Source organism: Mesorhizobium sp. M0019, assembly GCF_040323975.1.
Taxonomy (GTDB): domain Bacteria; phylum Pseudomonadota; class Alphaproteobacteria; order Rhizobiales; family Rhizobiaceae; genus Mesorhizobium.
Genome location: NZ_JAMYVK010000023.1, coordinates 57,210 through 101,857, shown reverse-complemented (window position 1 = coordinate 101,857; position 44,648 = coordinate 57,210). Strand labels below are relative to the sequence as shown.

The following is a 44,648-nucleotide window of genomic DNA, read 5'->3' as shown; positions in this document are numbered from 1 at the left end:
TCGGAGGACAGCCAGCCGGCCAGATGTTCGAACATCGCCGCCACATCTCAGGTGGCCACCGCTTCCGCGATTACTTCATGTTCGTGCATTGACACAGAAGCAGTCATCGAAAAGGAGCCAAACTCGCAGGCTGAACTGGCCAAGAATTCTCGTGGATAGCCGAGGTTTTTCTCGAGCCTAGGCCATGTCTTGGTCGTCAATGGGTAGGACAGGGTTGTCCAGTTATCCCCCGGCAAGACGCGGCAGCAGGAAAATCTCCGCCCCTTCCGGCAGTTCCTTCGACCAGGTGTCGCGATAGATCGTCCTGTCGATGGCGACGGCGATGCCGCGATCGATGTATGGCTCGAGGCCGGGATACTGTTCAGCCAGTTTCCTGAACAGCTCCCGAATGTCCTTGGCCTCGATTTCGACCTTGCTCTTGCCTCCGGCGATCGCGCCGAGCGACCCCCAGAGCGTTACTTCGACCATCAGCCTTCCCGTTCCGCCTCGAGCGCCGCCAGGATGCGCGGCGGCGACATCGGGATGTGCGTCATCCGCACGCCCGCGGCGTTCGACACCGCATTGGCGATCGCCGCCAGCGGCGGCACGATCGAGGTCTCGCCGACGCCGCGCACCCCGTAGGGATGGTTGGGATTGGGGATATCGAGGATCTGCGTGTCGATCATCGGCAGGTCCGAGCAGACCGGGATGCGGTAGTCCAGGAAGCCAGGGTTCTGCAGCCGCCCGTCCTTGCCGTATGCCTTGCGCTCCAGCAACGTCCCCTCCGGCACGCTGCGCCGTGTCCTGCCGCCGCCGACAACTCGAAGAAGGTCGAGGTCAATGCCGCCCTCGACAAGGTCGGCCTTCCATGCTTCGGATAGAGTTCTTCCGGGCCCTATAATCATCGAAGGGGAGCATTAAGGTGAACGAAGACGCCGCCAGTCCAAGGCCGCTTTCGGAAATTGCCAGCTATCACGCGCATATCTACTACGACGGGCAGGCCGAGCGGCAGCATGCCGAATGGCTTCGCCTGCGCATCGGCGAGCGTTTCCGCGTGCGCCTGGGCAATTGGCGCGACGAGCCGGTCGGCCCGCATGAGCAGGCTATGTACCAGGTCTCCTTCGCCACCGGGATTTTCGCTACGCTCGTTCCGTGGCTGATGCTGAACCACGGCGGCCTGAGCATCCTCATCCACCCCAACACCACCAACCCCAAGCGCGATCATCTGGTCGACCCGATCTGGATAGGCCGGCCGCTGGGGGTGCACGGCGAGGTTCTCGGCGGGGAGGATGAGGCGGAAGAGGCGCTGGAGGTGAATACTGAGCCAACGGTGGGGGTTTAGAGGCGGGCAGATCGGCGGCTAAAGCTTGGGACCTGAAGAACTGAGGACATCCCCCGGTCTCCCACGATTACCGGCCGCCAGCAGCACTGGGCGCGCCCGACAGTTCGAAACGTTCGTAGCAACAATACTACCCACTCGATGCGGGGCAGTGGGGGAGCAAGCAATATTCGGGTGGAGTAGGGCGGCGACGGCTGACGTCGAAGGGAACGCGGTACAACAGCGCCCTTAGGCCACGTTCATATCGGCGTTGGCAACCTCAAATCGTCGCAGACGGCAGGAACATGTAGCCTAGACTTGGTCTTCTCAACCATGTCCATAAGCGTCTGAAGTGCTCCATACTCTTTCGTTCCGGTAGTTGGCGCAACCAGCCTCCTAAAACTCACAGTCCGCAATACTTCATTTGCATGCTCTCGAGATAAACGTGATTTCTCAAGGATTCTTCGCAAACGCAATATGGTAACGGTCTTCAGATCATCGGGGTTTACATCTTCCCCATTCGCAAGCCGCAACAGTGTTATCGCCTCTATGGTGACATCATCATCATAGACGTTTGCGTTGACATCAATTCTGAAAAATTCATCAAAAACACGTTGCTGTGAAGGAAATAATGGGAGTGATCCGCTTGCTAGAACGAGTAGATGACGTAGTGAATTATCCTTTATAAATGACTTTAAAAATCTAAGGCAAAGGATAGCTGGTATATTGGGAATTGAGGAAATTTTGCTAACCAAGTGCTGCAGATTTACTTGGATCGGTGCGGTCTCGAACTGATCAAGGTCGACGTTACAGTTTGCCAATATTTCTCGATGGAGATCGACGTCAGATTTGGCGATCTCTGCTCTCCTCTGGAATTCCAGCAAAACATTGTCCGGGAGATGAAGGCCTCGATGAATTCGACAATACCAAGCTACCATCCTTGCGGAGAATTCCGCCGACCCCGGCAGGCCGGAATCAATCGCCAGAATTGCATCTAAGGTGGCAAGTCTGCGCTGCACGGCATTCTCCCGCCTGTTGCGCGACGACGGTGGCCTTCTCACCGGAATCAGCAATTGAGCTGGAAAGAAAGCCCTCGACCCGACGTCGGGATGAAATTCGCGAACGCTAACGCCGGATTCCACCCAGCGGCGTTCAGAGCCCTGCCAGTTGTCCTCATTAGCCCACAGGCCATTTTGCAATTCCAACCCGATGTCGGAGAATGAGTCGCCCCATTTCCTGCGGTTAAGTGCCGCCAGTACAACCCAAGGCATTTCCTGAGCCGGCAGGCTTATGTCGGGCCGCTCGGCGAGAAACGACAGGAAGTTCATGAAATCGCGCGGTGTCCGCTGCTGGACAAGATTATTCAACGCACTAAGAACATTCCAGTCTTCATGTGCGTCGGATGGAACCATAGGTACCGAAACGACTTCATCCATCCGCCTAAATCTAAAATAAATGTCGGATTCTGTTCCATCGTTAAAAAGTAAAGTGGCATTGGATCGACGTCGATCCTGGAGTCCCATAAGGTGGAACGGGTTGTCGTCTGTGGAGGGCTTGTCTGCAGATCCCAAGAGAGTGTGCCAGTATCTCACCTCCGCAATTCCGGACCGCCAGAGAGCTTTCTGCAGCCATTCTAGCACTGGACCTTTTGGTGGAATGAAGCGGCTTGAGGTAATTAGCGCCAATGCATCAGTGGGCTCAGACGGCAGCCACGGTTTGACGTATTCAGACGCCCAATTTGAAATTGCGGCATCAGTTGAATGCATTAGTAGTAAAAGCAATCTTAGCGAATTAGATGCGGTGTGGCTGCCTCCATCTCGCAGTCGCTCGGCCAGCGCCACTTCCACCGTCTTCAACGCCGAAAAGTCAATTGCCTTGGCAAGCTGAAATGGAGCCTGTGGATTGCCGCTGCGCAGAAGTCTCATTCCTCGAACAATGAGGTTCCGCTTCGAGGTGGGTACGGCGCCGGCTACCCCATCGATGAGCATCTGCACCGCAAGCAAAGCTCCACTCTGAATAACCGAATCCTCTCTAGCTCTATCCCCGGCGTCGAGAGAGTCCAATATAGAGAGGATTTCTTCACGCAAGGATTCAAGTTCAGCTGACGAATATACTTTGCTACAAGCGATCTTGAAGACATGGCTCCAGTGAGAAATTCCAGCTATTTCTTTGAGGCGCCTTCGAATTTTATCTTCAGGGCTTGCCATTAGCCGTGCAGCCGCCATAAATTCCTGCAGGGATCGCACATCGAAAGCAATCCTCTCTGCGGTTTTGCATCTCAAAAATACCAGCCGCATTGTTACAAGATTTACAATTTTCTGTGTCAGTATCTCTAAATCATCATCGTATCCAGACTTCGTAAGTTGCTGGCGTATGACTCCCGCCAACTCCAATGGGTTGAGAAATGGGTTGGCATTTCCTGTTCCTTCCCCTCGTAGTTGGAGAAGGTAGCCAGCCTCATAATGAAGCCTGTCGATCTCGCCTTTATATTCTCCGATAAGTTTACCGTTTTCTCCCCCTTTCGCAATCTCCCGATCTCTCAGAATCTCATAGTAGCGATAGAACAAAGTCCATCGATCTTTTGGAATATTATTTCTGGTCTCAACCAAAGCAAATAGCAGAGAAACTTGGAGCGGGCTGGTCATGAGCGGCGCCGTCGCGTCGTCTTTGGTCGCTTGGGACAGCGTCTGTATGATCTCTTGTCGCCGGGTCTCATCTGGCACCAGAACAACAGCCAGTTGCTGTCCAAACTTGATCGCATCGGCACTGCTTAGGTCGGCCATCTCCCAGTGAGCCCAGGTACGTCGACTGAATTCATCTTGATAGCCTTGTGGTCTACTTGTTACTAGCGTGAAGCTATCGGCGTTCAATTCGTAGATTTCATCTATTAGGGAATTAACAGCCTCTATAACGTCACCTCTATTGCTCGCGTGCGGAACTTCGTCCAAGCCATCCAAGATGAAAATTGTGGGAACTGCACTCAACCATCGTCGAAGTGCCGTCACTGTCAGGGCGTTTGCGTCCCGCCCCACCTGAAGTGAGATGTAGCTTAGAAGCGGTAACTCCCGCCCTGCTTTGGTTGCACTGTTCAGCGCGTCAGCAAAGGCAGGGAGATCAACAACAAAGGGAAAGCGAGCTAGGCCTTTCAGAGATATGCCTTCGGAGGCGGCGCGGTCAAGAATGGCTTTAATTACACTATTAATATCAGGAGAATTGTTGGGTAAAATCTCGAGTAGTTTAGCCCGATAGATCTGTGCCAAAAATTGCCCGATTGTGGACTTTCCCTGGCCGGGCCCTCCCATGAGGACCACTCGATTCCTGATTTTTTCCCGGCATCCTTTGTGGTCGTCAACTGTCGATCTGTTAAATTTGTCAGAGCACCTGTCGACGATCGTTTTGAGAACGCGATAAGACTCGATGTCTTCTTCAAAATAACCCTCTTCTATCAAGTCCGGATCGATTTCGGCGTAATTTCCTTCGGGTGATTCATAGGTTGAGGTATATAACGCTGTTGCTTCCACAATTTCCTGAGATTCATCATCGTCAATTTCGACAAATTCCTCAAATAGAAAGCTAGAGCTATCAATTGGTAGATCTAAAAAGATATCATCAAGAAGTATTTTTTTTCCAGTGGTTTGGCCGGCGTCTTTTGTTTTTATGTCGCGGCTTATGCGAAGCTGACTGCGAAGAAATGATGAGATGTAGTTCTCGACATCGCTATCGTTAATCTTCTTTAGGGCGGCGGACAGAACATCTCCTGGCGTTATCCAGAAATCGTACTCAACTCGAATCGATGGTAGTGTATCCAGAAGTACACCCAGGGTATCGGCGTGCCAGAGCGCGTAGGATCTGAGACCTAGCCGCTCACTCCAGAAGTTAAGACGCTTCTCAACCCGATCTATACCTCCTCCTCCCTTGCCCGTGTGATCTGCGGCGGCCGCAACTCAAATTAGTGTTTGAAGCAATTATATAATAATCAGGACGTTTCAAAGATCGCGACGCGTCCTCAAATTTCTCCATCTCAGAGTCGATCTGGCGGATAAGCCAAGATGCATTCTCGTTGGATTTACCTGGATTCTCGTGGTATTTGGCTTGAATTACTACATAGCCATCCCAGACTTCCGAAGAGTTGATGTTAACGCGCCCATTGAATGTTGCCTCGCGGGCGCCGTCCTTGCCGCTTCCAAATATCTGGGTGGTTGCACCGAGTTTAGCAAGCGCTATTGCCTGTATAAATCGCTCGAATGATTGCGTTGAAAAGCGAGTGAAGTCACATCTCATTTTAAACCACACGCGAATTGCGCGCCCCAAACATAGCACTTTGCAAGATGATTTTGGCATCCCCCGCGGATGAGTCCAGTTCTCGCTGACGGCAGTTGCCAATGTCAACGGGAAATCGACAGATCTTTGAGTTGGCAGGAAGACAGCCGGGTGTCAGGCGAGACGGTGGTGATGTCGCCTACATCGTGGGCGCGACACTTGGATATCGAGGTTCCACTCCGCCCCAACTCACCCCCCAGCCAATCGCGGCAGCAGGAAAATCTCCGCCCCTTCCGGCAGTTCCTTCGACCACGTATCGCGATAGATCGTCCCGTCGATGGCGACGGCGATGCCGCGATCGATGTAGGGCTCGAGGCCGGGATACTGTTCAGCCAGCTTCCTGAACAGCTCCCGAATGTCCTTGGCCTCGATTTCGACCTTGCTCTTGCCTCCAGCGATCGCGCCGAGCGACCCCCAGAGCGTTACTTCGACCATCAGCCTCCCCGTTCCGCCTCGAGCGCCGCCAGGATGCGCGGCGGCGACATCGGGATATGCGTCATGCGCACGCCCGCGGCGTTCGAGACCGCATTGGCGATCGCCGCCAGCGGCGGCACGATCGAGGTCTCGCCGACGCCGCGCACCCCGTAAGGATGGTTAGGATTGGGGATCTCGAGGATCTGCGTGTCGATCATCGGCAGGTCCGAGCAGACCGGGATGCGGTAATCGAGGAAGCCAGGGTTCTGCAGCCGCCCGTCCTTGCCGTAGATATACTCCTCGTTCAGCGCCCAGCCGATGCCTTGCGCGGCACCCCCCTGGTATTGCCCCTCGACATAGGTCGGATGCACCGCCTTGCCGGCGTCCTGAACGACGGTGTAGCGCAGCACCCTGGTGGAGCCGGTCTCGGGATCGACCTCGATATCGCAGATATGGGTGGCGAAGGAGACGCCGGCGCCGTCGGCGACGAGCTCACTGTGCCCTGCGATCGGTCCCCCCGTCTTTCCGGAAGCGGCCGCGATCTCCTTCATCGACAGCGGTGAGAGGTTGCCGTGCGTCGCGCCCTTGGCAATCGCGTGACCCTCTTCCCAGACCACGTCGTCGACGGGTATGTCCCACATCTGCGCGGCGCGTTCTCGCAGGATCTTGATGGCGTTGCGAGCGGCCGAGATCGTCGCCATCGAAGACGAGAAGGTGCCGCGGCTGCCGTCCGTCATATCGTTATAGCCGAGGCTGGAGGTATCGGCGACCACCGCCTTGATTTGCTCATAGGGGATACCGAGCTCCTCCGCCGCCACCAGCGACAGCGACGCGCGGGAACCACCCACATCGACAGTGCCGACGGCAAGCGAGACCGAGCCGTCCATGCCGATGTTGAGGTCGGTGCAGGTCTGGCCACCGAAATTGAACCAGAAGCCGCAGGCCATTCCGCGGCCCTGATTCTTGCCGAGCGGCGCCTTCATATGCGGGTGGTTCTTCACCGCCTCCAGCGTCGGCCCGATGCCGATCGGGCCGTATACCGGTCCATAGGACGATCTGGTGCCTTCCTGCGCCGCGTTCCTGATCCGGAACTCGACGGGGTCCATGCCGATCTCCTTGGCCAGCTCGTCGACCGCACTTTCCACCGCAAACGCCGCCATCGGAGCCGACGGCGCGCGATAGGCCGCGGTCTTGGGCCGGTTGACAAGCACTTCGTAGCCGACCGTCCTGACGTTCTCGAGCTTGTAGCAGGCAAAGGCCGTCATGGCGCCGATCTCGGCCCACGTGCCGGCATAGGGGCCGCAGCTATAGCGCAGCGTCGCCTCGGCCGCCGTGATCGTGCCGTCCTTGCGGGCGCCGATCCGAACATCGATCGAGGTGGCGCTGGTCGGGCCGGAGGCGCGGAACACCTCGTCGCGCGTCATGACCAGCTTGACCGGCCGCCCGGCCTTGCGTGACAGCGCCAGTGCCACCGGCTCGGCCCAGACATGGGTCTTGCCGCCGAAACCGCCGCCGATCTCCGAGGAGGTGACGCGCAGCTTCGAGGCTTCCATGCCAAGCAGCTGGGCGCAGTGTTGGCGGTAGACAAAATGGCCTTGCGTACAGACCCAGAGGTCGGCGGTGCCGTCGGAGCTGACATTGGCCACGCAGGCATGCGGCTCGATATAGCCCTGGTGCGTCTGCTCGGTCTTGAAGGAGCGTTCGACGACGAAATCGGCCTGGCCGAAACCTTCATGGATGTCGCCATGGCCGTACTGGGTGCGCTTGGTGACGTTTGAAGGCTTGACGGGCTTTTGCTCGAGGCCCTCGGTGAAGATGGCGTCGTTGATCAGGGGTGCGGAGTGCTTCATCGCCTCGTCGACGTCGGTGACATGCGGCAGCACCTCGTAGTCGACCTCGATCAGCTTCAGTGCCTGCCTCGCCGTGCGGGCATCGACCGCAGCCACCGCGGCCACGGCATGGCCATCATAGAGCGCTTTCTTGCGCGCCATGCAGTTGTCGAGGATGTCGTACATGGCGGCATCGCCGTCGGTGAGGTCGGGCAGGTCGGCCGCGGTGATCACGGCCTTGACGCCGGCGAGCTTCTCCGCCTTCGACGTGTCGATCTTCCTGATCGTGGCATGTGCATGGGGGCTTCTGAGAACGCGCCCGACCAGTTGCCCGGCCATGTTGAAGTCGGCGCCATAGCGTGCGCGGCCCGTCACCTTGTCGACGCCGTCGGGACGGATGGGACGCGTGCCGACAGAGGTGAAATTGCGTCCGGAGTAACGCGGATCGAAATTCATCGTCATGCTCCCTTCATCACGCTGGCGGCGTCCTGAACGGCACGCACGATCTTGTCATAGCCGGTGCAGCGGCAGAGGTTCCCGGCGAGGCCGAAGCGGATCTCCTCCTCGGTCGGATCGGGATTCTTGGCCAAAAGGTCCTTGGCAGCCATGAGGAAGCCCGGCGTGCAGACGCCGCATTGGAGTGCGGCGTGTTCCAGAAATTTCTGCTGCAGCGGATGCAGCCTGTCGCCATGCGCCATGCCCTCGATGGTCTCGACGTGCCGACCCTCGGCCTCCGCGCCGAGCACCAGGCACGAGCACACCAGCCGATCGTCGAGGATGATGCTGCAGGCCCCGCAGTCGCCGGTGCCGCAGCCTTCCTTGGCGCCCGTCAGCCCCAGGCGATCGCGCAGGACATCAAGCAGCGTCTCGTCCGGCTGGCAAAGGAACTCGACATTGTCGCCGTTGATTGTCGTTGATACTGCCACACCAGCCATCATTTGCCTCCTGCGCGTGCATAGGCGGTCGTGGCGGCCCGCTTGGCCAGCACACCCGCGACTTTCCGTCTGAATTCGATAGTGCCGCGCTTGTCGTCGATCGGGCGGCAGGCGCCCGAGCAGACCTTGGCGAGCCTCTCCAGCGTGGCTTCGTCTAGCTTGGAGCCGATGAGAACCTCGGCGGCCTCCTCGACCAGAATCACCGTCGGCGCCACGGCGCCCAACGCCAGACGGGCGGATTTGACGCGACCTTGCTCATCGAGCGTCAAGTTCACGCCGGCGCTTACCACCGCGATGTCCATCTCTGTGCGCGGAATGAAACGCAGATAGGCATCGCCCGAACGCGGCAGACGGCTGTCGAGCAGGATTGCTTCGATGATCTCGCCCTTGGCCAGCGACGTCTTGCCCGGCCCAGTCGGCACCGCTTCCACGGCAATCGTGCGCCTGGTTCCCGGGCCGACGACCACAGCCTTGGCGCCAGCGGCCACCAGCGCCGGCACGCTGTCGGCGGCCGGCGAGGCGTTGCACAGATTGCCGACGATGGTGCAGCGTCCCTGCACCTGCTTCGAGCCGATCAGCTTGGCCGCTTCGACGACGCCGGGCCATGCCTTCTGCAGGGCCGTGTTCTCGCCCAGCAATGCGCAGGGGACCGCCGCGCCGATGCTGAAGCCCTCGGCTGTTTCCCTGACCTCGCCAAGCCCGTCGATCGCCTTGATGTCGACGATCAGGTCGGGTTCGATAAAGCCGCCTTTCATTCGCACCAAGAGGTCGCTGCCTCCGGCGAGGATGGCGGCCGTGCCGGCTGAACCGGCCAACAGGCCGGCGGCGTCTTCAATTGAAAGCGGACGTATGTAACGCATCGTCTCCCCTTAGTGGTCATAGTCACACCAACTGATATAACCGTCTCTCCACAATGGCCATCCTGTTCGTGCATTCGCGGATTGGGCCAGGCGCCGCAATTTCATTTGCTCGTCCAACTGGACGCACCGCCAGCCACTAATGCTCGATCGGTCCCTTCGGCATCACCAGCGCGGTGCCTGCAGTCGTCGGGCGCTCGATCATGCGGCGGACGCGCGCGCAGTCCAGCACCGCGCCGACCCATCCGTAAGTCATCCGTAAGTCATCCGTAAGTGCGCTCCCTCTATGTCCTGTTTCGAACCAGGCGACATGTCTGCGCCGTACAGAGAGGGAAACGAACATGAGCACGCTCCTTGCACCAATTGTGATTGGCCCCGTATCGGTCTTGAGTACCTCGGTCCGTATCGATGGGCCGCTTCCCGGCTCGAGCATTTCCCTCCTGGTAAATGGCGTACCCGTCCCTGCGGTAAATGCCGGCGCCACAACCAGTACCTTTGTGCCGGTCGCCGCAGGCTCCCTCAACGTGGGGGATGCATTGACCGCACGCTGGACGCTCGGCGCCGAAGCCAGTGATCCAAGCCCGGTCCCGATCGTCGTGCTCGGGTATCCCTCGACGCTAAGCCCATTGGTGTATTTGAGTCAGGTGCACGAGTGCGTCGACTGGGTGCTGATAGGCGCAGCCTATCCTGGCGCCACGGTCGAGATTTTCAACGGCGGCGCATTGATTGGCAGCGATACTGCACGCGGAAATGTCGTACCAGTGCGCATTCGCGGGGCGATCCAGGCCAACGATGTGCTTAGCGCGGTGCAGTCCGTTCAGACGCCTGCCGGACAGGTGAAGAGCAGTCAGACCCCGAGCTTGCCCGCCGAACAGACGCCGTATCGGGAAAATACCATGCCGGCACCAGCAGTCGGCCCGGTTCCTGGGTGCGCGCAAGCAGTACCCGTCAGGGGGTTGGCTCAAGGCGCCACCACGAAGGTCCACTTCAATGGCGACGTGCTGGAATATCCTTTCGTCGGTGCCAACCTCCTGGCGCTGCTTGGCCGTGCCGCGCACAATCCGGATGTCTTCAGCGCCACGCAGCACTTCGAGCGCTGCAATGCATCAAGTCCGTCATCTGCCCCTCCGGTGATCGTCGACGAAACCTTGCCGGTTAGAAAGCCCGTAATCGACGCCTCACAGTACTCCTGCCCGGCAGCCCGTGCTTTGCCTATCTCCAATCTCGAGCCCGGCGCGACATTGACGATCCAACTTGTCGATCCGACTTCGGGTGCAGCTACCGTGCTCGGGAGAATCGGAGTCGGCGAGGATGTGAGTTCCGGCCAATACTGGATTCCCGACGTGTCGGCCCTGATCCCGGCCTCGCCGCCGTTTCCATCGCTCGTCGTCATCCAGGAGCTATGCGGCAAGACAGCCACATCGGATAAGTTGCTGGTGGTAGGGTCTTACCAGGGCAGCGTATTTCCGCCGACCGTCATGGAGCCTGCATTTGAATGTGCAAGCGGCGCTTTCGTCAACAGCGTCGACAACGCGGTCGTACGTTTGTACTCGGATGCGCCAGATTCTCCTGTAATCAGCAAGCCCGTATTCAGTTTTGGCGGCCTCGTCTGGGTCGAGACATTTCGGCCGTTGCGCGCCGGCGAGCACATTCACGCCGAGCTGGAGCTTACTTGTCAGCCCCTCGCGCTTCGGGTCGGGGGCCCGATCAAAGTGTCCGACCTGACCCCACTCAAGACCCCGGATATTCAACAGCCCGTCCGGGTCTTCCAGCGGTTAATTTACGTATCAGGCGTGATTCCCGGGGCGCGCGTGCATGTATTCGTGAACGGGAAGTGGCGCGCCAGCGATACGCCACTTGGTTGGACGACGCTCTTCTTCGGGATTTACGTGGGCGAGCTCAAGGTAGAAGACCAAATTACGGTGATGCAGACATTGTGCACGAAGATGTCTCCGCTCACCAGAGTTCCCGTCAATGTCACCCTCGGGGAAATGCTGCTCTCCGCGGCTCCCCCGTCCCTGATAGCGGGCCAGCCGGCGACGATAACCATCAAAGCAGTCGACGCCGATAACAAGTCCCAATCGGTTGGAGGGACCATATCGCAAGGGGGCGCGGTGGTCGGGGCCACCAACACAGCGTTCACGCTATCTCCGCCGACCGGCCAAGCATCGGTCAGCTTGCAAGTTGCAGCCGTTGGCTACAAGACCGAGACCATCAGTATTCCCCTTACTGCGGCGCCGGTCGTCAAGCCGGCGATGCTGACGATAGCAACGGGTCTCTGGTTCAACGCCACCAAGAAAGAAATCACTGAAATCACCTGGCACCTGCAGGGGCCATCCGGCAGCTTTTCAAAGACCGAAAAGCCGAACGCAGAGCCGGCGTTGGTTCAGTTCGCGTTGCCCAAGCCGGCCGGCGGCGGGTTCACGCCGTTCACTCTCAGCTGCGAGGTCACATTCCAGTTCCAGGATTTCAATTTCATCTCAGGCGTATCTGGGACGAGGTCGAGTGACTTTATCGAGGGAGGCCTCATAAAGCCGTCTCCATCAACCGTCGAGATGTATTGGAGCGGTACCGACCTGACGATCAACTTCCTGGTAAAGTGGATACAGCAGGGCGATTATTTCGTCATAGAGCTCATGTAGTCGAATCGCCAGCGGAAGGGCGTCAGGGTGGCTGGAGCGGTTCATCGTTTCACGGAAACGGCGAACCGCTCTGTCTCTTCCGGACGGAAAACCGTATCACACTTTTCCTGGAATTGCGCTGGAGCGGGATGCGTTCAAATTGAACGGTGCATCCCGCTTTATCTATTTGTTTTAACCGCATTTCTGCGACGTCAAGTGATTCCCTTGGGTGCAAAATGCTTTAATGCTCGATCGGTCCCTTCGGCATGACCAGCGCCGTGCCGGCAGTCGTCGGGCGCTCGATCATGCGGCGGACGCGCGGTGGCTCGTTGCCGCTGTGCAGCGCCCTTATACGCTCGCCGATGACCGCGTCGGCGTAGGTGGCGCGCCGATTGTGGCGGATATATTCGACCCAGGTCGGCGTGTGGTAGTGCTCGATCCATATCGACGGATTTTCGAGATCGCGCGCCAATGTCCAGTTGCGGGCGCCGTCACGTCGGCGGATGCGGCCGCGCTCGGCCATGGTGGCGAGGAATTCCGGTACGTCCTCGTTGCGGATGACATATTCGATCATGATGGCGATGGGACCGCTGCGCGGCTTGAGATCAAGCGCCAGATGCGGCTCCCGGAAGCGGTTGAGCGGGTCGAGGTTGAGCACCGCCTGCTGCGGCAGCGGCAGCAGCAGGCCGATGGCGCCTCCCGCCAGCATGGCGACGCTGGCCGCCATCAGGGCGACTTCGGCGCCATGCGCGTCGGCAACGACACCCCAGACCCAGCTGCCGAGCGCGATGCCGCCGAAGGTCGCGGTCTGATAGACCGAAAGCACGCGGCCAACCACCCAGCGCGGCGTCGACATCTGCACGGTGACGTTGAAATGCGACAGCGCCGTCACCCAGCAGGCGCCGCCGAGCAGCAGGCCGAGCGACGTCTGCCAGGCATGATTGCTGACGGCGGCGTTGAAGGCGCAGACGGCGAAACCGGCGAATGCCATGCGCACCATGGTTTCGCTGGACAGCAGCTGCCGCAGCCTGACGCTGGTCAGCGCGCCGCCGACGGCGCCGATGCCGAAGGTGCCGAGCATGATGCCGTAGCTCAAGGCATCACCCTTGACGACGTCGCGCGCGACCAGCGGCAGCAATGCCAGGACCGCGCCGGCGCTGAAGCCGAAAGCGGAGCTCCTGACCAGCACCTTGCCGATGTTAGGCGACATGGCGACATAGCGCAGGCCGGCGCCCATTGCGGCGCCCAGTGTCTCGCGCGGCAAGGTCGATGCCGGCAGTTCCGGCTTCCAGCGGGCCAGCACGACGATGAGGCCGACATAGCTCAGCGTGTTGACGGCGAAGGCCGCGGCGGCACCTGCCGCGGCAACGATGATACCACCGATCGCCGGGCCGACGCTGCGCGTCAGGTTGAAGCCCATCGAGTTGAGCGCGATCGCCGCCGGCACCTTGGTGCGAGGCACCATGTCGCCGACCGAAGCCTGCCAGGACGGGCTATTGAGCGCGGTGCCGCTGTCGATCAGGAAGGTGAAGGCGAGCAGCGTCCACGGTGTCATCAGGTCGAGATAGGTGAAGACGGTCAGAAGAGCCGAGACGACGAGCATGAAGATCTGCGCGATCAGCATGACCTTGCGCCGGTTGAAGCTGTCGGCGATGGCGCCGGCCAGCAGCGCAAACAGCATGATCGGCAAGGTGGTCGAGGCCTGGACCAATGCCACCTGGTAGGACGAGGTGGCGATCGTCGTCATCATCCAGGCGGCGCCAACGCCCTGGATGAGGCCACCGAAATTGGAGACGAGGCTGGCGGACCACACCGCCCGGAAGATGCCGTGCCGGAACGGCGCCAGCGCCGAGGCGCTTTCGCTTTCCGGTGTGTCGTCGTTCATAAATGCTTTCCCGGGCTCAAATGCGTTTGTTCTTCCGATCAATCGGCCCCGCAAGCCGTGGGTTCAAAAAATAGAACATCATTTCGCAAAGGGCGAACGCATTCTGGAAAAATATCATGGTCCAACAACAAGATAGCGGGCGGGTCAGCGCGTGCCGCTGCAGGCTGAAGGATCGGTCAGGCAGGCGGTACCGCTTGCCGAGCGCTGCCATGTGATTGGCAGGCACCGGCGGCACTTCTAGCGGTCTTCGAAGCCGGTCAGCACGCCGACGGCGTTGATGCCGATCTCCTCGACGGCGTAGCCGCCTTCCATGACGAACAGCGTCGGCAGGCCGAGCCTGGCGATGCGGCGGCCGATCCTGGGATAGTCGGGGGTCTTCAGCTTGAACTGGCTGATCGGGTCCTTCTCGAAAGTGTCGACGCCGAGTGAAACCACGACGACGTCGGGAGCATAAGCCGAAAGCCTCGTGCAAGCGTCCTCGAGTGAGGCGTTCCACACGTCCCAGCCGGTGCCGAAGGGCATCGGGTAATTGTCGTTGAAGCCTTCGCCGTCGCCCTCGCCGCGTTCGTCGGCATGGCCGAGGAAGAAGGGATATTCGGTCATCGGATCGCCATGCAGGTTCAGCACCTGAACGTCACCGCGGCGATAGAATATCTCCTGGGTGCCGTTGCCGTGGTGATAATCGACGTCGAGGATCGAAACGCGCCCGGCGCCACGGTCGCGGAACCATTGCGCGGCGACGGCGGCGTTGTTGATGAAGCAATAGCCGCCCATGAAGGCCGCCCCTGCATGGTGCCCTGGCGGGCGGCAGAGGGCGAAGGCGGAAGGCTCACCGGCCTTGACCAGCGCGGCGGCGGTCAGCGCGACGTCATAGGACGACTTGATCGCATCCCATGTGCCTTTGACGAACGTCGCGCCACCGTCGAAGGAGTAGAAGCCGAGCAGCGCATCGATGCCTTTCGGGCGCACGTCGCCGCGCAGTCCGCGCGTCGGCCAGGTGAAGGGAATGGCCGAACCGCTGCGGCCCGACGCTTCCCAGAGCGGCCACACGGTCGGCAGGAAATCGATGTAGTCGCTGGCATGCACCTTCCTGGCGGCGGCAAGGTCGTGGCTTTCCGGCGGCAGGATCGGACCGAGTTTTTCGCTCTCCACCCGCGCCCTGATGAACTCGGCGCGCGAAGGCTTTTCAAAAGCCGGCACGATGGCGCCGGCGATCAATTCGACATTGCCGGAATGGCCGGCATGGAAAGGCGAAAAAACAGTCTTCATGAAATTGTTCCGTGGTGAGACGCGGCGACCCTAGCCGTCCTGCATGGCCCTTCACAAGGCGCTGGGCCAACCAGCTATGGCTTGCTGGCCCGGCAGCCGGTCGTCTAGCCTGCCGGCAACGCAACCGAACCGCGGGTAATCATGAGTTCAAATGCCGACCTGATCGTCACCAATGCCCGTGTGCTGACCATGGACGAAGGCAATCCGACGGCCGAGGCGGTGGCGATAAAGGACGGCAACATCCTGGCGGTTGGCGATCGCCGGACGATCGAGGCGCTGAAAGGGCCGGCCACGAAGATCATCGATGCGCAAGGCGGTTCGGTGGTGCCGGGCTTCATCGAAGCGCATATGCACCTTTTCGGCGGCGCGGCCGAGCTCGACAATCTGCACCTTCAGGGCGTGCATGGCTTCGATGCACTGAGCGACGCGATCCGCGCCTACGCTGCGGCACGGCCGAACGCCAAATTGCTGCTTGGGGCCGGCGTCGACTACACTATCCTTTCCAAGGAAGAGCCGGTCACCCGCCATCATCTCGACCGCATTATCGCCGACCGGCCGTTCGCCATGTCGGCTTCCGATCACCACACGATGTGGGCCAACACCAAGGCGCTTGAGCTGGCTGGCATCCTGCACGGCAAGCAACTCGGCCCCGGCAACGAGATCGTCATGGGCGCCGACGGCCTCGCGGCCGGCGAATTGCGTGAGGGCGAGGCCTTTGGGCCGATCCTCGAGCTTTCCGGGCAGAACCGCGTGCGGCTCGGCCTTGCGACAGGCGGCGAGCCCGAGCCGTACCCTTCCGCCGCTGAAATCGCGGCCGACCGTGCCCTGATGCATCGCGGGCTGGAATGGTGCGCCCGCCACGGCATCACCTCAATCCAGAACATGGACGGCAATCTCTACCAGCTCGAACTGCTTGCCGGGTTGGAGCAGGAAGGCCGGCTGCTCTGCCGCACCAAGATACCTTTTCATTTCAAGAACTTCATGACGCTCGACAGGCTGGAAAAAGCGTCGAGGATGGCTTCCGCCTACCGATCGGAATGGCTGTCGTCCGGCATGGTCAAGATGTTTTACGACGGCGTGCTGGAAGGCTGGACCGCGGTCATGGTCGACGACTATGCCGACCGGCCGGGCTGGCGCGGTGAGCCGCTGTTCACGCCAGAGCATTTCGCCGAGGTGGCGCTGGAGGCCGACCGGCGCGGCCTGCAGATCGCCGTGCATTCGATAGGCGACGGCGCTGTGCGCGCGGTTCTGGACGGTTACGAGGCGGCGCGGCGGAAGAACGGCAGGCGCGACAGCCGTCACCGGGTCGAGCACATCGAGGTGACCACTGCCGCCGACGTGCCGCGCTTTGCCGAACTCGGCGTCATCGCCTCGATGCAGCCGCCGCACCCGCCCGGCGCCATGGACTTCCCGCTGGAGCCGACGCTTTCGCGCATCGGCCGCGAAAGATGGCCGCTGAGCTATGCCTGGCGGACGCTGAAGCAGGCGGGTGCGCATGTCGTCTTCGCTTCCGACTGGCCGGTGTCGCGGGTCGACCCGATCCTGGGCATTCAGGCGGCGGTGTTGCGCAAACCTTGGGCAGACGGCGTTCCCGACCAGAGCTTCTCGCTGTTGGAAGCGCTTGCGGGCTATACAGTCGAAGGCGCTTATGCCGAATTCATGGAGCACCGCAAGGGCCGGCTGAAAACCGGCTATCTGGCCGATCTGGTGGTGCTGTCGGCCGATATCGAGACAACTGAACCGGGTTTGTTACACAAGGTGCATCCGGTGACTACCATCTGCGGCGGCAAGATCAGTCATCAGGTTGATGATGGGGCTGACGATGGCACGGAGCTTGCGTTCTGAACCGAGATTCAGATGCATGGTTGCCAAGCCGACCGGCATATGCTGACAATCGAATGGGAACTGGATCCGCCAACAAGAGCGGACATGACAATGGGGTAATGCGTGCCGGATCAGCCGGGTAAGAGTGCAATCGAGGTCCGCGGCGTCCGCAAGGTGTTCGGTACCGGGGACGCACAAGTCGCCGCTCTCGACACGGTTTCGGTGTCGATCCGCGAGAACGAGTTCTTCACGCTGCTGGGGCCGTCGGGGTGCGGAAAGACGACGCTGCTGCGGCTGATCGCCGGCTTCGATTTCCCCAGCGAAGGCGAAATCCTGCTGCACGGCCACGACATTGCGCCGCTGCCGCCGTTCAAGCGGCCGGTCAACACCGTCTTCCAGTCCTATGCGCTGTTCCCGCACATGACGGTGGCCGAGAATATCGGCTTCGGCCTGGAGATGCTGGGCAAGCCGAAAGCCGAAATCAAGGCACGCGTCGCCGAGATGCTGAAGCTGGTCAAAATGGAGGCGCTCAGCGGCCGCCGCACCAGCCAGATCTCCGGTGGCCAGCAGCAGCGCGTCGCACTGGCCCGCGCGCTGGCGCCGCAGCCAAAAGTGCTGTTGCTCGACGAGCCGTTGTCGGCGCTCGACTACAAGCTGCGCAAGGAGATGCAGATCGAACTGAAACGGCTGCAGCACCAGACCGGCATCACCTTCATCTTCGTCACCCACGACCAGGAGGAAGCGCTGACCATGTCGGACCGCATCGCTGTGATGTCGGCCGGTAAGATCCTGCAGGTCGGCACGCCCTGGGACATCTACGACAAGCCGGCGGAGCGCTTCGTTGCCGACTTCATCGGCGAAACCAATTTCCTGACCGCAGCCATCACCGACATCGGCAACGGCAAGGCGCGCGCGACCCTCAAATCCGGCGCAACGATCGACGCGACGGTGGCTGAAGGCTTCCAGCCGAAGGATAATGCTACCGTGGTGGTCAGGCCGGAACACGCCAAGCTGACCAGCGGCAAGGGCGATCTTTCCGGAACCGTCGAAAACATCGTCTATTTCGGCACCGACACGCATATTCATGTCCAACTGGACAGCGGCGAAGCCTTCACCGTGCGCCAGCAGAACACGCGCAGCGCAGGCTGCGGTTTCGAGCGGGGCGACAAGGTCGGTATCTCGATCGGCAACGACGCCGCGCAAGTGCTGAGGGATTGATGGCGAGCGCGTTTTCCCAAGCTGCATTGTTCGAAGCAGAGGCGGAGAAGGCCAGTGCCAGGCGCCACCGCCTGCTTTCGTTGCCAGCTTTGATAATCATCGGCATTTTCGGCGTGCTGCCGCTTCTCATCATCGTCATCTATTCATTTCTTGCCGCAGCACCCTATGGCGGCGTGCAGTGGCAATTCTCGACCGACGCCTATCTGAACTTCCTGTTCCAGCGCGACATCTTCGACGACACGCTGCAGTTCACGCCGGATTTCCTGATCATCTATCTGCGCTCGTTCGTCTTCGCCGTGGTGACGACGGTCATCTGCCTGCTGCTCGGCTTTCCGACAGCCTATTTCATGGCCACGCGACCGCCGGCGCAGCGCAACTGGTGGGTGCTGCTGATCACCATCCCGTTCTGGTCGAACCTGCTGGTGCGCACTCTTGCCATCATGTTCATCATCCGCGACGAGGGCCTCATCAACAACGCACTGATGGCTCTGGGGGTGATCGAGAAACCGATCACCATGCTCTACACCAACTTCGCCATCCAGCTCGGCCTGTTATACTCGTTCCTGCCGTTCATGGTGCTGCCGCTCTATTCCAGCCTGGAGAAGCTGGATTTCCGGCTGGTCGAGGCCGCCTACGATCTCTATGCGACCCGTCGGCAGGTGCTATGGCGGGTGATCATCCCGCTGTCGCTGCCCGGCATCATCGCCGGCTGCCTGCTTGTGTTCATTCCGGCCCTCGGCGCCTATGTGACGCCGCTGATCCTCGGCGGCGGTATCCACCTGATGATCGGCGATCTCATCGCCCAGCAATTCGGCTCCGGGCGCAACTGGCCGCTCGGCTGCGCGCAGGCGCTGATCCTGATGGCAGCGGTGCTGGTGGCGCTCTACTTCTATGTCCGTAACACGTCGGGGAAGATGAGGCATGGCTGACCCCCGCAGCGCCGATATCAAGGACCAACCGGGCTTCCGCTCGATCGCCATCATCTGCCTCTGCGTGCTCTACGCGCCGATCCTGATCCTGATGATCTTCTCGCTGAACACCGGGTCTCTGGTCACGCGTTGGGAAGGCATCGGGCTCGGTTGGTATGGCAGTGCGCTGCTCAACCAGGAATTCCACAACGCCGCCAAGAACACGCTGATCATCTCTGTCACCGCCACGATCATTTCGACGATCGCCGCGACGCTGGCGGCGATCGGCATGACCCGGGTCAAGCCGTGGCGCGGGCTGTCGGCCGCCTTCATGGTCATCAACCTGCCGCTGATGGTTCCGGAGATCATCACGGCGGTGGCGACGCTCTCGTTCTTTGCGCTGATCGCGGGCACTCTCGGGCTCAATTTCGGCATCGGCAATCTGATCCTCGCCCACACCGTCTTTTGCATTCCTTTCGCCTATATGCCGATCCGGGCGCGTCTCGAGGACATGGATCTGACGCTCGAAGCTGCCGCGGCCGATCTCTATGCCACGCCCTGGCATGCTTTCCGGCGCATAACGCTGCCATTGCTGGTTCCCGGCATCCTGTCGGGTGGGGCGCTCGCCTTTATCGTCTCCTTCGACGATTTCACCATCACGCAGCTGGTCGCCGGCCCCGGGCAGACGACGCTGCCCCTCTACATCTGGAACCAGATCAGGCGGCCGATGACGCCAGAGATCAACGCCATCTCCACCATCCTGCTGCTGGTCTCGATCCTGTTCGTCTCGATATCGTTCCTGATCGCGCGCCGCCGCGCCAAGTGAGTCAATGGGAAGGCAAAGGAGACTGTGATGTCTAGGAAACTGATGGCTGCCGTTTCGACGGCAGCACTTTTATGGGCAGTACCTGCACTCGCCGATGGTGAGCTGCACATCTACAATTGGGGTGATTACACCAACCCCAAGCTGATCGAGAAATTCGACAAACAATACAACGTCAAGGTGACGCTGGACGACTACGATTCCAACGAGACCATGCTGTCGAAGGTGCGCGCCGGCAATTCCGGCTACGACATCGTCGTCCCATCCGACTACACCGTGAAGATCATGATCGATGAGGGCCTGCTCGAAAAGACCGAGCCCAATGCGATGCCGAACGGCAAGAACCTCGACCCGCGCTTTGTCGACATCTACTGGGACAATGGCCGGCATTACACCGTGCCGTGGCAGTTCGGCACCACGACCTTCGAAGTCAACACCGACAAATACAAGGGCGACATCGACACGCTGGCGATCCTGTTTGACCCGCCGGACGAGTTGAAGGGCCAGATCAACATGCTGGACGATGTCAACACTGTGATGCATGCGGCCGAGCGCTACGCCGGCGTGCCGCGTTGCGGCGCCGATAAGGCCAATCTGAAGAAGGTCAACGACATACTGATGGCCGCCAAGCCGTCATGGAAGACCTTCAGCTACGACACCATCACCAAGATCACCTCGGGCGATGTGATCGTCACGGAGGCGTGGAACGGCGCAACCTATCGTGCGCGCCAGAAAATTCCGGCGATCAAATACGCCTATCCCAAGGAAGGCATCGAAGGCTGGATGGACAATGTGGCCGTGCTGAAAGGCGCGAAGAACCTTGAAAATGCGAAGCTGTTTCAGGATTTCGTCATGGCCCCGGAAAACGCCGCGCTGATTTCGGAATTCGCCGGTTACGACAACGGCATTACCGGGAGCCACAAATTCCTGCCGCCGGACTTCGCCAGCGCGCCGGAAATCAATCCGCCGGCCGGTGCGCCGACTGCGGAATTCGTGCCACCTTGCCCACCGGAAGTGGTCGAGATCTACAACAAGATCTGGACCAATCTGCGCAAATAGGCTCGACGTGGGATCGATCGAAGGGAGGCTTCGGCCTCCCTTCTTTGCGACAAGGGGATTGGATGAAATCTTATCGCAACAGCGAACCGGCGCCGCCGATCATGCAGGGTTCGCCGCCGCGGATGGTGCCGCCGAAGCTCGACTGGGACCGGCCGCCATGGAACCGCTGGGCGTTTCAGCACATCCGCGAATTTCTGCCGACCGTCGAAGTCTGGCGCGGCAATGGCCATCGGCATCGCTTCGAGCGCGCCGAGGTCGATCTCGACGCGCTGCCGGTGAACGACAGCATGGGTCAGCCGACGACACTCGCCGGACTGCTCGATGAGACCTATACCGACGGGTTTCTCGTGCTCAAGGACGGCAAGGTCGCCTATGAGCGCTACTTCAACGGCATGACCGAGCGCACGCTGCATCTTTCGCAGTCGATGGCGAAGTCGGTCACGGGCTCGGTGTTCGGCATACTGGTCGGGCGCGGGCTGATCGATCCGGCTTTGCCGGTGACGACCTATCTGCCGGAGCTGGAAGCGACCGGCTGGGCAGGCGCCAGCGTGCAGCATGTGCTCGACATGACGAGCGGGGTGCGCTTTTCCGAGGAATACACCGACCCCTATTCCGACATCGGCCAGGTCGATGTCGCCACCGGCTGGAAGCCGGTGCCACCGGACAGCGATCCGGCCTTCCGCTGGCCATCGCATATGTTCGAACTGATCCTGGGGCTCAAGGAGAAAATCCGGCCACACGGCGCCGCCTTCGAATACCGCTCGATCGAGACCGACGTGCTTGCCTTCATCATGGAACGGGTGAGCGGCAAACGGCTGGCGCAGCTGGTTTCGGACGAACTCTGGCAAAAGCTCGGTGCGGATGAAAGCGCCTGCTTCACCGTCGACAGCGCCGGCTACGCCATCGCCGACGGTGGCTTCAACGCCACGCTGCGCGACTATGGCCGCTTCGGCCAGCTGATCCTCGACAATGGCGGCGAAATCGTGCCGGCCGACTGGATCGAGACGACACGCCATGGCAGGCATGGGCCGGATTTCAGTCCCAGCCTGCCGGAAGGCAGCTACCGCAACCAGTTCTGGATCGAGGACCCGCGCTCGCGCGCGCTGATGTGCCGGGGCGTGTTCGGGCAGCTGATCCATATCGACTGGGATACGAAAATGGTCGTGGTGAAGCTTTCGAGCTATCCGGATTTCACCAACATCGGCTATTCGGTGGGGACGCTGAAGGCCGTGCATGCCATTGCCGCGGCGCTCGCCTGAACCTCAAAGAAATCCGCAGGATCACCATGACCGGCAAGACCGCGTTCGAAACCAGATACGGCTTTGCCCGCAAGCAAGTGCTGCTCGGCAACTGGCGCGAAAGCCCGTTCAGCCGGTGGTCGTTCCAGAATGTCGGCGAGTTGGTGCCGAGCGCTGCCGTGGCGGCAAAGCCGGGCAGCAGCGAAGCGCCGGCCCAGGATTTCGGCGGGTTACTTGGTGAAAAGGTCGCTCTTGCAGGCGGGGCGGAGACGGTCGCGGCGTTTCTCAGGCGCTCCGATACCGACGCGCTGACGATCATGAAACGCGGCAAATTCGTCGGCGACTGGTCCGCGCCGCATATGGAGTTTGGGGCGCGCCACCTCGTCTTTTCGATCAGCAAGTCGCTGACCGCCATTGTTGCCGGCATATTGGAAGGCGAGGGGATTTTCGATCCGCAGGCACCGGTAAGCCGCTATCTGCCCGAAGCCGCCGGCTCGGCCTATGGCGATGCGCGTGTGCGGCACGTGCTCGACATGAGTGTCAGCCTCGATTTCGAAGAGGCCTATCTCGATCCGGAAAGCGCCTTCGCCCGCTATCGCCGCGCCATGCTGTGGAATCCGGGCGGGGGCACCGAGAGCCTGGCCACTTTCCTCATGACGCTGCAGGGTCTGGCCGAGCCGCATGGCCGGACGTTCCGCTACCGTTCGCCCAATTCCGACCTGCTCGGCATCCTGCTCGAACGTGCGTCTGGCCGGCGTTTCGCCGATCTGATGCGCGAAAAATTATGGGAGCCGCTCGGCGCCGTCGGCGATGCCTCGGTGACAGTCGACACGGAAGGAACGGCGCGCACCGCCGGCGGCATTTCGGTGACGCCGCGCGACCTTGCACGCGTCGGCGAGATGATGCGGCAAGGCGGCGCAGCCAATGGCCGCCGCGTCGTGCCGGAAGCCTGGGTGCGCGACACGACCGAAACCGGCGGTGACGCCGAGGCCTGGCGGCGCGGCACGATGGCGTTCCTGTTTCCGCGTGGCCGCTACCGCAACAAATGGTACCAGACGGGCGCGGCAAGCGGCGCCGTCTGCGGCATCGGCATCCACGGCCAGTGGCTTTACGTCAATCCGAAGGCCGAAATGGTAATCGCAAAGATGTCGTCGCAGCCGGTACCGGTCGACGATCCGCTCGATTTGGATATGATATCTTTCTTCGAGGCGCTGAGCCGGATGGTCTGATCCATCCAGACAGCCCGACCTTTCCTGTGGACCTCTCGCCGGGTTGAAAATGGCGCAGTTGGCGCGGCAGTGCTCTGCGCCTATGGTCGCTGCTCGTTTCGACTAGCGACAGGTACGACATGGCATCCGATATCAAGCGCATCGCAACCATCATAGCCGCCGAAATCGGCGCGCGGCCCGAACAAGCTGCGGCGGCGATCGGCTTGCTCGACGACGGCGCGACCGTGCCGTTCGTGGCGCGCTACCGCAAGGAGGTCACCGGCGGCCTCGACGACACGCAGCTGCGCGACCTCGCCGAGCGGCTGGCCTACCTGCGCGAACTCGACGCGCGCCGCGACACCATCCTTGGTTCGATCCGCGAGCAGGGCAAGCTGACCGAGGAGCTCGAGGCAAAGATCGCTGCGGCCGGCACCAAGGCCGAACTCGAAGACATCTATCTGCCTTACAAGCCGAAGCGCCGCACCAAGGCCGAGATCGCACGCGAGCGCGGGCTCGGGCCTCTGGCGGAAGCTATTCTCGCCGACCGTACGGCTGTACCCGCCGAGCTGGCGCTCGCCTACATCAGCGAAGACGTCGTCGATACCAAGGCGGCGCTCGAGGGTGCGCGCGACATCCTGTCCGAACAGTTCGCCGAGAATGCCGATCTGGTCGGCAGATTGCGGACCTACATGAAGGAACGCGCCTTCCTGCGGTCGCGCGTCGTCGACGGCAAGCAGGAGGCGGGCGCGAAATTCTCCGACTATTTCGACCATGTCGAGCGCTGGGCCAACGTGCCGAGCCATCGCGCGCTGGCCATGCTGCGCGGCCGCAACGAGGAGGTTCTGTCGCTCGACATCGAGGTCGATGCCGACGATGCCTCGCCGGTGAAGCCGGTCGAACGGATGATCGCCGATACCTACGCCATCGGCCGCCAGTTGCCGGGAGACCGCTGGCTGGTGGAAGTAGCCGGCTGGACCTGGCGCATAAAGCTGTCGCTGCACCTGACGCTCGATCTGATGCGCGATCTGCGCGAGCGGGCCGAAGAAGAAGCCATCCATGTCTTCGCCCGCAATCTCAAGGATTTGCTGCTTGCCGCGCCTGCCGGCTCGCGGCCGACGATGGGGCTCGATCCGGGCATTCGCACCGGCGTCAAGGTGGCGGTGGTGGACGGCACCGGCAAGCTGCTGGCGACGACAACGGTCTATCCGTTCCCGCCGAAGAACGATGTCCGCGGCACGCAGGCCGAACTGGCCAAGCTCATCCGGCTGCACAAGGTCGAGCTGATTTCGATCGGCAACGGCACCGGCAGCCGCGAGACCGAAAGGCTGGTGGCCGACATGCTGGCTGACATGCCTGCCGGGTCCGGGCCGAAGCCGCTCAAGGTGATCGTCAGCGAGGCCGGCGCCTCGGTCTATTCCGCCTCGGCAACGGCGGCGGCGGAATTTCCCGGCCTCGACGTGTCGCTGCGCGGGGCGGTGTCGATCGCGCGGCGCCTGCAGGATCCGCTCGCCGAACTGGTCAAGATCGAGCCGAAGTCGATCGGCGTCGGCCAGTACCAGCACGACGTCGATCAGTACCGCCTCGGCCGCTCGCTGGAAGCGGTGGTCGAGGATGCGGTCAACGCCGTCGGCGTCGATCTCAACACGGCCTCAGCGCCGCTTCTGGGGCGGGTTTCGGGTCTCGGCGCATCGCTGGCCGAGGCGATCGTTGCGCACCGGGACGCGACCGGCCCGTTCGCCAGCCGCCGCGAACTGTTGAAGGTCTCCCGCCTTGGACCCCGCGCGTTCGAGCAATGCGCCGGCTTCCTGCGCATTCCCGACGGCAGCGAGCCGCTCGATGCCTCCGCCGTGCATCCGGAAGCCTATGGCGTGGCCAAGAAGATCGTCGCGGCCTGTGGGCGCGACGTCCGCTCGCTGATGGGCGACAGCGCCGCACTCAAGGCGCTCGATCCGCGCGTCTTCGTCGATGAGCGCTTCGGCCTGCCGACGGTGCGCGACATCCTGGCGGAGCTGGAAAAGCCCGGCCGCGACCCGCGCCCCGGCTTCAAGACCGCGACCTTCGCCGACGGCATCGACGACATCAAAGACCTGAAGCCCGGCATGCAGCTTGAAGGCACTGTCACCAATGTCGCCGCCTTCGGCGCCTTCGTCGATATCGGCGTGCACCAGGACGGACTGGTGCACGTCTCGCAACTGGCCGATCGGTTCATCAAGGACGCGCATGAGGTGGTCAAGGCCGGCGACGTGGTCAAGGTGCGTGTCGTCGACGTCGATATCAAGCGCAAGCGCATCGGTCTGTCGATGCGCAAGGATGGCGACGGTGGCGCACCGAAGCCGCGCGACAATGGCAGCAGGCCGGTGCCGCGCGCGCCCGCGCCCCAACGCCAGCCGGAGCGGCCGGTGCAGCAGGGCGCGTTCGGCGCGGCTTTGGCCGATGCGTTGAAGCGGAAGTGAAGCGGAAGTAATTTCGCGAGCCGGGCTGCGCCGCCAGGTCAGACAGCGGCGCTCGACATTGATGATCCATCACCAATGCTCATGGATCGGCGAAGCTATTTCGTTTGATTTTTTCAGGGCGGGAGCCGATAAGCCGCGCGTTTCAAGATTTCTGTTTCGATGCATGTCGTTATCTCCAAGCTGCCGAACACCCTCGGGTCAGGCCCGCGGGCAAGCTTTGGGCGACATGCATGAGTTTGGGAGACCGAGAGCCATGGCCGCCGACAAGAACGCATTCGTCTGGGATGATCCTTTCCTGATCGAGGACCAGCTTTCGGAAGACGAGCGCATGGTGCGCGATGGCGCCGCGGCGTTTGCCGCCGACAAGCTCGCTCCGAAGATCGAGGAAGCCTATCTCGAGGAAAAGACCGACGCCGGCATCTTCCGCGAAATGGGCGAGGCCGGTCTGCTCGGCATCACCATCCCCGAGGAATATGGCGGGCTCGGCGCCAACTACGTCACCTACGGGCTGGTCGCGCGGGAAGTGGAGCGGATCGACTCGGGCTATCGCTCGATGATGAGCGTGCAGTCGTCGCTGGTAATGTATCCGATCCATGCCTATGGCTCGGAAGAACAGCGCAAGAAATACCTGCCGAAGCTGGCGTCGGGCGAATGGATCGGCTGCTTTGGCCTGACCGAACCTGACGCCGGTTCCGACCCGGGCGGCATGAAGACGCGGGCCGAAAAGACCGCGAGCGGCTACAGGATCTCCGGCTCGAAGATGTGGATTTCCAACGCGCCGATCGCCGACGTGTTCGTCGTCTGGGCAAAGTTGTCCGACGAAAGTGGGGGCGCGCATGACAACCAGATTCGCGGCTTTGTCCTGGAAAAGGGCATGAACGGGCTATCGGCGCCGAAGATCGGCGGCAAGCTGTCGCTGCGAGCCTCGATTACCGGCGAAGTGGTGATGGAAGGCGTCGAGGTCGGCGAGGACGCGTTGCTGCCCAATGTCTCGGGTCTCAAGGGACCGTTCGGCTGCCTCAACCGGGCACGCTACGGCATTTCCTGGGGCGCCATGGGCGCGGCTGAGGATTGCTGGCACCGCGCCCGCCAGTATGGCCTCGACCGTAAGCAGTTCGGCAAGCCGCTGGCCGGCACGCAGCTTTTCCAGAAGAAGCTCGCCGACATGCAGACCGAGATCGCGCTCGGCCTGCAGGGCAGCCTGCGCGTCGGGCGGCTGATGGATGAAGGCAAGATGGCGCCGGAGATGATCTCGCTCGTCAAGCGCAACAATTGCGGCAAGGCGCTCGACATCGCCCGCCAGGCCCGCGACATGCATGGCGGCAATGGCATCCAGATCGGCTACCACGTCATGCGCCACGCCCAGAACCTGGAAACCGTCAACACCTATGAGGGCACGCATGACGTGCATGCGCTGATCCTCGGGCGGGCGCAGACCGGGTTGCAGGCGTTCTTTTAGCATTGGCGGGTGTCCTCCGCTTCCAGCGCCACTGCTTGGCATCTCCCCTCGCAAGGCGGGAGATCGGCAATTTTCGCCAACGGCGCCACATTTTGTTCTTGCTTTGTGCCGGCAGCTATGCTACTAATTTCGCTATGGTGCTAATTCGCACCGATGACCCGCTCACCGAGGCGGGTTTTTCTTTTCAGCTCTTTTCGACCAAGCATCGCGCGTGCTGCTGACATCAATGTCGGCGGGAAGCGCCCGGTGCTGACCCGCCGGCCTTCGGCTCTGCACCGTTGCAACGTCTTGCCGCCACGCCACGGAATCCCAGGTCGGCGCTCCGTTTCGTGAAGCTGTGAAAGCTGCTTAATTTAGGTGCAGCGCAACATCTCTGCTTGGAGAATGGTCAGCATTCGTGTCAGGGTTCAGCGAACTCCTTTTGAAACGCCGACTTCAGGGGCACCATGGCAATTCTGGCAGCCGTCTATCACCTGACCCACTACAAATACGACCGGCCGGTCGTCTTGGGCCCGCAAGTCATAAGGTTGCAGCCTGCGCCGCATTCCCGCACCAAAGTGCTCAGCCATTCGCTGAAGGTCGGGCCGGCAAACCACTTCGTCAATTTGCAGCAGGACCCCTACGGCAATTTCCTTGCCCGTTTCGTCTTTCCCGAGCCGGTGACGGAGTTGAAGATCGAGGTCGATCTCGTTGCCGACATGACGGTCTACAATCCGTTCGATTTCTTCGTCGAACCGTCGGCCGAGACGTTTCCGTTCGAATACCCCGAAGAGATCCGGGACGATCTGACCATCTACCGAACGCCGGAACCGGCGGGGCCGCTGTTGGAGGCATTCCTGAAAACCCTCGCGCGCCACCCGACCAACACCGTCGATTTTGTCGTCGACCTCAATGCGCGGCTGCAGCGCGAGATCGCCTATATCGTGCGCATGGAAACCGGCGTCTTCTCGCCCGAGGAAACGCTGGCCGCCGGCAAGGGGTCGTGCCGCGATTCCAGCTGGCTCCTGGTGCAGATACTGAGGAACCTCGGCATCGCCGCGCGTTTCGTCTCCGGCTACCTGATCCAGCTCAAACCCGACCTCGTTGCGCTCGACGGGCCGCCCGGCACGGCGACCGATTTCACCGACCTCCATGCCTGGTGCGAGGTGTATCTGCCGGGCGCCGGCTGGATCGGCTTCGACCCGACCTCCGGCCTGCTCACCGGCGAAAGCCATGTGCCGCTCGCGGCAACGCCGCATTTCCGCAATGCCGCGCCGATCTCCGGCATGGCGAGCTTCGCCAATGTCGAATTCGGCTTCGACATGCGGGTAGACCGCATCGCCGAGCATCCGCGCATTACCAAGCCGTTCTCCGACGAGAGCTGGCAGGCGCTGGACGCGCTGGGGGCCCAGGTCGATGCTGCGCTCCAGGCCGGCGATGTGCGGCTGACCATGGGCGGCGAGCCGACCTTCGTCTCGATCGACGATTTCGAGGCTGCAGAGTGGAACACCGCCGCCGTCGGGCCAACCAAACGCGAAAAGGCCGATGCGCTGATCCGCCGGCTGCGCGAACGCTTCGCGCCGGGCGGCTTCCTGCATTACGGACAGGGCAAATGGTACCCCGGCGAAAGCCTGCCGCGCTGGACCTTCTCGCTCTACTGGCGCACCGACGGCGAGCCGGTGTGGAGCGACCCGTCGCTGATCGCGCATGAAAAGAGCGAGGCGGATGTCGGACCGAAGCAGGCCGAAGGCCTGCTGACGGCGATCGCCGACGAACTCGGCATCGACAAGACGATGGTCAGCGAAGCCTATGAGGATCCGGCCGAGTGGCTGCTCAAGGAAGGCAAGCTGCCTGACAACGTCGATCCTTCCAATTCGAAGCTGGAGGATCCGGAGGAGCGCAGCCGCATGGCGCGGGTGTTCGAACGCGGGCTGACCAAGCCGTCGGGCTATGTGCTGCCCGTCCAGCGCTGGAACAGCCAGGCTTCCGGACCGCGCTGGCGCTCGGAGAAATGGAAGACGCGGCGCGGCAGGCTGTTCCTGGTGCCCGGCGATTCGCCGGTCGGCTACCGCCTGCCGCTCGGCACGCTGCCCTATGTGCCGCCGGCGCAGTTCCCCTACATAGTCCCGGTCGATCCATCGCTGCCGCGCGGACCACTGCCGGCGCGTGAGGCGATCTTGCCCGGTTCTGCTTCGTCGCCCGCTGCGGCCGAACTGGAGGGCGCCGACGAGATGGCGCGACGCCAGCAGGCGGTATCCTTTACGGCCGTTACCGGCCAGCAGGACCGCGTTGAACAGGAGATTACCGAGATCGGCGGCGCCGTGCGCACGGCCCTTTCGGTCGAGCCGCGCGACGGACGGCTTTGTGTGTTCATGCCGCCGGTCGAGGCGCTGGAGGACTATCTCGAACTGGTGGCGGCGGCGGAGAACGCGGCAAGGGCGATCGGCCTGCCGGTGCACATCGAGGGCTACGGCCCGCCGCACGATCCGCGCCTCAACGTCATCCGTGTCGCACCCGATCCCGGCGTCATCGAGGTCAATATCCACCCCGCCGCGAATTGGCAGGATTGCGTGGCGACGACCACGGCGATCTACGAAGAGGCGCGGCAGACGCGGCTTGGCGCCGACAAGTTCATGATCGACGGCCGCCACACCGGCACCGGCGGCGGCAACCACGTCGTCGTCGGCGGCGCCACGCCCAATGACAGTCCGTTCCTGCGCCGCCCCGACCTGTTGAAGAGCCTGGTGCTGCAATGGCAGCGACATCCGTCGCTGTCCTATTTGTTCTCCGGCCTGTTCATCGGCCCGACCAGCCAGGCGCCGCGCTTCGACGAGGCGCGCCACGATTCGCTCTACGAACTCGAAATCGCGATGGCGCAGGTGCCACATCCGGACAAGGGCGCGGCACCCCTGCCGTGGCTGGTCGACCGGCTGTTCCGCAACCTTCTGACCGACGTGACGGGCAATACGCATCGCTCGGAAATCTGCATCGACAAATTGTTTTCGCCGGACGGGCCGACCGGCCGGCTCGGGCTGGTCGAATTCCGCGGCTTCGAGATGCCGCCCAACGCGCGCATGAGCCTGGCGCAGCAATTGCTGGTGCGCGCCATCATCGCCCGGGCCTGGAAGAACCCGCTCGACGGCCGCTTCGTGCGCTGGGGCACCTCGCTGCACGACCGTTTCATGCTGCCGCATTATGTCTGGGCGGATTTTCTCGACGTGCTGGACGACCTCAAGCTGAACGGCTTTGCGTTCCGTCCGGAATGGTTCGACGCCCAGCTCGAATTCCGCTTCCCGTTCTGCGGCGAGGTCCAGCATGCCGGCGTCAAGCTGGAGCTCAGGCAGGCGCTCGAGCCGTGGCACGTGATGGGCGAGCAAGGCGCGATCGGCGGCACCGTGCGCTTTGTCGATTCCTCCGTCGAAAGGCTGCAGGTGAAGACCGAGGGGCTCAACCCGGAGCGTCACGCCGTCGTCTGCAACGGCCGCGTCGTGCCGATGAAGGTGACCGACAACCGCGAGATCGCAGTGGCCGGCGTGCGCTTCAAGGCCTGGCAGCCGGCGTCGGGCCTGCATCCGGCGCTACCGGTCAACACCCCGCTAGTCTTCGACATCTATGACCGCTGGTCGGGCCGCGCGGTCGGCGGCTGCGTCTACCATGTGGCACATCCCGGCGGGCGCAGCTATGACACCTTCCCGGTCAATGGCAACGAAGCGGAGGCGCGGCGGCTCGCCCGCTTCGAGCCACGTGGCCATACGCCGTCCAGCTATGTGCTGCGCAACGAAGAAGCCTCTGAAGATTTCCCGATGACCCTTGACCTTCGGCGGCCGCAAAGACTCTGATCAGCCATGGCGAAGGGGAATCACAAAAGGCTGCGCAGCAAGCCGCAAACCCACAGTCTGCTGGAGCACTATCAGCCGATCGACGGCGTCGTCGACGAGATGGTCGATGCGTCGGGCAATCCGCGGCCGGCCTGGCGGCACTTCATCGAGGCGCTGGAGGACCTGGGTCCGGAAAAGCTTGCCCAGCGCTTCGCCCGCGCCGACCAGTACCTGCGCGATGCCGGCGTCTATTACCGCGTCTATGACAAGGCCGGCGCCAACGAGCGGGAATGGCCGCTGGCGCATGTGCCGTTGCTGATCGAGGAGCAGGAATGGGCTGGTATCAGCGCCGGGCTGGTCCAGCGCGCCGATCTGTTCGAGGAGACCATCGCCGACATTTACGGTCCGAACCGGTTGGTCGAGAAAGGCATTCTGCCGGCCGGATTGATCGCGGCCAGCCCCGAATATTTGCGGCCGGTCGTCGGCACCAGGCCGGCCAGCGGCCATTTCCTGCATTTCTGCGCCTTCGAGCTCGGCCGTGGGCCGGACGGCCGCTGGTGGGTGCTTGGCGACCGCACACAGGCGCCGTCGGGCGCCGGCTTCGCGCTGGAGAACCGCGTCGCCACCACGAGGGCGCTGTCCGACATCTACGGCGAGATGCATGTGCACCGCCTGGCCGGCTTCTTCCGTCGCTTCCGCGACGCGCTGATCGGCATGGCCAAGCAAGCCGGCGGCCGTGTCGCCATCCTGACGCCGGGACCGCTGAACGAAACCTATTACGAACATGCCTATATCGCCCGCTATCTCGGCATCATGCTGCTCGAGGGCGAGGACCTGACCGTCTCCGGCGGCAGGCTGATGGTGCGCACGGTTTCGGGGCTGATGCCGGTGAGCGTCTTGTGGCGGCGGCTCGACGCCGCCTTCGCCGATCCGCTTGAATTGCGGCCGGACTCGCAGATCGGCACGCCGGGGCTGGTCGAGGCGGTTCGGCAAGGGGCGGTTTCGGCCGTCAATGCACTGGGCTCCGGCCTGATGGAGACGCGCGCGCTGCTCGCCTTCCTGCCGAAGATTTCGCGCGCCCTGCGCAACGAGGAACTGCTGCTGCCGACGGTCGCGACATGGTGGTGCGGGCAGGAGACGGAGCGCGAGCATGTGCTCGCCAATATCGATAGCATGGTGATCGGCCCGGCGCTGTCGACGCGGCTTGCCTTCGAGGACGACGGCTCGACCAAGCTCGGGTCAGCGCTGTCGGTCGAGGAACGGGCCGAACTCGTCGCCAGGATCGAACGGGACGGCGGCGACTTCGTCGGCCAGGAAGCGGTGACGCTGTCGACCACGCCTCTCTATGTCGGCGGTTGGCTGGAGCCGCGGCCGGCAAGCCTGCGCGTCTATCTGGCGCGGACGCCGGAAGGCTGGACGGTGATGCCGGGCGGCTTTGCCCGTGTCGGCTTCTCGCTCGACCCGACCGCCATCGCCATGCAGCGCGGCGGCCAGGCGGCGGATGTCTGGGTGGTCAGCGACAGGCCGGTCGAGCGCGAGACGCTGCTGCCGCAGGAGCACGACAGCTTCACCCGAACCTTGCCGGGCAGCCTGCCCAGCCGCGCGGCTGAGAACTTGACATGGCTCGGCCGCTATATCGAGCGGTCGGAAGACACGGTGCGCATCCTGCGCGCCTACCATGTGCGGCTGGCCGAGACATCTGATCCCGAGATGCCGCTGCTCGCGGATATCAGGGACTATCTCGCGCCGTTCGGCATCGACGTCGAGACGGCAATCCCATTGGGGCTCATCGGCACGCTGGACAGCGCCGTTTACAGCGCCGGGCAGATCCGCGATCGCTTCTCGCCCGATGGCTGGCTGGCATTGAAGGATCTGTCAAAGACCATCCATCAATTTGCCGCGACAGTGGCGCCGGGCGACGACGCGACAAGGGCAATGACGGTCATCCTGCGCAAGCTGGCCGGGTTTTCCGGCCTGCTGCACGAGAACATGTACCGCTTTGCCGGCTGGCGTTTCCTCGAAATCGGCCGCAGGCTCGAACGCGGCATCCAAATCGCCCGCACGCTCGCTCGGCTGACCAGAGCCCAGGCGCCGGAAGGTGCGCTCGACATGATGCTGGAGATCGGCGACAGCGTCATGACCCACCGTCGGCAATATCCGGTGCAGGCGGGACGGCGCACGGTGGTCGACCTTTTGGCGCTCGATCCGCTCAACCCGCGCTCAATCCTTTTCCAGCTCGAACGGCTGAAGGCCGAAATCGCGCTGCTGCCCGCTGTCGGCGCTGAAGGCCATATGTCGCCGGCGGCCAAGGAAATCCTGCAGCTCAACACGTCGATCGCCATCAAGGAGCCCTCGGACATGACGGCCAAGGCCCTCGGCGATCTCGCCAATGAAATCGGCGGGCTCTACAACAGCCTCGCCAAAGCCTATTTCGGGTAGAGACAGCATGCTCTACGACATCAGGCTTCACCTGCGTTACGACTATGATGCGGCGGCCGGCGGTGGCCGCCATCAGGTGCGCGTGCTGCCGCCGACCATCCCTGGCGTGCAGCGCGTCATCGCCGCTTCACTGTCTTTTGTGCCGGCGCCCAGCGAACGCTCCGACTTTTCCGACTTTTTCGGCAACAGTGTCACCTCGATCGCCTTTCGTGACGCGCATGATGCGCTCGACATCAGGATGAGCGCGCGCGTTTCAGTGTCGCGGCCCGAACCCGGGCTCGACGTATCGCCGGACATACGCCGGCTGAGGGAAGAACTCGGCGCAGTGCACTCGCTGGCGCCGGCTTCGCCGCATCACTTTCTGGCCGCCAGCGATCATGCCGGCATCGACGCGGCAATCACTGCCTATGCGAAAGGCAGCGCCGGCAGTTCGACGGTCGGCACGGCCACGGCTCTGTGCAACCGCATTCACCGCGATTTCACCTATGACGGCGAGGCGACCACCGTGCAGACGCGGGCCAGCGACGCCTTTGGCCTGAAGCGCGGCGTCTGCCAGGATTTTTCCCACATCATGATCGCCGGCCTGCGCGGCCTCGGTATTCCCGCGGGCTATGTCAGCGGGTTCCTGCGCACCATCCCGCCGCGCGGGAAGCCGCGGCTCGAAGGCGCCGACGCCATGCACGCCTGGGTCAAGGTGTGGTGCGGGCGCGATGCCGGCTGGCAGGAATTCGATCCGACCAATGGCATGCGGGCAAGCAACGACCATATCACGGTCGGCTACGGCCGCGATTACTCCGATGTGGCGCCGATCGTCGGCGTGCTGAAAACCACTGGTGGACAGGTCGGCGAGCAGGCGGTCGACGTCATTCCGGTCGTGCTCGAAAAGGCGTGACGACGCACGTCTTCGTTGCACGGCGACGTCGATAGGCTGTTCTGGAACCAAGAGATCAAGAGGCGTTGGAACCCGCAGCCGGCAAGCGGCTTATCTACGGAAATTCCGTGGAGAGGACATGCTGGACAAATCCGGGTCGTCGTCTGGCCAATCGGCTGTGAGGAAAGCTGCACCAAAAAACGGGGTGGCGCAGAACGGAGCGCTGGAGAACGGCGCGCAAGCCTCGGCCGTTCGGGCCTCGCTCAACTATGTCACCGATACTGAACCCGGTATTCGCCGGCAGCGTTCGGGCAAGGGGTTCTCGTACAAAGGACCCGACGGGCGGATTGTCGACGGGGAGGCGCTGGCACGCATCAAGGCGCTCGCCATTCCACCGGCCTGGACGGATGTGTGGATCTCGCCGGATGCCGACGGTCACATCCAGGCGACCGGTCGGGACCAGCGCGGACGCAAACAATACCGCTATCACCCGCACTGGGCGGAGGAGCGTGACGGCGTCAAATATTCGAGCCTGATCGCCTTCGCCGAGAGCCTGCCCGAACTGCGGCGGCAGATCGACGTCGATTTGCGCCGTCACGGCCTGCCGCTGGAACGCGTCGTTGCGGCTATCGTCTGGCTGCTCGACAACACGATGATCCGTGTCGGCAATGCCGCCTATGCCCGCGACAACAAGAGTTTTGGGCTGACCACGCTGCGTGACCGCCATGTCGACATCAAGGGCTCGAGCCTGCGTTTTGCCTTCATCGGTAAATCCGGCAAGGAATGGAGATTGAAGCTTGTCGATCGCCGGATTGCCAAGGTCGTGCGTGGAGCGCAGGACCTGCCGGGCCAAAAACTGTTCCAGTATCTCGACGAGGACGGAAACAGGCATCCGGTGCGCTCAGACGACGTCAACCGCTATATCAGGGAGAACGCCGGAGCGGAGTTCAGCTCCAAGCACTTCAGAACCTGGGGTGGCACCATCCATGCGGCGTCGCTGTTTGCGCAAACCGAACGTCCGGAAAGCCAGGCGCAGCAAAAGCGGGTGATGAACAATGTCATCGACAAGGTTGCCGAGCGGCTCGGCAACACACGCGCGGTTTGTCGCCAATGCTACATCCATCCGGAAGTGTTCCGCGCCTGGTCCGAAGGACGGCTGCTGGACGAAATGGCGGATGCCAACAAAGGCAAGCGCTCGATCGCCGGGCTCGACGACGAGGAGGCCTTGGTCTTGAGATGGCTGAAGGCGAGGGAATGACGCCGGACGGAGCGTATTTTTTTGTCGACGCCATGTCGGCATCGGTCCTAGTGTTTCGTCCTTTGATAGAGAAAAGGACGACCCATGCTCTACGCGATCCTCTGCTATGCCTCTGAAGACGTCGTCTGCTCCTGGAGCAAGGAGCAGGACGACGCAGTCATGGAAAAGCTTATCGGTGTGCAGGAAAAATATGCCCAGGCGGGCCGGCTTGGCCCGGTGGCGCGGCTCTTGCCGACGACCGCGGCGACGACGCTGAGGAAGGTCAAGGGCGAATCGATCGTCATCGACGGCCCGTTTGCCGAAACCAAGGAACAGTTCCTCGGCTTCTACACGCTCGAATGCGCCGACCTCGATGAGGCCGTCGACTTCGCGCGCGAGCTTTCCGAGGTCAACCCGAGCGGCGGCTCCTATGAAATCCGGCCGGTCTCGCTCTTCAATCCCGCCAAGGTTTCCGCATGACCGAACTCGCCTGGATCAGCACGGCAATCAGCACCGCTCGACCGCAGGTGATGGGGGCATTGCTGCGCTACTTCCGCGACCTCGACGCGGCGGAGGAAGCATTCCAGGACGCCTGCCTGAGGGCACTGAACAACTGGCCGAAAAACGGTCCTCCGCGCGACCCGGCAGCCTGGCTGATCTTCGTCGGCCGCAACAGCGGCATCGATGCGGTGCGCAAGCGCGCCAAGCAGGCGCCGCTGCCGGAGGAGGACCAGATCTCCGATCTGGAGGATGCCGAGAGCGACGTCGCCGAGCGGCTGGACGGGGCGCATTACCGCGACGATATTTTGCGGCTGCTGTTTATCTGCTGCCATCCCGACCTGCCGGCCACACAGCAGATCGCGGTGGCGTTGCGCATCGTCTCCGGCCTGACGGTCAAGCAGATCGCCCGTGCCTTCCTCGTCGGTGAAAGCGCCATGGAGCAGCGTATCACGCGCGCCAAGGCGCGTATCGCCGACGCTGGGGTGCCGTTCGAGACGCCGGGAGCGGTCGAGCGCTCCGAACGGCTCGCCGCCGTCGCCGCCATGGTCTACTTGATCTTCAACGAAGGCTATTCCAGCAACAGCGGCGAGGCTTCGGCGCGTGCGCCGCTTTGCGAAGAGGCGATCCGGCTGGCCCGGTTGCTGCTCAGGCTGTTCCAGACCGAGCCGGAGATCATGGGGCTGACGGCGCTGGTGCTGCTGCAGCATGCACGCTCGCCGGCTCGCTTCGACGAGAACGGCGAGATCGTGCTGCTCGAAGACCAGGAACGCAGCCTGTGGAGCCGCAAGATGATCGATGAAGGCCTGGCGCTGGTCGATAAGGCGTTGCGCCATCGCAAGCCCGGTCCCTACCAGGTGCAAGCGGCGATCGCCGCACTGCATGCGCGGGCGGAAAAGCCCGAGGACACGGACTGGAACGAGATCGACCTGCTCTACGGCCTGCTCGAGCAGATGCAGCCGTCGCCGGTGGTGACGCTCAACCGCGCCGTCGCGGTCTCCAAGGTGCGTGGACCGGAAGCCGCACTCGCCATGATCGAGCCGCTGGAGGGAAGGCTTTCCGGCTATTTCCATTTCTTCGGCCTCAAGGGCGGACTGCTGATGCAGCTTGGCCGCGGCGAGGAGGCGCGCGTCGCTTTCGACCGCGCCATCGCGCTTGCCAATACGGCCGCCGAGGCAGCGCATATCCGCATGCATATCGACCGGCTGATGAAAGAAAGCGCCGTGCCGGAAGCCGCCAAGACGGCACGCTAGTTCGCTCTATCTGGCTGGTTCAACAGTCGGACGCCGGCTTGGACCATGCCGGGGTGGCGATTTCTCCCTGAAACGCGTAATGCCACGCCATGACAGCGCCTGGTATGCCGACCGGCAAGGAACCGGTATGGCGAAAAGCTTGGACCGACGCCATATGAGCGACGGGATCTGAAAGGGACGAAACGAAATGACGATTGCGAAGGAAACGGCCGGAGTTCTGGCGAAACTGGGCGTTGCCGAGGGCGCGCTTACGGGCGGCGACCTCATCGTGCGCAGCCCGGTGACCGGCGAGCAGATCGCCGCGCTGAAGACCATCTCGCCGGCCGATGCGGCAACGACCATCGACAATGCCCACAAGGCTTTCCTGGCGTGGCGGCAGGTGCCAGCTCCCAAGCGCGGAGAGCTGGTGCGGCTGCTCGGCGAAGAGTTGCGCACACACAAGGCCGAGCTTGGCCGGTTGGTATCGATCGAAGTTGGCAAGATCCCATCCGAGGGTCTTGGCGAAGTGCAGGAGATGATCGACATCTGCGATTTCGCCGTCGGTCTTTCTCGGCAATTGTACGGCCTGACCATCGCCACCGAGCGTCCCGGCCATCGCATGATGGAAACCTGGCATCCGCTCGGCGTGGTCGGCGTCATTTCGGCCTTCAACTTTCCGGTGGCGGTATGGTCGTGGAACGCGGCACTCGCGCTGGTCTGCGGCGACGCGGTTGTGTGGAAGCCGTCTGAGAAGACGCCGCTGACGGCGCTCGCCTGCGAAGCAATCTTCAAGCGCGCGGCAAAGCGTTTCGGCGATGCCCCGGAAGGGCTGGCGCCGGTGCTGATCGGTGATCGCGCGGTCGGAGAGATCATGGTGGACCATCCGAAGGTGCCGCTGGTTTCGGCCACCGGCTCGACCCGCATGGGCCGGGATGTCGGTCCGCGCCTGGCGAAGCGCTTCGCGCGTGCCGTGCTGGAGCTCGGCGGCAACAATGCCGGCATCGTCTGCCCAACGGCCGATCTCGACATGGCGCTGCGTGCCATCGCCTTCGGCGCCATGGGCACGGCCGGTCAGCGCTGCACGACGCTCAGGCGCCTGTTCGTGCATGAGAGCGTCTATGACCAGCTCGTTCCGCGCCTGAAGAAGGCTTATGAGAGCGTCTCGGTCGGCAATCCGCTGGAGACAAGCGCTCTGGTTGGCCCGCTGATCGACAAGGCTGCCTACGAGAACATGCAGAAGGCGCTGGAGGAGGCGGCTTCGCATGGCGGCACGGCAACCGGCGGAATGCGGGTCGAGAACGGCCAGCCTGAGGCTTACTACGTGCGTCCGGCGCTGGTCGAAATGCCGCGGCAGGTTTCGCCGGTGACGGAGGAGACCTTCGCGCCGATCCTCTATGTGATGAAATATTCTGACTTCGACGCCGTGCTCGCCGAGCACAACGCGGTGGGAGCGGGGCTGTCATCCTCGATCTTTACCCGCGACCTGCAGGAATCCGAGCGCTTTCTTAGCGTCGACGGATCGGACTGCGGCATCGCCAACGTCAATATAGGCACGTCAGGGGCCGAGATCGGCGGTGCCTTCGGTGGCGAGAAGGAAACCGGCGGCGGCCGCGAGAGCGGCTCCGATGCCTGGAAGGCCTATATGCGGCGCGCTACCAATACGGTGAATTATTCCAAGGCGCTGCCGCTTGCGCAGGGCGTGTCGTTCGACATCGATTGAAATGCCAGACCTCCGTCGCGGCGGCGCCAAGGCTGCCACGACGGCGGTCGGCTCGCGGTTCAGCTGGTTTCGGAAGTTACAACACAATTGTCGAAGGCTGCATCGATGATGGCGAGCTTGACCGCCTGGGCGGTCATGTATTCCTGGTAGAACTCGCTCGACACCCACATGACCGAATGACCACGCTGGCCCAGCCAGCCGATGCTGCCGAGTTCCTCGGCATCGCGCAATTTGCGTGACAGGTGAGTGCGGGAAAGCTTGAGCCAGTTCGCGAAATCCCCGATTGAGACGACACCGGTCGGGATTCGGTCCAGGTCGGCATGATCGGGGTCGACGCCGGACATCAGCCAATCCATGACGATGCCGCCATTGTCGAGCCAGGTGAACAAGGAAAAAGTCTGTTTTGGCTGCCGCACGGCATGCGACGAAAGCAGGCCGTCGGCCACCAGCGGCTGCAGTTTGGCGAGTACGTCCGGTTGTGCGACGAATGCAGCCAGTCGAGATCCACCATCCAGGCTGTCCAGCGTTTTCAGATGAGCCATGACCCAGCCGGCAACCGTCTCCAGAGTGCCCGCGGTCGGCTCAAAGGGGCGGATGCGCCCATATTTAATCGGCAGATGCCGGATGAAACCGTAATGCAGCATCTCCTTCAGGAAGGCATCGGCGGTGTTGCGGCTGGCCACCGAATGCCGGCAGATGTCGTCCATGAACCGTGCGGACGTAAGTCCCTTGCGATGATCGTCCGGCTCTCGATTGAAATACAAGCCAAGGCCGATATGGGCCATCAGCCAACGCTGTTGCGTGGCGAATACGGAAGCCAGCCGCGGGTTCGCTTCATAGGTCTGGAGAAGCGTCCGCGACTGAGCCTGGACATGGCGACGCAGTGCCGGATGGCTGGCAATGTCTTCAGAAACCAGCGCCATCCCCGCCGAGCCCAACCAAATTTGCAACTGGAAAATGCCGATCACAATTTCAGCCTTCGCGGGTCGTGTCCAGAGCCGGCGCATCAGGATACGAGCTGAATCCCGCCGGCTAGTGGGCTGAATTCCGCGACTTGATCGCCGAGGCCACTGATTTCGCTGCAGAGGGCCAGCCCGCTCGAACCCACCAATGATGACTTCGCCTGTCCAGCCCGTGCTCCCGCCGATGGCGACGCGGAACCAACACAAGCTTTGCTCGTTGAAGAACGCTGATTGGACTGAGACAGTGAGGGACTACAAAATGGAGAATGGCCTTTTCGCCACGCCGCCTGCAGCTTTCCGGCAAACAGAGTCGGTCTGGCCACGGGCGCTCAAGTGGCTGTTGCGCCGAGTGCGCAGCGCCTCCGACAGCTCGGGAACCATGTTGAAGCCAATCCTTTCCGGACCCGAGGACGATAGCGGGCCCACTCCGCCTCGACGTGCTTGAGGCTGACCGCGCTGCGATCTTGACGTCAAAAATGATCGCTCACATATCATTTTAGGGCCGCGCCGTAGCCGACAACCATGACCGCTTCGAAGGCCTGCCACGGCGGCGTGTCCGCCTGATGCAGCAGGCGAGAGCGGTAGTGGCACGCAGCGGCGGGAACCATCGGGCGTGCTTGGCTATTAGATACAGGCGGCTGCTGGTCTGCCGGGCCAGGAGCCATTGCTATGATCATCGATCCTCCACCGAAAAGTGCTATCCCGGCATCCGTTCCGTCGGTCGATCCAAAAGCCGCCCCGACGCTTCGCAATGCCGAAGCGGAGGTCTTTTATATCGAAGCGATCCGCGAACTTGTCGCGACCGGCATCCCCTTTCTCGTCGCCGGCACCTATGCCGTAAGCGCCTATACCGGGATCATCCGTCAGACCAAGGATCTCGACATTTTCTGCAAGGCCGGCGACTGCCCGCGCATCCTCGCCCATTTTAAGCAGATCGGCTACGCCGTCGTGGTCGAGGACGACCGGTGGCTCGGCAAAGTGTTCAAGGGCACCCATTTTTTCGACGTCATTTTCGCCTCGATGAACGGCACAATGCCTGTCGACGACCAGTGGCTGGAGCACGCCCGTCAGGGCGAATTGCTGGGCAGCCAGGTGCGGATCATCGGGCCCACCGAGCTTATCTGGTCCAAAAGTTTCATCCAGGACCGCGGTCGCCACGATGGTGCCGACATCTCGCACACCATCCTCAAGGCCCACGACCAGATCGACTGGCAAAGGCTGCTTTCCTACATGGAAGTTCATTGGGAAGTTCTGCTGATGCATCTCTTGAACTTCCGATGGATCTATCCGACGGAGCGGGGCCGCGTGCCCGCCTGGCTGCTCGACGAGCTGCTTGACCGGCTGGCCAAGCAGCGCGAATTGCCACCTTCCCGGATGAAAATCTGCCGTGGGCGCATGCTTTCACGAACTGACTATGAGATCGACGTCAACGACTGGGGTTTTGCCGACGTCGGCGGTGAAGGAGAACATAGCAATGGCTGACGAGCTCGAAACTGCTTCGCCGAAGGCGGAAAACGGCAGCGCACTCAAAGTCGCCGCCATTGGCGATCTGCATGTCGGCAAGGAGGACCAGGCCTCGTACCGCGATCTTTTCGGCGAGATGTCGCGTGCAGCCCAGGTTCTCGTGCTGACCGGCGACCTTACCAACCTCGGCAAGCCTCGGGAGGCCGAAATCCTTGCCGAGGAACTGCGTGCCTGCACGATCCCGGTCGTCGCCGTACTTGGCAACCACGACTATGAGTCAGGCGCCGTCGAGCAGGTCACCGACATTCTGCGCCAGGCGGGCGTTCACCTGCTCGACGGCGAGGCGACGGAGATTCACGAGGTCGGGTTCGTCGGGGTCAAGGGTTTCGTTGGCGGTTTTGGATCGCGCATGCTCGGCTCTTTTGGCGAACCGGCGATCAAGTCGATGGTGGCGGAAAGCGTGAACGAAGCGATGCGGCTTGAAAACGCGATGCGGCAGGTCCGCGCCAAACGCACGCTTGTCGTTCTGCACTACGCGCCTGTCGTCGAGACGGTCGAAGGCGAGCCGCTGGAGATCTTCCCGTTTCTCGGTTCGTCACGCCTGGCCGAGACAATAGACCGGTTCCAGGTCAGCGCGGTGGTACATGGCCATGCGCATCGCGGCGCCTACGAGGGCCGCACACCGGGCGGGGCGTCGGTCTATAACGTTGCCATGCATGTCGCCAAGCCGACCGGCCGCCCCTACGCTGTGCTCGAAATCTAATAGGCTAGATGTTGAACGCCCGCTTCGGCGGAATATCGTTTTCATCCGGATTGGGAATGGGGTCCTCGTCGGGGAGCCTGTCGGGGTCCGGCTCACGCACGGGCTTGGGATCGGGGATGGGAGGCGGCGGCACCGGGGTCGGGGTTGGCTCGGGTGTGGGAATAGTGGCCATCGTGATCATCTCCTCTTGGCGCAGAACAACGCAATGGGTCAGCTGGTTCCCGCCTTCTGGTCAGCCCATCTCCGGATTCGCCTGTCTGCTGCCCGACTTGCTTGATCGCAGCAGCAGAGCAAGCGGAACGAGCAGGGCGGTTGCCACCGCGCAGTAGCGGAAGACATCGACATAGGCGAGCAGCGTGGCCTGGCGGGCGATCAACTGGCCAAGCCAGCCGATCGCCTGCTGCTTCGCCTCGACCATCGGCGAACCCTGGGCGACGAAATGCTCGGTCGCGTGCCGAAGCGCCTGCTGATAGGCGGGCGACGACTGCACGGTGTGGGCGACCAGATTCGATTGATGGATCTGGGAGCTTTGCGCAATGACGGTGTTGGACAGCGAGACGCCGATGCTGCCGCCGATATTGCGTGCAACGTTGATCAGCGCCGATGCCTGGTTGGTCTTCTGCGGGGGCAGGCCGACATAGGCCGCGGTCGAGATGGGAATGAACAGGAACGGCAGCCCGACCATCAGGAAAACACGGGCAAAGGCAAAGAAGCGGAAGCTGGCGTCCGGGGTGAGCGAGGTCATATGCCAGAGGGCCACTGCGACCACCGACATGCCCATCATGATCAGGTATTTGGGCTGCACGATGCTGCCTACAAATCCGGACACCGGCATCAAGATCAGCATGGCGATGCCGCCCGGCATCATCGAAAGGCCCGAGAGCGTCGCGGTATAGGCAAATGTCGTCTGCTGCAGCTGCGGCACGATCTGGGTGGTGCTGAACAGGATAGCACCGACCGCCATCATGACCAGGAAGGCCGTGCCGAACTGGCGCGTGAACAATAGGCGCATGTCGACGACCGGATCGCCGCGACTGATTTCCCATGGGATAAGCAGCAGGAACGCGATCGCGGAAATCACTGCGAAAGTGGTGATGAAATCCGAGGCGAACCAATCGTAGCGCTGGCCCCGGTCGAGAAAGATCTCCAGGCACCCCAAGGCAATCGCCACCAGGACGAACCCGACCCCGTCGATCTTCAGGCCGCCTTCCAGCCGTTCCTTGCGTTCGCGTTCGAGTACGTCCGGTTCGACCAACAGCCATTGCACCAGGGCCAGCGACAGGATGCCGAACGGCACGTTGATGAAGAAGATCCAGTGCCAGGAGAAATGGTCCGTCAGCCAGCCGCCGATCGTCGGCCCGACCGTCGGTGCGACGATGACGGCAATGCCGTAAAGCGCGAAGGCCTGCGAGCGCTTTTCAGGCGGAAAGGTGTCGGCAAGGATCGATTGCTCGCTTGGCGCCATGCCGCCGCCGCCGAGGCCCTGAAGGACCCTGAACAGGATGAGCAGTTCCAGGTTGGGCGCCAGTCCGCACAGCAGCGACGCGACGGTGAAGGTCGCAACGCAGAGCATGTAGTAGCGCTTTCGGCCGATGACGCTTGCCAGCCAGCCGCTGACCGGAATGATCACCGAGTTGGCAACGAGATAGGTGGTAATCACCCAGGTGCTTTCATCCATTCCGGCCGCCAGGCTGCCGGCGATGTTGCGCAGGGCGACATTGGCGATCGAGGTGTCGAGCACCAGCATGAAAGTGGCGATGGAGACGACGACGGCGATGAGCCACGGATTGTGTGTCCCGGCGGCGGATCGGCTTTCGCCCTGATTTCTGGCGGTTTCGCCGTTCATCGCACCTTGACCGTCGGCACCACCGACAGGCCTGGCCCGAGAAGCACATCCGGCGGCTTGTCGAAGACGATCTTGACCGGCACGCGCTGCACCACCTTGACGTAATTGCCGGTGGCATTTTCGGCCGGCAGGAGGCTGAAGGCGGTGCCGCTGCCGGCCTGAATACTGTCGACGCGGCCATGGAAGGACTTGTCCGGGTAGG

Annotated in this window: 32 protein-coding genes and 1 pseudogene (1 of these 33 only partly in view); 20 read left to right on the top strand and 13 right to left on the bottom strand. The window is 62.2% G+C overall.

Going from position 1 to position 44,648, the window contains the following annotated elements; all coding sequences use genetic code 11:
- Positions 1-222 precede the first annotated feature (222 nt).
- Together NKK47_RS18130 and NKK47_RS18125 are read right to left on the bottom strand one after the other, a co-directional pair.
- Positions 223-468, bottom strand: coding sequence for a MoaD/ThiS family protein (locus NKK47_RS18130; RefSeq protein WP_352577779.1), 246 nt, complete (start codon positions 466-468; stop codon positions 223-225).
- A pseudogene (locus NKK47_RS18125) lies at positions 468-755 on the bottom strand (xanthine dehydrogenase family protein molybdopterin-binding subunit); the annotation flags it as partial. The pseudogene NKK47_RS18125 and the gene NKK47_RS18130, both read right to left, overlap by 1 nt.
- A gap of 146 nt (positions 756-901) precedes the next feature.
- Between NKK47_RS18125 and NKK47_RS18120 the strand changes: the two are divergent.
- Positions 902-1,321 (top strand): DOPA 4,5-dioxygenase family protein, encoded by a 420-nt coding sequence (locus NKK47_RS18120; protein WP_352577778.1) that lies wholly within the window; start codon positions 902-904, stop codon positions 1,319-1,321.
- Positions 1,322-1,557: 236 nt separating this feature from the next.
- Here the strand turns inward: NKK47_RS18120 and NKK47_RS18115 are convergent, their stop codons facing one another.
- From NKK47_RS18115 to NKK47_RS18095, 5 genes are all read right to left on the bottom strand, one after another.
- A complete protein-coding gene (locus NKK47_RS18115; protein WP_352577777.1) occupies positions 1,558-4,818 on the bottom strand; it encodes an NACHT domain-containing protein in 3,261 nt (1,086 codons plus the stop codon).
- A gap of 988 nt (positions 4,819-5,806) precedes the next feature.
- The gene (locus tag NKK47_RS18110; protein WP_023675441.1) at positions 5,807-6,052 is read right to left on the bottom strand and encodes a MoaD/ThiS family protein; all 246 of its coding nucleotides are present in this window, start codon (positions 6,050-6,052) and stop codon (positions 5,807-5,809) included.
- Complete coding sequence (locus NKK47_RS18105) at positions 6,052-8,316, bottom strand: xanthine dehydrogenase family protein molybdopterin-binding subunit (RefSeq protein ID WP_352577781.1); 2,265 nt, start codon at positions 8,314-8,316, stop codon at positions 6,052-6,054. The genes NKK47_RS18110 and NKK47_RS18105 overlap by 1 nt, the downstream gene beginning before the upstream one ends.
- Positions 8,317-8,318: 2 nt before the next feature.
- On the bottom strand, positions 8,319-8,795 hold the full coding sequence (locus NKK47_RS18100; protein WP_023675443.1) for a (2Fe-2S)-binding protein: 477 nt from the start codon (positions 8,793-8,795) through the stop codon (positions 8,319-8,321).
- Positions 8,795-9,655, bottom strand: a complete 861-nt coding sequence (locus tag NKK47_RS18095; RefSeq protein ID WP_352577776.1) for an FAD binding domain-containing protein — start codon at positions 9,653-9,655, stop codon at positions 8,795-8,797. Before NKK47_RS18095 ends, NKK47_RS18100 begins: the two co-directional genes overlap by 1 nt.
- Before the next feature lie 338 nt (positions 9,656-9,993).
- On the opposite strand from NKK47_RS18095, the gene NKK47_RS18090 reads away from it, so the two are divergent.
- Positions 9,994-12,294: a hypothetical protein gene (locus tag NKK47_RS18090; protein ID WP_352577775.1), complete on the top strand. Its 2,301-nt coding sequence runs from the start codon at positions 9,994-9,996 to the stop codon at positions 12,292-12,294.
- Positions 12,295-12,514: 220 nt separating this feature from the next.
- Here the strand turns inward: NKK47_RS18090 and NKK47_RS18085 are convergent, their stop codons facing one another.
- Together NKK47_RS18085 and NKK47_RS18080 are read right to left on the bottom strand one after the other, a co-directional pair.
- Positions 12,515-14,158, bottom strand: coding sequence for an MFS transporter (locus NKK47_RS18085; RefSeq protein ID WP_352577774.1), 1,644 nt, complete (start codon positions 14,156-14,158; stop codon positions 12,515-12,517).
- A gap of 237 nt (positions 14,159-14,395) precedes the next feature.
- Positions 14,396-15,427, bottom strand: coding sequence for a histone deacetylase family protein (locus NKK47_RS18080; protein ID WP_352577773.1), 1,032 nt, complete (start codon positions 15,425-15,427; stop codon positions 14,396-14,398).
- A 141-nt stretch (positions 15,428-15,568) separates the two neighbouring features.
- Between NKK47_RS18080 and NKK47_RS18075 the strand changes: the two genes are divergently transcribed.
- From NKK47_RS18075 to amaB, 16 genes are all read left to right on the top strand, one after another.
- On the top strand, positions 15,569-17,272 hold the full coding sequence (locus NKK47_RS18075) for an amidohydrolase (protein ID WP_352577772.1): 1,704 nt from the start codon (positions 15,569-15,571) through the stop codon (positions 17,270-17,272).
- 102 nt (positions 17,273-17,374) lie between these two features.
- Positions 17,375-18,469 (top strand): ABC transporter ATP-binding protein, encoded by a 1,095-nt coding sequence (locus NKK47_RS18070; protein WP_352577771.1) that lies wholly within the window; start codon positions 17,375-17,377, stop codon positions 18,467-18,469.
- A complete protein-coding gene (locus NKK47_RS18065; RefSeq protein WP_023675452.1) occupies positions 18,469-19,398 on the top strand; it encodes an ABC transporter permease in 930 nt (309 codons plus the stop codon). Before NKK47_RS18070 ends, NKK47_RS18065 begins: the two co-directional genes overlap by 1 nt.
- Positions 19,391-20,203: an ABC transporter permease gene (locus NKK47_RS18060; protein ID WP_023675453.1), complete on the top strand. Its 813-nt coding sequence runs from the start codon at positions 19,391-19,393 to the stop codon at positions 20,201-20,203. Before NKK47_RS18065 ends, NKK47_RS18060 begins: the two co-directional genes overlap by 8 nt.
- A gap of 27 nt (positions 20,204-20,230) precedes the next feature.
- Positions 20,231-21,259, top strand: coding sequence for an extracellular solute-binding protein (locus NKK47_RS18055; protein WP_352577770.1), 1,029 nt, complete (start codon positions 20,231-20,233; stop codon positions 21,257-21,259).
- A 62-nt stretch (positions 21,260-21,321) separates the two neighbouring features.
- A complete protein-coding gene (locus NKK47_RS18050) occupies positions 21,322-22,518 on the top strand; it encodes a serine hydrolase domain-containing protein (RefSeq protein ID WP_352577769.1) in 1,197 nt (398 codons plus the stop codon).
- A 26-nt stretch (positions 22,519-22,544) separates the two neighbouring features.
- Positions 22,545-23,726, top strand: a complete 1,182-nt coding sequence (locus NKK47_RS18045; RefSeq protein WP_352568093.1) for a serine hydrolase domain-containing protein — start codon at positions 22,545-22,547, stop codon at positions 23,724-23,726.
- 119 nt (positions 23,727-23,845) lie between these two features.
- Complete coding sequence (locus NKK47_RS18040; RefSeq protein ID WP_352577768.1) at positions 23,846-26,158, top strand: Tex family protein; 2,313 nt, start codon at positions 23,846-23,848, stop codon at positions 26,156-26,158.
- A 253-nt stretch (positions 26,159-26,411) separates the two neighbouring features.
- Positions 26,412-27,617, top strand: a complete 1,206-nt coding sequence (locus NKK47_RS18035; RefSeq protein ID WP_352577767.1) for an acyl-CoA dehydrogenase — start codon at positions 26,412-26,414, stop codon at positions 27,615-27,617.
- Between the two features lie 446 nt (positions 27,618-28,063).
- Complete coding sequence (locus NKK47_RS18030) at positions 28,064-31,435, top strand: transglutaminase family protein (protein ID WP_352577766.1); 3,372 nt, start codon at positions 28,064-28,066, stop codon at positions 31,433-31,435.
- Between the two features lie 6 nt (positions 31,436-31,441).
- Positions 31,442-33,853: a circularly permuted type 2 ATP-grasp protein gene (locus NKK47_RS18025; protein WP_352577765.1), complete on the top strand. Its 2,412-nt coding sequence runs from the start codon at positions 31,442-31,444 to the stop codon at positions 33,851-33,853.
- Positions 33,854-33,860: 7 nt separating this feature from the next.
- Positions 33,861-34,745, top strand: a complete 885-nt coding sequence (locus NKK47_RS18020; RefSeq protein WP_023675460.1) for a transglutaminase family protein — start codon at positions 33,861-33,863, stop codon at positions 34,743-34,745.
- Positions 34,746-34,863: 118 nt separating this feature from the next.
- Positions 34,864-35,982, top strand: coding sequence for a DNA topoisomerase IB (locus tag NKK47_RS18015; RefSeq protein ID WP_352577764.1), 1,119 nt, complete (start codon positions 34,864-34,866; stop codon positions 35,980-35,982).
- A gap of 84 nt (positions 35,983-36,066) precedes the next feature.
- Complete coding sequence (locus NKK47_RS18010) at positions 36,067-36,441, top strand: YciI family protein (RefSeq protein ID WP_292663532.1); 375 nt, start codon at positions 36,067-36,069, stop codon at positions 36,439-36,441.
- Complete coding sequence (locus NKK47_RS18005; protein WP_352577763.1) at positions 36,438-37,712, top strand: RNA polymerase sigma factor; 1,275 nt, start codon at positions 36,438-36,440, stop codon at positions 37,710-37,712. The genes NKK47_RS18010 and NKK47_RS18005 overlap by 4 nt, the downstream gene beginning before the upstream one ends.
- 187 nt (positions 37,713-37,899) lie before the next feature.
- Complete coding sequence (amaB, locus tag NKK47_RS18000) at positions 37,900-39,411, top strand: L-piperidine-6-carboxylate dehydrogenase (RefSeq protein WP_352577762.1); 1,512 nt, start codon at positions 37,900-37,902, stop codon at positions 39,409-39,411.
- Between the two features lie 59 nt (positions 39,412-39,470).
- On the opposite strand, the gene NKK47_RS17995 is transcribed toward amaB, so the two are convergent.
- The gene (locus tag NKK47_RS17995; RefSeq protein WP_352577780.1) at positions 39,471-40,334 is read right to left on the bottom strand and encodes a hypothetical protein; all 864 of its coding nucleotides are present in this window, start codon (positions 40,332-40,334) and stop codon (positions 39,471-39,473) included.
- A gap of 708 nt (positions 40,335-41,042) precedes the next feature.
- Between NKK47_RS17995 and NKK47_RS17990 the strand changes: the two genes are divergently transcribed.
- Entirely contained in the window at positions 41,043-41,855 is an 813-nt protein-coding gene (locus tag NKK47_RS17990) for a nucleotidyltransferase family protein (RefSeq protein ID WP_023675465.1), read from the top strand.
- Positions 41,848-42,600, top strand: coding sequence for a metallophosphoesterase family protein (locus NKK47_RS17985; RefSeq protein WP_023675466.1), 753 nt, complete (start codon positions 41,848-41,850; stop codon positions 42,598-42,600). Before NKK47_RS17990 ends, NKK47_RS17985 begins: the two co-directional genes overlap by 8 nt.
- Positions 42,601-42,604: 4 nt before the next feature.
- On the opposite strand, the gene NKK47_RS17980 is transcribed toward NKK47_RS17985, so the two are convergent.
- The 3 genes in view from NKK47_RS17980 to NKK47_RS17970 are tightly spaced (at most 60 nt apart) and all read right to left on the bottom strand, a layout consistent with a single transcriptional unit that may run on beyond the window.
- On the bottom strand, positions 42,605-42,772 hold the full coding sequence (locus NKK47_RS17980) for a hypothetical protein (protein WP_084640998.1): 168 nt from the start codon (positions 42,770-42,772) through the stop codon (positions 42,605-42,607).
- Positions 42,773-42,832: 60 nt separating this feature from the next.
- Positions 42,833-44,446: a DHA2 family efflux MFS transporter permease subunit gene (locus tag NKK47_RS17975; protein ID WP_352577761.1), complete on the bottom strand. Its 1,614-nt coding sequence runs from the start codon at positions 44,444-44,446 to the stop codon at positions 42,833-42,835.
- Positions 44,443-44,648 carry the final stretch of an HlyD family secretion protein gene (locus tag NKK47_RS17970; RefSeq protein ID WP_245274638.1) on the bottom strand. It continues 763 nt past the right edge of the window, so the window shows 206 of its 969 coding nt (coding positions 764-969); its start codon lies off the right edge, out of view; it ends in the stop codon at positions 44,443-44,445. The genes NKK47_RS17975 and NKK47_RS17970 overlap by 4 nt, the downstream gene beginning before the upstream one ends.

What these genes read in the sequence shown, in the direction of transcription:
- NKK47_RS18095 (WP_352577776.1), bottom strand. Translation starts at nt 9,655, where the DNA reads ATGCGTTACATACGTCCGCTTTCAATTGAAGACGCCGCCGGCCTGTTG.
- NKK47_RS18045 (WP_352568093.1), top strand. Translation starts at nt 22,545, where the DNA reads ATGACCGGCAAGACCGCGTTCGAAACCAGATACGGCTTTGCCCGCAAG.
- NKK47_RS17990 (WP_023675465.1), top strand. Translation starts at nt 41,043, where the DNA reads ATGATCATCGATCCTCCACCGAAAAGTGCTATCCCGGCATCCGTTCCG.
- NKK47_RS18100 (WP_023675443.1), bottom strand. Translation starts at nt 8,795, where the DNA reads ATGGCTGGTGTGGCAGTATCAACGACAATCAACGGCGACAATGTCGAG.
- NKK47_RS18080 (WP_352577773.1), bottom strand. Translation starts at nt 15,427, where the DNA reads ATGAAGACTGTTTTTTCGCCTTTCCATGCCGGCCATTCCGGCAATGTC.
- amaB (WP_352577762.1), top strand. Translation starts at nt 37,900, where the DNA reads ATGACGATTGCGAAGGAAACGGCCGGAGTTCTGGCGAAACTGGGCGTT.
- NKK47_RS18060 (WP_023675453.1), top strand. Translation starts at nt 19,391, where the DNA reads ATGGCTGACCCCCGCAGCGCCGATATCAAGGACCAACCGGGCTTCCGC.
- NKK47_RS18065 (WP_023675452.1), top strand. Translation starts at nt 18,469, where the DNA reads ATGGCGAGCGCGTTTTCCCAAGCTGCATTGTTCGAAGCAGAGGCGGAG.
- NKK47_RS18020 (WP_023675460.1), top strand. Translation starts at nt 33,861, where the DNA reads ATGCTCTACGACATCAGGCTTCACCTGCGTTACGACTATGATGCGGCG.
- NKK47_RS17975 (WP_352577761.1), bottom strand. Translation starts at nt 44,446, where the DNA reads ATGAACGGCGAAACCGCCAGAAATCAGGGCGAAAGCCGATCCGCCGCC.
- NKK47_RS18025 (WP_352577765.1), top strand. Translation starts at nt 31,442, where the DNA reads ATGGCGAAGGGGAATCACAAAAGGCTGCGCAGCAAGCCGCAAACCCAC.
- NKK47_RS18130 (WP_352577779.1), bottom strand. Translation starts at nt 468, where the DNA reads ATGGTCGAAGTAACGCTCTGGGGGTCGCTCGGCGCGATCGCCGGAGGC.
- NKK47_RS18050 (WP_352577769.1), top strand. Translation starts at nt 21,322, where the DNA reads ATGAAATCTTATCGCAACAGCGAACCGGCGCCGCCGATCATGCAGGGT.
- NKK47_RS18035 (WP_352577767.1), top strand. Translation starts at nt 26,412, where the DNA reads ATGGCCGCCGACAAGAACGCATTCGTCTGGGATGATCCTTTCCTGATC.
- NKK47_RS18030 (WP_352577766.1), top strand. Translation starts at nt 28,064, where the DNA reads ATGGCAATTCTGGCAGCCGTCTATCACCTGACCCACTACAAATACGAC.
- NKK47_RS18110 (WP_023675441.1), bottom strand. Translation starts at nt 6,052, where the DNA reads ATGGTCGAAGTAACGCTCTGGGGGTCGCTCGGCGCGATCGCTGGAGGC.
- NKK47_RS17980 (WP_084640998.1), bottom strand. Translation starts at nt 42,772, where the DNA reads ATGGCCACTATTCCCACACCCGAGCCAACCCCGACCCCGGTGCCGCCG.
- NKK47_RS18085 (WP_352577774.1), bottom strand. Translation starts at nt 14,158, where the DNA reads ATGAACGACGACACACCGGAAAGCGAAAGCGCCTCGGCGCTGGCGCCG.
- NKK47_RS18015 (WP_352577764.1), top strand. Translation starts at nt 34,864, where the DNA reads ATGCTGGACAAATCCGGGTCGTCGTCTGGCCAATCGGCTGTGAGGAAA.
- NKK47_RS18090 (WP_352577775.1), top strand. Translation starts at nt 9,994, where the DNA reads ATGAGCACGCTCCTTGCACCAATTGTGATTGGCCCCGTATCGGTCTTG.
- NKK47_RS18075 (WP_352577772.1), top strand. Translation starts at nt 15,569, where the DNA reads ATGAGTTCAAATGCCGACCTGATCGTCACCAATGCCCGTGTGCTGACC.
- NKK47_RS18005 (WP_352577763.1), top strand. Translation starts at nt 36,438, where the DNA reads ATGACCGAACTCGCCTGGATCAGCACGGCAATCAGCACCGCTCGACCG.
- NKK47_RS18105 (WP_352577781.1), bottom strand. Translation starts at nt 8,316, where the DNA reads ATGAATTTCGATCCGCGTTACTCCGGACGCAATTTCACCTCTGTCGGC.
- NKK47_RS17985 (WP_023675466.1), top strand. Translation starts at nt 41,848, where the DNA reads ATGGCTGACGAGCTCGAAACTGCTTCGCCGAAGGCGGAAAACGGCAGC.
- NKK47_RS18040 (WP_352577768.1), top strand. Translation starts at nt 23,846, where the DNA reads ATGGCATCCGATATCAAGCGCATCGCAACCATCATAGCCGCCGAAATC.
- NKK47_RS18055 (WP_352577770.1), top strand. Translation starts at nt 20,231, where the DNA reads ATGTCTAGGAAACTGATGGCTGCCGTTTCGACGGCAGCACTTTTATGG.
- NKK47_RS18010 (WP_292663532.1), top strand. Translation starts at nt 36,067, where the DNA reads ATGCTCTACGCGATCCTCTGCTATGCCTCTGAAGACGTCGTCTGCTCC.
- NKK47_RS17995 (WP_352577780.1), bottom strand. Translation starts at nt 40,334, where the DNA reads ATGGCGCTGGTTTCTGAAGACATTGCCAGCCATCCGGCACTGCGTCGC.